This window comes from Cryobacterium sp. MLB-32, assembly GCF_000738085.1.
Lineage (GTDB): Bacteria > Actinomycetota > Actinomycetes > Actinomycetales > Microbacteriaceae > Cryobacterium.
On record NZ_JPRS01000027.1, the window covers coordinates 1 to 49,525 of the forward strand.

The following is a 49,525-nucleotide window of genomic DNA, read 5'->3' on the forward strand; positions in this document are numbered from 1 at the left end:
GACTACATCTTCCGGAGTTAGCGCCATGGCTTTCCACCCTTAGAACTTGATACTTCTGCGAACAGTTGGTTGGTGTGCAGCTCACGCGAGCAAGCTGACATCACACTACGCCTGAGCGTGTGTGACACCGATCAAGGATACATGCTTGCGTCCTGTGACCGGCGTGTGCGACGCGCGATTTGAATCCCGACATGATGAAACGTGCCGTTTACAAAAGTTGCGCCAGGGACATTCCCACGATGCAGCACAGCATCGTCAGTGTGAAGCCGAAATCGAAGGCGATCGGCCCGACGCGGAGTGCGGGAACAAGGCGGCGAAAGAAACGAATCGGCGGGTCCGTGAGCGTATACACGAGCTCAACCAACACGAGGGTGAAGCCCTGAGGGCGCCACGAACGGTTGACACCGCGAACGAGGTCGATAATGAATCGCCCCCACAGAACAAAGAAATACAGGAGAAAAACGAAGTACAGAAGGTTTCCGAGGAGGGCCACGCGCGGTACTAGGCCTGAGCGAAGAAGGACGCCTCTTCGGCGGAATCTTCAGTGGCGTTGTCACCGGATACGACGACGTGGGACGGCGACAGCAGGAAGACCTTGGCGGTCACGCGTTCGATCTTTCCGTACAGTCCCTGAGACAGCCCGCTGGCAAAGTCAATCAAGCGACGAGCATCGGCGTCGCTCATCTGCGAGAGGTTGATGATGACCGGGATGCCTTCACGGAAGGACTCGGCGATGACCTGTGCGTCGCGGTACTGGCGCGGGTGGACGGTGAGAATCTCGTTCATTTCGGACGCAGCCACATTCTGGGGGGTCGACGTTTTACGCAACGGGGTGACCGGAGCGCGCCCGGCGTTGCTCTGAGCGGAATTGCCATGCCCTGAGTTGGCGTGGCTGGAGCGCTCGGGTGCGGCTGGGACAGCAGCAACGTGAGCCGCGGCGGGCGCCGCGTACTCAAGCTCTTCGTCTGCCAGACCCAGATAGACCATGGTTTTCTTGAGCGGGTTGGACATGTCGACCTCCGTGTTGGTTTGCTTCTCTGTTGAGATTAACTGTGTTCCGGGCGTTTGCCGGTTATTGCCGTACCAATTCTTAGGTGTGTCGCCCCTTCGAGGATAGCGGCGGCATAGTCCTGACTCATTCCCATGGACAGGGCGCTCGCCTCGGGGGCGTTCCGTCTGATGCCGTCACTCAGCTCGCGCACGTGGGCAAACGCTCGGCGTGGCTCCGACTCCGGCTCGCCGTTGTTCACAGGAGCCACGGCCATGAGCCCCAGTAAACGCAGTCCTGGCGCGCCCAGCACCCTGTCGACAAGCGGGAGGAGGTCGACGGCAGCAACCCCGCCGCGGGCAGGATCATCCGTCAGGTTGACCTGGATAAAACAGTCGACCACGGATTCGTCAGACGCAAGAGAATCGACCAGACCCGGGCGGTCGACCGAATGAATGACTCGCGCGTATGACCGCACCTGTCGGGCCTTCTTGCTCTGGATTTGACCGACAAAGTGCCAATTCAGGTTGAGGCTCGCCAGCTCGGCCGCCTTGGCCTGGGCTTCCTGGTGTCGGTTCTCCCCGACGTCGCGAACCCCGAGCGTTGCAAGCTCCTCGATGAGGCTGACGGGCTGGAACTTCGTCACGACGATCGTCGTGATGCCGTCCGTATCCCGCCCGGCCATCCGCGCAGCGTCGGCGATTCCGTCGCGCACGGATTCGAGACGGTCGGCCAGCCCGGTCAGGGGCGACCCGACAGAATCACTTGAGGAAATCGGGGATGTCCAGGTCATCGGACTCTTCTTCGAAGGCAGGGTCGACAGCCGCGGACCCAGTGGACGTGGAGTCAGCGCCGGACCAGACCGAACCGGACACCGACGAGGCGAGTTCGCCCTCCGTAAAGGAACCGGAGTTACTCGGACCCGATTCGGTTGACGTCGCACCGGCAGCACCCGGGACGGTGCTCACTCCGGCAGCCACTCCAGCAGCCACCAGGTCGGCGCGGCGAACCTCAACGGCCTTGGCCCCGGGCTCACCGCCGTCGAATCCCGCAGCGATGACAGTCACGCGCACCTCGTCGCCGAGAGTGTCATCAATGACCGCACCGAAGATGATGTTGGCCTCCGGGTGGACGGCCTCCTGCACGAGCCGCGCGGCGTCGTTGATTTCAAAGATTCCGAGGTTGGATCCGCCCTGGATAGACAGGAGAACTCCGTGTGCGCCATCGATGCTCGCTTCGAGCAACGGCGATGCCACGGCGAGCTCGGCCGCCTTGATGGCGCGGTCGGCGCCGCGGGCCGATCCGATACCCATGAGGGCCGAACCCGCACCCTGCATCACGGACTTCACATCGGCGAAGTCGAGGTTGATCAATCCGGGAGTCGTGATCAGGTCGGTGATGCCCTGAACGCCGGCCAGCAGAACTTGGTCCGCGGTTGCGAAGGCCTCGAGCATGCTGATCCCGCGGTCGCTGATTTCCAGGAGGCGGTCGTTCGGCACGACGATGAGGGTGTCAACCTCGTTCTTCAGGGAGGCGACGCCGGTCTCGGCCTGGGCCTGACGGCGCTTGCCCTCGAAGCCGAAGGGCTTGGTGACGACACCGATCGTGAGCGCACCGATCGACTTGGCGATTCGAGCGACAACGGGAGCGCCGCCGGTGCCCGTTCCGCCACCCTCACCGGCCGTGACAAAGACCATGTCGGCCCCGGCCAGCGCCTCTTCGATTTCCTCGGCATGATCCTCGGCGGCACGACGGCCAACCTCCGGGTCTGCTCCTGCACCCAGTCCGCGAGTGAGGTCGCGACCGACGTCGAGTTTCACGTCGGCGTCACTCATCAGAAGCGCCTGGGCATCGGTATTGATCGCGATGAACTCGACTCCACGGAGCCCGAGTTCGATCATGCGGTTGACGGCGTTGACGCCGCCACCGCCGATGCCGACGACCTTGATGACCGCTAGATAATTCTGGTTGTTTGACACGTCCGGCCTCCGGTGGAACCCTAAACCTTTACTGGAAGTTTAAAGTTATGCTGAGTATGCAATTGCTGATTTCGAAGTTATGCGTGACGGAGCGCCGTCTGGGGAGGCGCGCCCGCGTGTCGCGAAGTGTGCACGTTTTTTCCGTGTCACCGGACCACAGCGCTATCCGGTGAGGTTACATCGTATTCATTGACGCTCCCGACCGGGTGCCCCACCATCAGGGCAGCCAGCACGACGGCCTTGTACTCGGATCGCTCCGCGCTCCCCCAAGCGACCTTGGCTCCACCGGCAAGGTTGAGCGTCACATCGTCCGTAGTGGCCGCCTGTACCGAATCCAATTCGGAACGAATACCCGCGGGCAGGGCGTGGATGACTTCTCCCGCCGCCAGGAACCCGGCGCTGCCGACTCCGTCCGGCGAGTCGATATGTGGATACCCCTCCGGTCGGTCTACGGTGCTGTCGATCACAACGCCGGCGGCATCGACAAGGTCGAAACCAGCGTCAGACGTGATGACACCGATCGGGTCTCGTTCCACGATGCGCACGACGAGCGTCCCGGGAGGTCTGCTTTCCGTGACAAAACTCTTGATCAGAATGAACCCCGACAGCTCAGACTTGACCCGGGGGAAATCAATAAGCGGCAGAGGCGTCCCCAGCTGATCGCTGAGTGCCTCGACGACCTGCTCCGAGGAGACCCGATCGGTGCCGACGACCTCGATGGTGCGCAGGGCCATCAACGGCGAGTATGCCGCGCCGATGACGGCTCCCAGCACGACGACGATCGAGCCGAGCGTAACCAGCCACGTGATCCGTCGACGTCGTGACCGCCAGGTGAAACGGCGGACCTCGGCGCGCTCGAATCGCTTGCGCGCGCGTCGAGCGGCACGCAACACGGCGTGGGCGACAGCGACGCCCGGTTGTCCGGTGGCCTGTGCACGCTCACCGGAGCGGATTCCCGAGACCGGAGCCAGCGGCGTGGAATCCGACTTGTGTCCCTGCACGGGTATCGGTTCGGTATGCGCGTCGGCCTTGTCCGTGCGCCGCCCGGACGTCGCCCCGCCGGCGCCCGAGCGTTTCTTCCCTCCCGCTGGTTCAGCGGCAGGGGACGGATGTCCGGGAGACCCTGGTCTTCTCATACGACGAGGGTACTCAGTCGCTCGTCGCGCTGAGCGCCTCAAGCAGCTGCGGCACAATGCGGTACACATCGCCACAGCCCAGCGTCACGACGAAGTCACCATCCCGGGCAATCGAGGCCAGGTACGTGGCGGCATCCTGCCAATCCGGAACGAAGGCCACCCGGGAGGGGTCCTGGAAGCGCCCGGCAACAAGGGCTCCGGTCACACCGGGCATCGGGTCTTCACGGGCACCATATACATCGAGAACGATGGTCTGGTCGGCATGGCTCTCCAGCGTCTCGGCAAATTCCTGCGCAAAGAGCTTGGTACGGCTGTAGAGGTGGGGCTGGTGAACGGCAATGATTCGCCCGGTTCCGACGACGGTGCGCGCGGCCGACAAGGCCGCGGCCACTTCCGTGGGGTGGTGAGCATAATCGTCGTAGACGCTTACGCCACGAACGGTCCCGTGCAGCTCGAAGCGGCGTTCCGTCCCGCCGAATTGGGAGATGGCATCCAGAGAAGCCTGTGGAGCGAGTCCGAGGCCCACAAGAACAGCGAAAGCCCCGGCCGCATTGATGGCATTGTGCGTGCCCGGAATGCGGAGGGTCGTGGCGTAGTCCACGCCCTGCCAGCTGACAGCGAATGAGACCGGTCCGTCGGTCACGATCGAGTGCACACGCACGTCGGCCGCGGCATCCTCCCCGAACGTGATCACCGTGCGGTCGCGGAGGCTCTTCGTGACGCGCACTGCCCCGACGTCGTCGGAGGAGATCACCACCAGCTCGGTGGCCTGTCGCGAGAACTCCACGAACGCGGCTTCGAATGCCTCCAAAGAACCGTAATGATCGAGGTGATCGGGATCGACATTGGTCACCAGGGCAACGCTCGTGTTGTACAGAAGGAATGAACCGTCGGATTCGTCGGCTTCGACGACGAAGAGGTCTTCCGTGCCAGCCGCGGAGCTGACACCGAGCGACTCGATCACACCTCCGTTGACGAAGCTCGGATCGTGGCCGAGGCCGAGCAGCCCTGTCACGATCATGCCCGTTGACGTGGTCTTTCCGTGGGCACCGGCCACGGCGACGAGTCGCTGGTGGTGAATCAGCCAGGCGAGCGCCTGCGCACGGTGCAGCACGGGAATGCCACGCTCGTTGGCCAGGACGTACTCCGGGTTGTCCTGCCACAGCGCGCCCGTGACGACGAGCGTGTCAGCGTCGCCGACATTGGCTGCGTCATGCCCGATGCTTATTGTGGCGCCCAGGTCGCGCAGGGCCTGCACATTGTCCGAGTCGCGAACATCGGATCCGGTCACGGTGTGCCCCTGTCGGAGAAACAGCCGGGCGATGCCGCTCATACCGGACCCGCCGATTCCGACGAAGTGCACCGCGCCGAGATCGTCGCCGATGGTCAGGGTGAGGTCGGGTTTAATCACGATTGTGTACGCTCTTCTCGGCTTGGTGGCAAAACAGATGCAGGAGGTGCTGTGTGAACAACGTTACGCGCTGCGGGGCCGCAGAGGAGTTAGCGGGCCTGCCGGATGAGGTCCAGCATTCGCGCGGATCCGTCGCGCACACCGACGGACGCCGCTGCCCTGCCCATGGTACCGACGCGCAGGCCGTCCCCTAACAGCGGCAGGAGCTCCTGGCTCACCCAGTCCGGCAGGAACCGCGCGTCGTCCACGAGAATGGCACCTCCCACGCGTACGGCGTCGGCCGCGTTGAATCGTTGCTCACCGTTCCCCACGGGATACGGCACGTACACGGCAGGGAGTCCGAGGGCGCACAGTTCACTGACGGTGGCGGCACCGGCCCGGGACACGGCGAAATCCGCGGCTCCCAGGGCGAGGTCCATTCGATCGCAATAGGCGATCATGCGGTAGTGGTCCAGCTCAGGGTCGCTGACCTCGCCACGTTCCCCGGTGATGTGGAGCACCTGCCAACCGGCGCCGATCAGCGCCGACGCCGACTGCACGATGGTGTTGTTGAGCCGGCGGGCACCCAGCGATCCCCCGGTGACGAGCAGGGTCTTGCGATCATGCTGAAGGCCGAAAAAATCTTCCGCTTCGCCTCGCACTGCTGTGCGGTCCAGCGTCTCAATTTCGGGACGAAGCGGCATGCCCACGAACTGCGCGTGTCTGATGCGTGTTCCCGCAAACGCGACCCCCACCTGCGTGGTGAACAGGGCACCAAGCTTGTTCGCGAGGCCGGGTTTGGCGTTCGCTTCATGGATGGCGATCGGGACACGCATCCGCCGGGCGGCGAGATACGCCGGGGTGGAGACGAATCCGCCGAAGCCGACGACGACGTCGACGTTGCGTGATCGGATGAGGTCCGCAACTCCGGACACGGCACGGTGGAATCGACCGGGAAAGCTCAGGGCCTGCCGGTTGACACGTCGCGGGAACGGCACACGGGGCACGTAGGCGAGCTCGTAGCCCCTGGCCGGCACCAGACGCGCCTCCAACCCTTCCTTCGTACCGAGGGCGATGATCACCGCGTCGGGTTCCCGTGCGCGGAGGGCGTCCGCGACGGCGAGCAGCGGATTGACGTGGCCGGCGGTCCCGCCGCCGGCCAGGAGGTATGTGGTCATCGTCTGTTACTTCCTGATTGCTGTCCCCGCGCGATGGACAGCACGATTCCGATCGCCATGAGTGTGGTGAGCAGGGCGGTGCCTCCGGCTGAGATCAAGGGCAGAGGGACCCCGAGCACGGGGAAGACACCGAGCACCACTCCGATGTTGACAAAGGCCTGTCCAATGATCCACACCATGACGGCGGACGTGGTGATGCGTGCCATCACCGACGTGCTCGAGCGCATGATGCGAAGAAACGCGAAGGCGAGCAGGATGAACATGCCGAGTACGACGATGGCGCCGATCAGTCCCAGTTCTTCGCCCACAATGGCGAAAATGTAATCATTGTCCGCAGCCGGCAGCCAGGACCATTTGGCCTTGGAATTACCGAGGCCGACGCCCAGAATCCCGCCGTTGGCCAGCGCCCAGGTGCCGTGCAGCGGCTGCCAGCAATTGGAGGAGATGGCACCGCTCACCTGGTCGCAGCCCTCGTTGACGAAGCTCATGATCCGGGTCAGGCGGTTGCTGCTCGTGAGCGCGAGCACAAGGGCACCGGCTATCCCCGCAGCAACGGGAATCAGGAGCAGTCGCAGCTTCACGCCGGCGAAGAAGAGCGCTCCGAACAAGATGCCGGCCATAATCATGACGGTTCCGAGGTCTCCGCCGATCATTACGAGCAAGATGGCGCCGCCGCCCACGCCGAAGACGGGGATGAAAACGTGCCGCCAGTCATCGAGATGGTTCTTCTTCTGGTCGAGTATCATCCCGAGCCAGATGACGAGCGCCATTTTGATGCCTTCAGAGGGCTGGAACTGGACGCCACCGATCGACAACCAGTTCGTGTTCCCGGCGATCTCGTATCCCATGGGGGTGAAAACCACGAGGCATTGGAGAAAAGACGTGAAAAGAAGCGCCGGCCACGCGATCCGCTTCCAGAAGGTGAGCGGCATTCGGCTCGCCACCAGCATGAGCGGCACCCCGATCAGCGCGAAGCCTCCCTGACGCAACAGCCCTCCGAAGAAACCGGCATCGGCAAGGTAGGAATCCACGGACGACGACGAGAGCACCATGACGAGGCCGAAGGCGACGAGAAAGAGCGTCGTGCCGAGGAGAAGGAAGTAGTTGCCGGACTCGGCCTTGAAGACTCGGCCGAGCGTGATCCGAGCCGAGGCAGCCGTCAGCGGGGAAGACGGCTGGCCCACGGAAGCGGTCGGCGCCGCGGAGCCGGCCCGGCCGGAAGACGGCGGACGTATCGCCGACGGGGCGCGAGCGCTCCGAACCGATGACCCGCTCGGACGCGGTGTTCGGGTGTGCGGAGGTGTGCTCACGTCGTCACCTTCCGAGAAATGTATGTACCGCCTGGTTGAACGCTGCGCCGCGCGCCGCATAGCTGTCGAATTGGTCCATCGACGCAGCAGCCGGGGCCAGCAGCACGACGTCGCCCGGCTGTGCGACGGTAGCGGCCATACTCACGGCACTCAGCATCACATCTTCAGTGTCATCCGAATCGATCTCAAAAACGCGCACCAGCGGCGCGTGTCGCGCAAATGCATCCCGCAACGCGGTCCTGTCCACACCGATGAGGATGGCCCCGGACAGGCGTGGCGCGTGCTTGCGCACGAGATCACTCACATCGACGCCTTTGAGCAGTCCCCCGACAATCCACACGACAGAGTCAAAAGCGGCGAGGGACGCATCAGCCGCATGGGGGTTGGTCGCCTTGGAATCGTCGATCCACTGGATATCGTTGTGGAGGGCGACGACTTCAATGCGGTGGGCATCGAGGTGGAAGGTTCGGAGTGCGTCGCGAATGGTGCCGGGGTCGACGCCGAAGGACCGTGCCAGGGCACTGGCGGCCAGAACATCCGCCACGACGTGCGGCGCTCCCAGCCCGACGGTCGCGAGGTCGGCCACGGTCGTCAGTTCGAGGGCGCGCTCGAAGCGATCGTCGAGGAACGCCCGATCGCACAGGATTCCCTCGACAATGCCCAGCTCGCTGGGACCGGGCACGCTGAGGCCGAAGCCGATGGCGCGCGCCCCCTCCCGCACCTCGGCGTTTTCGACCATCTGCACGGTCGCCGTGTCGGCCTTGTTGTAGATGCACGCCACGCCCGTGTTCCAGTAGACCGTGGCCTTCGCCTCGCGGTACGCCTCCACGGAACCGTGCCAGTCAAGGTGGTCGTCCGCCACGTTCAAGCAGAGGCTCGACCACGGCGCGAGTGCCCCCGGCCCTGAGCGCGGAAGGTGGTGCAGCTGGTAGCTCGAGAGTTCGACGACGAGCACGTCCCAGCCTGCGGGTCACGGATGGCGTCGAGTACGGGCACACCGATGTTGCCGCACGGCGCCACGCGGTGCCCCGCGGCCGCCAGCATGGTGGCGGCCAGCTGCACCGTCGTCGTCTTGCCGTTCGTCCCGGTGACCAGCAGCCATTCGGCGGGAATGCCGACCTTGTCCCGGAGACGCCATGCCAGCTCGATGTCGCCCCAGACGGCGATGCCGTTCGCCGCCGCCCACCGCAGCAGTAGGTGGTCGGGGTGAAACCCCGGAGACACAATCAGGAGTTCCGGGCGGTGCGCGACGAGCTCTCCCGGAACGTCAGAGAGATCCGACTGCACGAGCGCGACCCCGAGAACGTTGAGCAGTTGAGTGCGCTCGTCGGGAGCTCCCGACGCGACGACGAGCACATCCGCGCGCAGTTCAGCAAGGGTGTCGGCAGCGGCGAAGCCCGTAACGCCGAGGCCGAGTACAGCCACCCGCAGTGCTGACCAGTCGGCATGCCAGCTGGTCAGGGTGGCGAGACGCGCCGCACGGGCCGCGATCCGATCATCATCCATGGGGTCGCCGGCCATCGTCTCGTGCGTCATTCTGTCGGCACCGCCGAGAGCCACTCGAGGTAGAACGTGCCGACGCCCGCAGCGACGAGGAGCCCGCCGATGATCCAGAAGCGCACAACGACGGTGACCTCTGCCCAGCCCTTGAGCTCGAAGTGATGATGAATCGGGCTCATCAGGAAGATTCGCTTTCCCCTGGTGGCCTTGAAGTACGCGCGTTGCACAATCACGGAACCGGATTCGATGACGAACAGGCCTCCGATGAGGACGAGCAGGAGCTCGGTGCGGCTGAGGATGGCCAAGGCCGCGAGTGCGCCACCGATTGCCAGGGATCCGGTGTCACCCAGGAATATCTTCGCCGGGGACGTGTTCCACCACAGGAACCCGATGAGTCCGCCGACGATGGCGGCTGATACGACGGCCAGATCGAGCGGGTCACGAATCTCGTAGCACCGATAGAGGTCGGTAGCGTCGGCGCCCCCGTTGAAACAGGACTGGTTGAACTGCCAGAACCCGATGACGATGAAGGAACCGATGGCGAGGATCGACGAACCGGTGGCAAGCCCATCGAGACCATCGGTGACGTTCACGCTGTTGGATGTGGCGGCCACGATCACGCAGATCCACAGCACGAAGAGGATCAGCCCGGCAACGGCTCCGAGACTCATGAAGTCCAGCGGCGTGTCGCGAATGAACGAGATGTGCGTCGAGGCTGGGGTCAGCCCGTTCCTGTTCGGGAATTGAAGCGACAGCCAGGCAAAGACACCGGCGACAATGACCTGACCGGCAATCTTCGACCATCCACCGAGCCCGAGGCTCCGCTGGTTCCTGGTTTTGAGGAAATCGTCGATGAAGCCGACGAGCCCGAGACCCACCATCATGAACAAGACCAGAAGCGGCGAGGCGGTAATCGGCTCGCCCTGGGTCAGCTTGGCCGTGAAGAAACTGATCACCACACCGAGGATCAGGATGATTCCACCCATGGTGGCCGTTCCACGCTTGGCGTGGTGGCTCTTCGGTCCGTCGTCCCGGATGAACTGTCCCCAGCCCAGCTTGTGGAAAAGCCGGATGAACAGCGGAGTCAGAAAAAGGGTGAAGGCGAGCGATAAGGCGCCTGCCAGCAGTAGTGCTCTCACGAGAAAAGGTCTCCCAACCGGTCGCCCAGGAAACGCAGTCCCGCGGAATTCGATGATTTCACCAGAATGGTGTCGCCGGGGCGCACGATCGTGCGTACCAGCTCGAAGGCTTCCTCCGCCGTGTCAACGTAGGCGGATTCACCGTCCCAGGATCCTTCGTTGATGGTGCTGATGTGCATTCGACGCGCGCCTGCGCCCACCACGACCACCTGGGAAATGTTCAGCCGTACGGCGAGGAGTCCGACGCGGTCGTGCTCCTCGCCCGCGAGTGCGCCGAGCTCAGCCATCTCACCGAGCACCGCGATCGTGCGGCTTCCCGGTTCCTGGATTTGAGCGAGGGTCTTGAGGGCGGCCGTCATGGAGTCCGGGCTCGCGTTGTAGGCGTCGTTGATCACGGTGACGCCGTCACGGCCTCCCAGCACCTCCATCCGCCAGCGCTCCGCTTTTCTGACGGATTCAAGCGCTGCCACAATCGTGCCGAGGGGTACGCCGAGAACCTCGGCCGCGGCAGCAGCAGCCAGTGCGTTCGTCACGTGGTGCTCCCCGAGCACAGCGAAGGTCACGGGGCTGCTTTCACCCGAAGCGAGATGCAGAGTGAATGTCGTGCCGAGGCGGCTGGACCGCACATCGGTGGCGCGCACAACAGCGGCGCCGTATTCGCCGAAGAAGACCACCCGGGCGCGCGTCACGGCGTTCATCGCCGCGACCCGAGGGTCGTCCGCGTTCAGCACCGCGACATCCGTCGGCAGGAGTTCGGTCACCATCTCGGACTTGGTCCGAACGGTTGCATCGAGTCCACCAAATTCCTCGGCGTGGGCGAGGCCAACCGTGAGGACGATACCCACGTCCGGTCGCGCGAGGTCCACAAGCCGTCGGATGGAGCCGATCCCGCTTGCTCCCATCTCGACGACCAGATACTCGGTCTCGTGTGTGACCTCCAGCATCGTCATCGGCGCACCGACCTGGTTGTTGAAGGACCCACGCGGTGCAACGGTCGGACCCACCCGTTCGAGGATCTCGCGAAGGAGGTTCTTGGTCGTCGTCTTGCCGTTCGAACCCGTGACGCCGACAACTTTCAGGCGTCCCTCGGAGCGCACCCTGGCGACGACGTCAGCGGCGAGGGCGCCCAAGGCGACCACCACGTCCGCGACCACAATCTGGGCAACCGGAAGATCAAGCAGACGTTCGACGATGAGAAGCACCGCTCCGCGGTCCACCGCGACCGGTGCGAACAGATGGCCATCGGTCACCGCACCCGGTTTGGCGACGAAGATCGACCCCGGGGTCACTTCCCGGGAGTCTGTCTGCACGCTGCCGGACACGGCCGAGCCGTCGTCAACGTCTCCAGCGGGGAGGTGCAGGACACCGAGCACGGCCTCGGAAATCTGTCGTCTGGACAGGGCGATCATTTACAGCCACCCCGCGTCGCGGAGCGCCTGGCGAGAATCGTCGCGAGCTGAATAGGGGATTTTGACACCAGCAACCTCATGGTAGTTTTCATGGCCCGGGCCAGCGTACAGGATGGCATCGCCCTCACCGGCAAGAGACAAAGCCTTCCGGAAGGCCTCGCGGGGATTGGGCACCTCGTAAAACTCGCCAGTGGGCACGGCCTCCCGCGCTGCCGCGAGGAGCGTTGCACGGATGCTCGCCGGATCTTCATACCGGGGATGGAAGTCCGTGACAACCACGACATCCGCTCCCCTCGCCGCGATAGCGCCCATATCGGCGCGCTTGGTGGTATCGCGATCTCCGTCGGCACCGAAAAGCATAATGAGGCGGCCCGGGGTGAATTTTCGGATCGCCGCCAGAGTGTTCAGAAACGCATCCGGACTATGCCCGTAATCCACGTAGACGAGCGGTCCGTGATCCCCCGAGATCAGTTCTGCCCGGCCTGGGATGTACGCTTCGATTCCTCCGTCGCGCTCGAGCGTGTGTGCAATCAGGTCCAGATCGACGCCGGATTCCACGAGCATGACTATGGCGAGAGCAGCATTCGCCGCCATGTACCACCCCATCAGCGGGACTCGGCTCTGCAGGCGCCGCCCATCCGGACCTTCCAGCACGAACTCGGTGTACGCCGCGTTTTCCCCGACGACCGTCATTCGCCAGTCCGCCGGCACCTCCGCACGATTGCTGATCGTCGTGACAGGAATCCGGCATTCGTCGACGATACGTCGACCCCATTCGGAGTCGACGGTGATGACGCCACGCCGCGAACGATCCGGGGTGAAGAGCTCGAGTTTGGCCCTGAAGTAGTCGTCCATCGCGGAGTAATCGTCGAGGTGATCGTGGCTGAGATTGGTAAAGGCCGCGACATCGAACAGGAGACCGTCGACGCGGTGACGACTCAGTGCCTGTGCGGATACTTCAATGCCGACTGCGCGCACCTCGGCCTCTCGCATCCGCGCGAGGAGGGCGTGAAGCTCACTGGCTTCCGGCGTGGTCAATGAACTTGTGACGGCCAGATCGCCGATGCGACGCTCGGCCGTGGACGTGAGCCCCGACGTGACACCGAGCTGGTTGAGGATCCCGAAAAGCAGGTAGACGACACTCGTCTTGCCGTTGGTTCCCGTCACAGCAAAAAGCGTGGCCGGATTCTCACTCGTTCGGTATATCCAAGCCGCCACCGTGCCCAGGGCGGCACGTGCATTTTCCGTCACGATAACGGGCAGCCCGCAGTCCGCAGCAAGGAGGGCGCCCGCTTCATCGGTGAGCACGGCCGCTGCGCCAGCGTCCGCCGCAGCCCGCGCGAAGGATGCCCCGTGGCTGTGCTGGCCGGGTACGCCGACGTAGAGGTCACCTGGCTGAACCGTGCGCGAGCTGAGGCTCACGCCGGTGACATACACCCCGGCGATCTCGCCGCTGACGTCAAGGTTAAATTCATCGACGAGTCCCGACAACGACCGCGGAACGGGGTTCTGGGGACGAAGAGCCGAAGGTGCCAAATTGGTCACGGGGCTCACTTTCTCAACGGGCAGTGGGGAGGACGGGGGCTGGATCCCCCGATGGCACCGCCCGGTATTTTTTCAACACCTGGCTCATGACCTCCTGAAAGATCGGGGCGGGTGCGGCGGACGTATTCATATTAACAGGATCGGCGAGGCTGACCGAAACGACATACTGCGGATCGTCGGCCGGGGCGAAGCCCGAAACCGACACCAGGTACCCCTTGGAGTATCCACCCTTGCCATCGGGCATCTGAGCGGTTCCCGTTTTTGCGGCAACCCGATAGCCGGGTATGTTCCACATGTTGTGCACCCAGCTGTTGTTGTAGACCATCTCGAGAACGTCCGACGTCTCGTGTGCGGCCTTGTCTGACAGGACCCGAGACCCGGTCGAGTCGGGTTGGTTGGTCACGGTGCCGTCCTTCTGTCGGCAGCCTTCCACGAGCTGCACAGGCATGTGCACGCCGCCGTTGGCAATCGTCTGGTACATGCTCGCAACCTGGATGGCCGTTGTTGTCAGCCCCTGGCCGAACATGGTTGCGTAGTTCGTCTGAGCGTCCCACTCCTGCCAGGGATGCAGGATGCCGGAATCCTCGCGGGGAAAGCCGGAACTGGTCGCCGTGCCGACGCCGAACTTGGTCATGTAGTCGTAGCGCTGCTCGCTGGTGAGCATCTCGCCGAACTTGGACATGCCGGTATTGGAGGAGTCGATCAGTACATCCGACAGCGTCATATTCTGATCGGGGTGTTGGTGACTGTCGTTGATATTGCCACCGTCGGCCGGGAGGTAGCGATAGGGAGCGAGGACCTCCGAGTTCAGGTCCGCGACGCCGGCATCGAGAACGGACGCAGCGGTCAGCGCCTTAAAGGTGGACCCGGGTTCAAAGGAGTTTCTGAATGCCCTCGATCCACGGTCACTGGGATCTGTGGTTCCCCCAACGTTGTTGGGGTCGACGGATGGATAGTCCGCCACCGCAAGCAGCTTGCCGGTTTTGGCGTCCTGAACGACCGCCGTCCCCCAGGCCGCGCCCGTCTCCTGCGCGCGCGCCGCGAGGGTTTGCTGTACGAAGAACTGCAGGTCGGAGTCTATGGACACGACCACATCGCCGCCGTCGACGGCCGCCGCGGTGGTGAAACTGCTCCCGGGGAGCCGAACGCCATCCGCGCCTTTTTGATAAGTCTCCGTACCGTCCTTACTGGCAAGGCAGGCATCCTGGCCGATTTCGAGACCAGCCTGCGCCTGCCCCTCCCCCGACACGAAGCCGACGAGGTTGCCGGCGACTGCTCCGTTCGGGTATTCGCGGCTCGGGTGTGTCCGGGGGTACAGCCAGGGAATACGCAGCTCGTTGATGGCACGCAGGGAGTCCACGTTGACCTGCTTGGTGATGTAGGCGAAGTCTGAATTGGGGTCGGCGGCAAGAGCATCGGAAATGATGAGCTGAATCGCGTCACCCGTCTGACCGGTGACCGCGCCGATTTCCGCGGCGGCCTGAGCGACCGTGACGACGGCTCCCTTGGTACTGCCGTCGACAACGCGCGTAAACTCCGCGACATTTTTCGGAGAGACCGTAATGTCGTACCGCATCACAGACTCCGCAAGAACGACGCCGCCCTCGGTAACGATTCCCCCGCGTGTCCCATAGACGGTCTGGTCCACCGACCGGTTTCCCACCGAGTCAGCAGTGAGCGCCTCCGCCCGCACGACCTGAATGTCCACGAGCTTGACGACAAAAACAGAAATCACGAGCATGAGCACGACGATGGTGCCTGCGACGCGTCGCCGTTCAGATCGGCCGTTTATCGGCCTGGTCGGTCCGGTGTTCTTCGGCACGGTCAATTCCTCACCTCGGCCTGGGGCCGCACACGCTCACGCTTCGTCTGTTCACAGTGACTGGTCACGCTGCCGGAGATTCTGCAGCGTTGGGTACCGCTATCGAGTGGTCGGAGAAGGCAAGCCGGCCGGGACAACGGGTGCGCTGCTGACCTCGACAACCGGGGCCACAGCGGCCCCGGCCGTGCCTGCGGCGACGCCGGTGCCGGCGGCGCCCGCTGGTGCCTTACTCAGCACGATGCTATCTCCGAGAAGAGCGTTGGGAACGAGACTCGCCGAACCGGACTGGGAACCTGACGCTGAGCTGGGAGCACCGAGGACGGCGCCGTCCGACAAACGCAGGTAGACAGGATTGGAGTTGCTCACCATGCCGAGGGCCTCCGCGTTCGCGGCCAGGCTCTGCGGCGATGACACGCGCACGAGGTCGGCATTGACACTGGCTGTCGTGCGCGTCAACTCGGCCTGGCTGGACGTCAGGGTCGAAATCTCGTAGGCACCCTGAGAGATGCCGATGCTCAGCAGAAGCTGTGCGACGATGATCGCGCCGATGCCGGCAATGGCGGTGAAGGCATAGAAGATGCGGGGACGCGTGTGACGCCGTGTGTTCGGAGCCACAATTTCGAACCGACGCGGTGTACCCGCCGCCTTGCTCTGACGAAGCGGTTCGGCCGCCTGCGGTACGCGTGCAAGATTGTCTCTCATTCGGCCCTCCTCAATCGCTCAGCGGCTCGAAGCCGCACGGGTGTTGCGCGCGGGTTTTCCGCTTTTTCTGACTCGGAGGCCAATTCCGCCCCGCGGAGCAGCAGCCTGAAGACCGGCTTATGTTCCGGGAGTTCGACGGGCAGTCCGGCCGGTGCCGTCGAGCCTGACGCGGAGGCCAGGGCTCGCTTGACAATGCGGTCTTCGAGGGACTGGTAGGCCATAACGACAATGCGCCCACCTATTCCGACCGCATCCAGCGCCGCGGGGATCGCCCGCTCCAGAACGGACAGCTCCTGATTGACCTCGATCCGAAGCGCTTGAAACACCCGCTTGGCCGGGTGGCCCATCCGCTGCACCACAACCGGCGTGGCGGCCGTGATCACATCGACCAGTTGGGCAGATCGAGTGAACGGTGCCTCGTCACGGGTCTCGATGATCGCTTTCGCGTAGCGGGAGGACAGCTTCTCCTCGCCGTAATCCTGGAAGATGCGCCGGAGGTCTTTCTCGCTGTAGGTCGCGAGAATCACCTCTGCGGTCAATTCGGAGGTGTTGTCCATGCGCATGTCGAGCGGGGCATCCTTCGAATACGAGAACCCACGTTCGACGCGGTCGATTTGCAGGGACGACACGCCGAGGTCAAAGAGCACACCGTTCACCTCGTGGATGCCCAGGCCACGGAGCGCCTCCTGGATTCCGTCGTAGACGGTATGCACGAGATGAACGCGATCACTGAACGGGGCGAGGCGTTCTCGTGCAATCGCCAGGGCATCAGGGTCACGGTCGAGACCGACCAGCACCAGCGCGGGAAAACGCTGCAGGAAGGCCTCTGCATGCCCTGCCATGCCGAGCGTGGCGTCCACCAGAACGGCACCGGGGGCAGCGAGGGCCGGAGCGAGCAACTCAATGCACCGCTCGAGCAATACCGGGGTATGAATTTCGTTTATGGCCATAATGCCGGGCTGGACCCTGGCGCCTGATCCCCATCCATTCTGTCCTGGCACCGGGGAAGTGTGTCAGGGCATGAACGGCTGGGAGTCAGGCGTCAGGGGCTAGAAGAGTCCCGGAATCACCTCCTCCGTCGTGTTGGCGTATGAGGTTTCCTGCTCGGCCAGATATGTGGCCCAGGCCTCGCTGTCCCAAATCTCGACGCGACTGCCGGCACCGATGACGGTCAGCTCGCGATCAAGTCCCGCGTAGCTGCGGAGATTGGCTGGAATGGTGACCCGATTTTGCTTGTCGGGTGTCTCGGAGCTTGCTCCGGACAGAAACACGCGCAGGTAATCACGCGCCTGCTTACTCGTGACGGGCGCCTGGCGGATCTTGTCGTGCAGGTCCTCAAACTCGCGCGAGCTGAATACGTAGATGCAGTGTTCCTGCCCACGCGTCATGACGACACCGGTGGACAACTCATCGCGGAATTTCGCGGGGAGGATGATGCGTCCCTTTTCGTCGAGCTTGGGGGCATACGTGCCAAGGAACATGCATCACCCCTTCTCTTCCGGCCGGATTCAGGTGTTGCTCCACTTTACTCCACTACCCCCCACATTTTCCGGAATTGTGCCCTGAATTCGAGAAAAATTCTTCGGGATACCAATAATTACAAGGCATTGCCGGGTGGAGGAAAAGGGAGAGGCGTGGCGCTCGCAACCGGAATTTTGGGCACAAAAAAGGGCCGATCCGAGGATCGGCCCTTCTCAGTGGAATAAAGATGGCGGGGTGGAGCGTGAGAAATTAGAGCATAAAGAAATAGAAGAGGAGTGAGATGACGGTCACGATCGAGCCAGTGCGCACGAGGCCGAGAAGACTACTGACCGTCCTGGCGTCGATCCCAGCGGGCGTTCAGACGATCCATGAACCCCTGGTCGGCACGTCCCTGCGCGGGGCGGCGGCCGGGAGCAGCCGCTGACGGCATGCCCCTCATAGACTTACCAGGCGACAACGCCAACAGCACACCGGTAAACATCACCACGAAACCGACGATGCCAAGCCACAGCATCTGCAGGGCCACGCCAGCAATCAGGGCGACGATGCCCACGACAGCGAGAAGGACACCGATGGCGATCGAACGGTAGTTCGGTCGAAGGCGCGACGCACCGACACTTGCGACAAAGTCTGCATCGTTGTGATAGAGGCTACGCTCCATCTCTTCGAGGAGTCGCTGCTCTTGTTCAGAAAGCGGCATCTCATTCCCTCCAATTTCGGGATCGAGCGGGTTGATTCCCAATTCTAGCCCTGTCGGGATGACTAGGCTAGGCGAGTGGCTGAAAGCAATCATCTGGTAGATCTGGTTCAATACCGCATCGACGAATTCCTCATTACCCGCGATCCAATTGTGTCCCTGATCAGCTCCGACCTGACGCCACTCGTGGCCTTTTCTCGGCAGTTTCTCAGCGGTGGCAAGCGATTCCGGGCCCTGTTCTGTTACTGGGGCTGGCGGAGCGTGACGGCGGGCGACGGGCCTGCTCGACCGCACCAAGCGGGTGTCCCACGCGACGCAGACCTCGCCCCCATCGTGTCGGCTGCTTCTGCCCTTGAGATCTTCCACGCGGCCGCTCTCGTACATGACGACATCATCGACAATTCCGACACCCGCCGCGGCGCCGCATCCGCGCACAAGCTGTTCGAGAACCTGCACCGATCGGAGAACTGGGCCAGAGAACCGGTCGAATTCGGGCGAGCAGCGGCGATTTTGCTGGGCGATTTGCTACTCGGCTGGAGCGACGAGTTGCTCGACGAGGGCTTGGCCGTGCTGCCCGATGCAGCGGCCGCCCGTCAGGCCCGCCGGGAATTCAATCTCATGCGCACCGAGGTGACCGCCGGCCAATACCTGGACATTCTTGAGGAGCGTGCGTGGCGAACGTCTCCGGAGGACGAGCTTTTTGCCCGAGCAATGCGTGTCATCGAGTTCAAGTCCGCGCGTTACAGCGTGCTGGCTCCCCTGGTGATCGGGGCGGCACTCGCAGGAGGAAGCGCCGAACAGCTGAACTCACTCCGTGCGTTCGGCCTGCCGCTCGGTATCGCCTACCAGCTCCGGGACGACCTGTTGGGAGTCTTCGGAGACTCTTCACTGACCGGAAAACCGAGCGGCGACGATCTTCGCGAGGGGAAGAGAACGGTTCTCGTGGCCCTCGCGCGCCAGAACCTGAACGATTCCCAGCGCAGGCTTCTCGATGAGAATCTCGGCGACCCGGACCTCGACGCGACGCGAATCCAGGTGTTGCAGGGCATCATCAGGGAGAGCGGGGCCATTGATCGGGTGGAAGACCTCATCACTCGGCACCTCAGCGAAGCCCTCACGGTGCTGGAGTCCGCGCCGATCTCGGCATCGGCCAGATCACAACTGACAATGCTCGCCGACAAGGTCGCCCGGCGAGCGTTTTAGGTGCTGACAGCCGCGAGGCCCGGGCTCAGCGAGAGACTGGGCTAGGCCAGAGACTGGGCTAGGCCAGAGCCTGGGCTACCCGACGAACTTCGGCCTTGCGCCCGGCGCGGAGAGCGGCAATCGGCGCCACCCCGAGGCTGTCGTCCACGTCGAGGAGCCAGCTCATCGCCTGCTCGGGGGTGAAGCCGTCGTCATTCAGCACGAAGATGGTTCCACGCAGCTCGGGAAGCGGTGCACGGTCGCGCAAGAAATCTGCCGGGACCTGAAGCACGCCATCGCGGCGAATCGCGAGCAGATGATGGTCGTCGATCAGTTGCCGTACCCGACTTTGGGTCAGTCCGAGCAGCTCAACAAGGTCAGGGATAGTGAGCCACTCGGGCTCTGAAAACTCTTCAGTCACGTCTTAAGCTTCCCATGATTCTGTGAAGTCGCAAAATGACTCGCGAAAGAATCGCGCGATCTGTCACGAACACACCTGTCACACTGATTGACTCGACTAATCATCTGTGTCAACCTCGACCCGGGGCTTGGGTTACGAACGAACAGGAGTTCCATGTCCACCGAGGTGCACAGAATCCCCGCCACGAGCGGCGCATCAGAGAAAACTGACCGCTCCCGGCGCGCACAACCCGCCGAACGGCGAGGGCGGGGTGCTCTTCTCACGGTTCCGATCGTTCTTGTCGGCACGCTGGCCATCAGCCTGAATCTTGCCGCACCGGCCCACGCCGCGGTTGTGAAGAAGCCGCTTAATCCCCGATTCGTCGAGGCCGGAGCCGATCACTCGTCCGCGCGGAGCGCGCCTGGCCGTGTCTCGAAGTCGGCCGCAACCGAGACGGCGCCGGCGCAGTACTCCGTCGCCCAGGGCGATACGGTCAGTGGCATTGCCGCGCGTTTCGGCCTCTCGACTCCTGCCGTACTGTCCCTCAACGGTCTCGACTCAGCGGCGTTGATTTTTCCCGGGCAGGTTTTGAACCTCTCCGCTGCAGCCGCACCGAGCGTGGCCGCCGCGCCATCGACGCCGGTGTCGACACACACGGTGCAGAGCGGCGATACCATCGGCGGCATCGCAGCCGCGCACGGACTGTCAACCGACGTCGTTCTCGCCGCGAACGGACTGGAGCGCAGCAGCGTCATTTATCCCGGCCAGTCCATCGTGCTCCCCACCGCCGAATCCGCCACCATTGTTCCCGCGGCGTTCATCACGCCTATGGCCCCGGCGACCGCGCCGGCAGCATCGCAGTACACAATCGCCAGCGGAGACACGATCAGTGCCGTCGCCGCGACGGCGGGCGTCAAAGTGCAGGACATTTTGGATGCAAACGGACTGGGATGGTCAAGCATGATCTATCCCGGGCAGGTGCTCACCATTCCGTCACCCGAAGCGCTGGCCGCAGCCGAGCGCGCCGAGGCTGTCACGCCGTTGTCGTCGGAGATGCGCCAGAACGCCTCCACCATTGTGGCAGTCGGCCGTTCCCTGGGCGTCTCGGACTACGGGCTCGTCATCGCCCTGGCCGCCGCGGCACAGGAATCGGGATTGAAGAACCTTGATTACGGCGATCGCGATTCGCTCGGCCTGTTTCAGCAACGGCCGAGCGTGGGGTGGGGAACTCCCGAGCAGGTCCTGGATCCGACGCGAGCGACCCTCGCGTTCTTCGGGGGCCCCAGCAATCCCAACCCCGGGGTGACCCGCGGCCTGCTCGAAATAGCCGGCTGGGAATCCATGACGGTCACCGATGCCGCACAAGCGGTTCAGATTTCTGCTTTCCCGAACCACTACGCGAAATGGGAGATCTCTGCCCGGTCATGGCTCGGCCAGCTCGGCTAGTCCTGTCGGTTGAGGCGGCGCGCGGCGTTCTAGCAGGATGTTGCGGTCGAGCTTCTCTAGACTCAACTGGTGAGTGAAACTCCGACCGACCAGATGATCGGCCGTCTGATAGACGGCCGATATCAGGTGCGCTCCAGAATTGCTCGCGGCGGCATGGCGACGGTCTATCTCGCCACCGATCTGCGACTCGAACGTCGGGTGGCGATCAAGATCATGCATGGCCACCTCGCGGACGACAATGCGTTCAAGAGTCGGTTCATTCAGGAGGCACGTTCTGCCGCGCGGCTGGCGCACCCGAACGTCGTGAACGTCTTCGACCAGGGGCAGGATGCCGACACCGCGTATCTCGTGATGGAGTACCTCCCGGGGATCACGCTGCGAGACCTGCTCAAGGACTACGGAAAACTCACTCCGGAGCAGACCGTGGACATACTCGAGGCGGTCCTGAGCGGACTTGCAGCCGCTCACAAGGCGGGAATCGTGCACCGGGACATCAAGCCGGAAAACGTGCTTCTCGCCGACGACGGCCGCATCAAAATCAGCGATTTCGGTCTGGCGAGAGCGGTGAACAACAACACCGCGACCGGTCAGGCCCTGCTTGGCACCATCGCCTACCTCTCCCCCGAACTCGTGACCCGAGGCATTGCCGATGCGCGAAGCGACATCTATGCGCTCGGTATCATGACGTTTGAAATGCTCACCGGCGAACAGCCGTACGTGGGTGAGGCTCCGATGCAGATCGCCTACCAGCACGCTAACGACACCGTGCCCCGTCCCAGCAGCAAGGTTCCGTCCACGCCGCGCGACCTCGACGAACTCGTGCAGTGGGCCACGGCACGCGATCCGGAACAACGGCCTCGCGATGCGCGCGTCATGCTCGATCAGCTCCTTGCCGGCCGCGGACACTCCGATCTCTCAGCACAGCCGACGGGATCGCAACCGACGGAGTTGCAACCGACGATGATGCTTCCCAGCATCACGTCCGCCACGGCTAACGCCGAGACACAGATTCTCGGTGGCACGCCGCCGACGAATGTGCTCGGGCCGCTCACGGCTACCGGAGCGGGACCGCAGCAGCCCGACAACAGCACGCGCCTCGAAACCAAAGCCAGACGCCGAAAAGGGCGCGGCTTCTGGCTCTTTGCCCTCGTTCTCCTGATCGCTGCGACCCTCGGGGGTACCGGCTGGTACTTCGGCTCTGGCCCCGGTTCCGACATCGCAGTGCCCATGGTGGTGGCCTTGAGCCCCGCGGATGCTGCCGCGCAGCTCACGGCAGTGGGACTGGAGTCCACGCAAAGCACGACCTACAGCGCCGACGTGCCAGAGGGCATCGTGATCGCGACCGACCCGGGAGACGGCACACGCGTGCCGAAAGACAGCGTCGTGACGATCATCGTATCGCTGGGCCTGCAGCCGATCACCCTTCCCCCTTTGGCTGGAATCAGTCAGGAGGCGGCGACCGCGGAAATCACCGGACTTCTCGCCACGGTCGGCGCCGTGGACTCGGTGTTCGACGGCTCGGCCAAGGCCGGAATCGTGCTCTCGGCCACTCGGGCGAGCGACGACGTCGACGTATCGCAGGGCGGCGCGTACTTCCAGGGACTCGACGTCAACCTCGTGGTCTCCCTCGGTTCAGTTCCCGATGTGGCCGGCAAAACGGTCGCGGAGGCAACGAGGACACTCGCGGCCCAGGGACTGGTCGCCGCGTCCGGCCAGCAGACCTACAGCGACAGCGTCCCTGAGGGCAATGTCGTATCGGCTGCCGTGCCCGATGCTCCAGTCCGTACCGGAGCGACCATTACGTTGACTATTTCCCGCGGACCCGAACCGGTGCAGATACCCGATGTCGTCGGAAAGCCGTGGTCCGAGGCTAAGCAGATTCTCGAAGACGCGAGCTTGAAACTCGACTACAACATCTTTGCCGATGCCGCCCCCGGCCTGTTCACCGTGACCAAGGTCACGCCGGGAGCGGGTCAATCCGTTCCCCGCGGCAGCAGCGTCAAGATCAACTTCTCGGCCTAGGTCACGCTGACGCCATCACGATGGCCCGGTAACGTCTAGGCCTTCGTGACGTCCACGCCGAGCAGGGCACTGATCGCCAGAGCCGCCAGTGCCGGGTTGTCGACGCCCGTGTCGGCAGCGGAGTCCAGAACGGCCAGCGCCGCGGGCGTGTCGAGGTCGTTGTTCAGGCATTCCCTGACCCGTTCGATGACGGAACCGGCTGAGGCCGTCCCGGTCGGTTCCGCGGCGGAGAAGGCGGATCGGTAACGGGCCAGCCGGTGCTCCGCCTCGTGCAGGAGCGGCTCCGTCCAGGTCCAGTTGGTGCGATAGTGCTGCGCCAGCAGGGCGAGACGGATCGCGCGCGGGTCGGTTCCGCCGCTGCGCAGACCGGAGACCAACACAAGGTTTCCCAGTGACTTGCTCATCTTCTCGCCCTGATAGGCCACCATACCGGTGTGGCTGTAGACGCCGGCGAGAGGATGCCCTGATAAGGCTGCGGCGTGTCCGGCACTCATATCGTGGTGCGGGAAGACGAGGTCCGAGCCGCCGCCCTGAACCGTGAAGTCGGTTCCCAGCTCTTTCAAGGCGATGACCGAGCATTCGATGTGCCAGCCAGGACGACCGGCACCGACGGCCGATGCCCACTGCGGCTCCCCGGCGCGGGCCGCCCGCCAGAGCATCGGGTCGAGCGAATCGCGCTTGCCCTCACGGTCGGGGTCTCCCCCGCGCTCGGCGAAAAGCGCCAGCATCGTGTCCCGGTCGAGATTGCTCTCGTCGCCGAGGCGCCAGTCGGTGAGTTCCTGGGCGGCAACGATGTCGAAGTACAGGTCGGAGCCGACGGCGCCATCGGCTCCGGCGACAGCCTCGGGAGTCTCCACCGCGTACGCCAACCCGGCATCGCGGAGTTTCGTGACCGCTGCGGCGACCTCGTCGATGACCTCGGTCACGGCTACATAGTCGTCGGGTGGAATGATGCCCAGCGCTTCCATGTCGGTGCGGAAGAGCTCCACCTGAGATTCCGCCAGTTCACGCCAGTCCACGCCAGTGGCGATCGCACGCTCGAGCAGCGGGTCGTCGACATCGGTGACGTTCTGGGCGTAGTGCACGCGGAAACCGGCGTCGAGCCAGACCCGCTGCAGCGTGTCGAAGGCCAGATAGGTGGCCGCATGGCCGAGGTGGGTGGCGTCGTACGGCGTGATACCGCACACATACAGACGCGCAACATCAGCAGGCCTGGCTTCGACCAAACCGTTCGTGGCCGTGTCATGCAGCCAGGGTGCGCCTGAGCGACCTGGTAGTGAGGGGATATCTGGTCGCTTCCATGCACGCATGCAACCAGCCTAACTACGCGGAGATGACGTTCGTTGCCAACAGCACGAAGAGCACCGTCCCGATCACGATGCGGTAGATCACGAAGGGGAGGAAACTGTGCTTGGAGATATAGCCCATGAAGAACTTGATCACGAACAGGGCGACGACGAAGGCGACGACGGTGGCGACGAGTGTTTCCAGCGGTCCGAAAATCTCCGGCTTGCAGTTCGTGGCTCCAGCCAGGCAGGGATCCGCAATGGATTTGTACATCTGGTAGAAGCCGCTGCCCAACACGGCGGGGATGGCCAGCAGGAAGGCGTACCGTGCGGCGGCAGCTCGCTCGTAGCCCATGAACAGACCGAAGGTGATCGTGCCACCGGAACGCGAGACGCCCGGAATCAGCGCGAGAGACTGGGCGAATCCGTAGACGACGCCGTCGCCGACCGTCATGTCGTTCAGCCGACGACGCTTGGCGCCAACGTGGTCCGCAATGCCGAGCAGGATGCCGAAGCCGATGAGCATCGAGGCGGTGATCCACAGCGAACGCAGAACGGTTTCGATCTGGTCCTGGAAGACCAGACCGAGCACGACGATCGGCAGCGAGCCGAGAATGATGAGCCATCCCATCCGGGCATCGGGATCGTTGCGCGGCACGCGGCCGACGAGCGACCGGGACCACTGGCCGATAATGCGCACGATGTCTCGCCAGAAGAAGATGACGACGGCGAGCTCGGTACCGATCTGGGTAATCGCCGTGAATTGTGCTCCGGGGTCCTCCCCCGTGCCCAAGAGCTGGCCCACGATCGAAATATGGGCACTCGAAGACACCGGAAGAAACTCGGTCAGGCCCTGAACAAGACCCAGAATGATCGCATTGATGAGGTCCACGCGTGCTGCTTCCGCTGGTGATCGCCTCGAAGGCCGATTAGTACTTCGAGAGCAAGTCCGTCAAAACCTGCCTGCCAAACACTAATGCGTCCAGGGGCACTCTTTCATCCACGCCGTGGAACATGGCCGGAAAATCCAAGTCGGCGGGGAGGCGGAGCGGTGCGAAGCCGTAGCCCTTGATGCCGAGGGTCCTGAGGGCCTTGTTGTCGGTGCCGGCCGAGAGCAGGTAGGGCAGCACGGGGGCTCCCGGATCGTGCCGGCCGAGGGTCTCCACGACGGCGTCGACAAGCGGGCCACCGAATTCGGTCTCAAGTCCGACGTCCCGGTGCATGATGACGATCTCGATGTCTGGCCCGACGAGGTCGGCGAGTTCAGCGAGGACGTTGTCTTCCTCGCCCGGAAGCGAGCGGATGTCGATGAGCGCCTCGGCCGTGTCAGGGATCACGTTGTGCTTGTACCCCGCGGTCAGGCCGGTGGGGTTGGTTGTGGTGCGCAGGCTGGCCTGGATGAACCCCGCGGCGGTGCCGGTGGCCAGCGCGAGTTCGTCCGGACCGACGCGCTGCGGGTCGACATCAAGAATTCTGGCCAGTTCGGCGAGTAGCTGCGAGGTCGTGTCCGTCAAACGAATCGGCCACTCACGGCGACCGACCTTCGCAACAGCCTCGGCCAGGCGTGTGATGGCATTGTCGTGGTGTACTCGGGATCCGTGGCCGGCGCTCCCCCTGGCGACCAGTTTCACCCAGATAAGCGCCTTCTCTCCGGTCTGCAGCAAATAGGCGCGTCGACCGGCCAGGGTGATCGAGTAGCCACCGACCTCGCTGATCGCTTCCGTGGCGCCCGCGAACAACTCAGGACGCTCACGCGCGAGATAACCGGAGCCGAGGACGCCTCCGGCCTCTTCGTCAGCGAAGAAGGCGATCACGAGATCACGTTCCGGCATACCGCCGGAGCCGATGATGTCGGTGAGAGACGCCAGGATCATCGCGTCCATGTTCTTCATGTCCACGGCGCCACGGCCCCAGAGCAGACCGTCCTTGATGACGCCGCCGAAGGGATCCACACTCCAGTTGGCGGGATCGGCCGGCACCACGTCGAGGTGACCGTGCACCACGAGGGCGCTGCGGCTGCTGTCGCGCCCTTTCACCCGCGCGACCACACTCGTGCGGCCCGGCTCAGAATCGAAGAGCTCAGGGGCCAGCCCGAGGCCGCGAAGGTGGGCGGCGACGTACTCGGCCGCATCCGTTTCGCCGTTGGATCGCCCCTCGCCGTAGTTCGTGGTGTCGAGACGAATCAGGTCGCGGGCCAGTATCGCCGTGAGATCGAGTTCGGCGTCTGCCGGGGGGCTGGAAGTGAGGGAAACCATGATGTTCACGCTACCTGCATCACCCGAGTGGCGCCGTGGGTCAAACGTACTCAGAAACCGTGCTAGATTATTACCTCGGCAGCCGGTTTTACACGGCGGCCGTTTCACCCAGTCCGGGTGGCGGAATTGGTAGACGCGCTGGCTTGAGGTGCCAGTGCCCGTTAAGGGCGTGTGGGTTCAATTCCCATCTCGGACACGGAGATTACTCGAGAAGTAATCAACGAGGACTGGTTGAGACAGTTCAGAAGGCCGGATCTTAGGATCCGGCCTTCTCTCGTTAACGACGTATCCCCCTCTCGAGGACGTGCGGTCACCTGATTCGCGGAGGCCCTATTCTGTTGGCTCCATGTGCACTAGGTTCAATCCATGCTGCAGGCCCTGGGACAGCTACTCCCGATCGCACTCGCGATCGCCCTGAGCACCGTGCCCATCATGGCGACTGTCCTGATTCTGATGTCTCCCAATCGGAATCGTTCCTCGCTGCCGTTTCTCGTGGGCTGGGTGGTGGGGATTGGCCTCATGGCCGGAGTCTTCACTCTGGGGGCGCATGTTTTTGCCGCCCCGAACCCCCGTGAGCCGAACAACTCCGCGCTGTTGGGCATCGTACAGATCGTGATTGGTCTTCTTCTCGTGGCCCTCGCCTGATCAGCTGGCGACGGGGGCGCGTGCATCCGGGGGACGGGATTCCACACTGGTTGCGCCGGGTCGGGTCCTTCGGCCCATGGTCGTCATTCGGCCTCGCGATGGGGCTCAACGTTCGCCCGAAGGCCCTGCTGCTCAGCGCTGCCGCCGGGCTGTCCCTTCGGGTCGTGTCCCTCCCCCCGGAATCGACGTTGATCGTGCTGGGGGTCTTCGCCGTTCTGGCCTCAGTGACCGTGTCGGCTCCCATCGTGCTGACAATGGCTTCCCCCGAGAAGTCCGGCAAATGGCTGCACGCCAGTGAAGACTGGATCAATCGGAACAGCCGCACGGTGACCAACCTGATCCTCATCGTGATCGGCGTGGTGATATTCGGCAACGGGCTGAGGTTGTTCTGACGAGCGAAGCCACTGATGCGTCGCGCCCTCGTGTCCACACTCTTGGCCTGAGCGATCCACTCGAGATCAGGAGGCGAGCCACACGGCGGTTTCCCGGTCATGTGTGGTGGCGAGCCGTGCGGACCGGCCCGCCCGGGTCTCAGCGCGCCCCCTCGGTGCGGAGGAAGGGTTGGCCATGTGCACGGTATGGGCACACCCCGGTTGGCTGACACGGCGCCGAACGGGTTACCTTTGAATGCATGACACTTGAGTCTCTGGTCTCACCTTTCTCTCGTCTTGACGCCTACATCGCGCTGCCGCGTGTCGAAGGCCTCGCGCTGTCGCCGAATGGGAGGCAGGCCATACTCACGATCGCGACGCTCGCTCAGGATGGCACGAGCTATGAACGTGCGCTCTGGTCGGTGGCCACCGACGGTTCGGGCAGGCCCGTGAGGCTCACTCGTTCCGCCAAGGGCGAGTCCGGTGTGGCGTTCACCGGCTCGGGAGACGTGCTTTTCGTTTCCGCGCGTCCCGACCCATCGGTCGACAAAGCCGACGAGGCGGCACAGCTGTGGCTGCTGCCGTCCGGCGGCGGGGAAGCGCGCGCCGTGACACGCCTCGCGGGCGGCGTGTCCACTGTGGCGGCAACAGCCACCGCCTGTGACACCGTCGTGATCACGGCGGATATTCTCGTCAGTGCACCGGACCTCGACGGGGACGCCGTGCGTCGCAAAGAACGCAAGGACAAGAAAGTCGCCGCTATTTTGCACGAGACGTACCCCGTGCGCTATTGGGATCAGGACCTCGGACCGGCCGAACCACACCTCTTCGCCCTCGACCTCACGTCGCTGCAGGAGACGGTAGCCTCGAGCTCTCGCGAGGACGGCGACACGACGGCTGCGGTGCCCGCGCCCTATCCGATCGATCTCCCACGACCACATGATCTGACCCCTCAGCCGGGACGCACAGCCGAAACCGGCGGGCAGGCGCTCACTCCCGATGGCCGCACTCTGGTTGCTTCCCTGCGAGTACAGGAACAACGATCGGGCCGTTATGTTCTGGTGGCCATCGACGTGGCGACCGGGGCACACACCGTGCTGCTCGCGGAGGATCGGGTCGACGTCGAGTCGCCGGTGGTCAGCCGCGACGGCCGCCACGTTGCGTTCGTGCGCAGCGCCTTCTCCACGCCCGCAGCACCTACGGACCAGGAGATCTGGATCGCGGACATCGATGGGGCGAACGCACGCCGGCTCGCGGCGGCCTGGGACCGCTGGCCAACGAGCATGACCTTCGACGCCGATGACGCCGCGCTCATTGTGACGGCAGACGACAATGGTCGAGGTCCGGTCTTCCGCGTGCCCGTGGATGGTTCCGCTGTCGAGCAGATCACGACCGACGATTTCAGCTACTCGAACGTGGGAGTGGACGTGGCGACGGGCGACCTGGTGGCGTTGCGCTCCTCGTGGATCACGCCGGCGCACCCGGTTCGCATCTCCCGCTCCGGTTCGGTCACCTCATTGCCCACCCCGGCGAGCCTCCCGGACATTCCGGGCACGATGACCGAGGTCGAGACGCTCGCCGAGGACGGTTCCCGGGTGCGCGCCTGGCTACTGCTGCCGGAGGGCGCCTCTGCAGCACAACCCGCTCCCCTGCTGCTCTGGATCCACGGCGGCCCGCTGAATAGTTGGAACGCGTGGAGCTGGCGCTGGAGCCCCGTACTCGCCGTGGCACGCGGTTACGCAGTGCTGCTGCCCGATCCGGCGCTCTCGACCGGCTACGGCCTTGATTTCATCGCGCGGGGCTGGGATTCCTGGGGCGCGAAGCCGTACACCGACCTCATGGCCATAACGGATGCCGCCGAGGGGCGCGCCGACATCGACGCGACCAAGACCGCCGCGATGGGCGGTTCCTTCGGCGGATACATGGCCAACTGGGTGGCCGGCCATACGGATCGGTTCCGGGCGATCATCAGCCATGCCAGCCTCTGGGCCCTCGACCAGTTCAACGGGACGACGGACAATTCGCAGTATTGGCAGAGCATTTTCTCGCCGCAGGGCATGCTCGACAGTTCGCCGCACCACAGCGTTCGGGAGATCGTCACTCCCATGCTCGTGATCCACGGTGACCATGACTACCGCGTGCCGATCGGCGAAAGTCTGCGCCTCTGGTCCGAACTGGCCGAGCACCACGCTCGGCCCGACGGGAGCACGCACCACAAGTTTCTCTATTTTCCCGATGAGAATCACTGGGTGCTCAAACCGCAACACGCCGTGGTCTGGTATGAGACGGTCTTTGCCTTCCTCGACGAGCATGTTCACGAGGCAAAGTGGAGACGGCCGCGGCTGCTGGGGTGAGGCACGCCGGGACCGTCCCCGTCTCTCAGGACAGGATGTCTTTCGTGCTGAACCGGCTGTACGCCAAGGCACCGAAGACGAGAATATAGCCACCCTGAACGAGTGCGTTCGATGCGAACGACGACAGGTCAAGGGGTTGGCGCAGCAGATCGGCAAAGCCCAGCCAATAGTGGCTGAACAGCCACGGATGCAGCCAGGACAGCTGCGGCAGCACATCGAGTATCTGCGCGACGACCGAGACCACAATGGTGGCGGCCATCGCTCCCACGGGCACATCGGTGAGCGTTGAGATGAACAGCCCGATCGCTGAGAGCCCCAGCAGGGACACGGTCACGTAGCCGGCAATCAGGAGCGATCGCAGCACCGACTCCGTGACGGTGATCGTATCTCCGGAGAGCAGCGTGACCGGACCAACGGGAAACAGCGCGACGCCGATGAGCGCACCGGCCACGGTCAGGGTCAGAGTGGCGGCGAGGCAGAACGCGGCAGCACCGGCGTACTTGACGAGGAGCAGACGCACTCGACCGGCAGGCGCGACCAGGAGGTAGCGAAGCGTCCCGAGTCCGGCCTCACCGGCAATGGTGTCGCCGGCCACCACCCCCACGGTCAGGGGCAGGAACAACGGGATCGCCACCACCATGGCAGTAAAACCGACAAAGAGACCGTTCTGCGTGACGCGGTCGAGAAAGGGCGGGCCCTCACCGGGCGCCAACGTGTCCGACGAGAGTTTGACGGCGATCGCCAGCAGAATCGGAATGAGCGCGACGGCCACAAGCATCGCCCACGTGCGCCGGCGGCGAAACAGTACCGCAAGCTCCGAGGCGAGCAGCGCCCACCCCGCAGATCGTCGCTCGGATCGAATCAGCACGTCATCGCGTTTCACAGACTCACTGCTCATCGGCGATTCATCGCGCACCGGCGAATCACCACGTACGGAGGAATCCCTGCCCACCGGGGTATCACTGGACGACATCAAAACCTTCTCCGGTCAACGCGACGAAGCGTTCTTCGAGGCTGGGCTCTTCAACGGCGAATCCACGGATGCGCACTCCCGCGGAGATGAGGGCCGCCACGACGGCATCGGGGTTGCGCTGAGCGCCGGGGAACGGCGCGGTGATGCGCGGGTCTTCACCCGGTACATCCGTGAGAACGGGGGCGAGCCCCACCTGAGTCAGGGTCGTCATGGCTCTGTCCATGTCCGGCGTGCGCAGGCACAGGCGCGGTTCGCTCCCCCGCCCGAGATCGGCGAGGGTTCCCTGTGCCACGAGAGTGCCCGCGCTCATGACCGCCGCGTGGGTGCACATCTGCTCGACCTCGGCCAGCAGGTGACTAGAGACGAAGACGGTTGTCCCCTCGGAGGCCAGCGAGCGGATGAGCCCGCGCACCTCGCGGGTTCCCTGCGGATCGAGCCCGTTGGTCGGTTCGTCGAGCACGAGCAGGTCGCGTCGGACGAGGAGCGCGTTGGCGATGCCGAGCCTTTGTTTCATGCCGAGCGAGTACGCATGCACCTTCTTGTTGGCGGCGTGGGTGAGTCCCACTCTCTCCAGCGCTCGTTCCACTCGTGCCGTACGGGTATCCGACGGCGCGTACCGGTCGGCCGTATCGAGCCGCCGAAGGTTCGCGGCGCCGGAAAGAAACGGATAGAACGCCGGTCCCTCGACGAGTGCGCCGACTCGGGGAAGCACGTTGTGTATCCGGGCGGGCATGTTTTCGCCCAGAACGCTGATCTGCCCGGTGGTCGCCGTGGTCAGTCCGAGGAGCATCCGGATGCTGGTGGTCTTACCGGAGCCATTCGGCCCAAGAAAACCGAAAACCGCTCCGCGCGGCACAGCCAGGTCGATGCCATTGACGGCCGTTTGACGCCCGAAACGTTTCGTCAGCCCCCGGGTCTCGATCGCGAGATCGACACCCGGGGTAGCCGAGGAGGACACGGCAGGTTTCGCGTCGACGATCGTCACTGAACCGCGGCGGCGGCTTGCAGAAGGTCGAGCGGAACGGAGCCGACGAAAACGCGACCGTCGGTGGCGAAGAACACGTTCAGGAGCGACGTGGAGAGCGCGCGACCTCCGGCGACCTCCGTGGTCAGCTGGGCGAGGAGCGGGTTGGCGGACAGTTCAGAGGGAACCGCGGACGCCGCGATGTGCGCCACGGCCGACCACCCGGATCCTGTCACCGTGGGCATGTCGCCGGTCGAGTCGCTTCTGGGCTCACCCGCAGCCGCTTCTGACGTCATCTTCGTGAGCTCAGAAGCCGTGGGCACAGGCACTTCGGTGACCGTGGAGCCGGCCGGGGGGCTAAAGGAGAAACGATCCGCGGAGGGCGTGGAGAAATCGACACTCGTGAAAGCGACGTGGAATGCGGGCGTCTCTTGTCCAACGGCCGCCACCGTCACGCCGAGGGGAAGTCCCGTTTCGGAATCAACGGCGATGGTGACCGACTCCACGAGGGTCTCGGTCGTCTTGGGGGTCAGAACGAGCTCGTACACGTTCCGTCCCGCGACGCTCCCATCGTTGCCCACCGATACGGTGGTGCTCGGGTCGATGTCGGTCAGAAAGTGCTCCGCAAGCTGAGCTGGTGTCGCAAGCCCGGCCGGGGCGCGTGCCGCCCGCTCTGCGGCTTGGGCATCCAGAGTGGATTTCAGCTCGGCCGGAATGGCCACATGGGAGACCTCGTTGGTCTGCGAATCGTAGGTCCACCCATCCGTTCCGTTCACGATAACGTCGCGCTCGGCCATCTTGTCCAGAATCTGCACCCGGGTCTTGTCAGCGCCGTCCACGTACACGCGGGCCTTATGAGACCCGGTCAGAAGCTCCATCGCGGAGGTGACGGCGCCCGCGCCGGCGGCGCCGGGCAGGGAATCGGACATGGCGGGGCTGAGGTCAATCTGAGGAAGGCCGATGTCGGACGACTGCTCCAGAGAGCCGGAGAATGAGGTGACGGTGCTGTCGTGCACCATGAGAAGGATTTGTTCCGGGGTCTTGTCGGGAAGATCCACGGCGGCTCCGGCCTGCATCGGCACGGCGATGACTCCCGCCACGATAACCGCGGGAACGACGAGGGCAGGAAGCCATTTGACTGCAGTACGGGGCACGATTAACGACCTATTTCGCGAGCATTCATGGCGGTGACTCTACGCCAGATGGCTGAGAATTTCCTCTCCGGAGCGGTTGCCCGCAATGTCGGCCTCCTCGCCCGTCAGGCGCCGCTCGGTGCCTCGTCGGTGATTCCGATGAACTGGCTGCCGATCCCGTCGCACTCGGTTCGTCCGAGGCCGGCGGCCGGCTCGGGCACTTCGTCGAATCCGTGGTTCGAGCAGCTGATGTACGTGAAGGTGGGCCACCACTTCTTGGGACGCACGGCCTCGGTGTAGCCGCAGACGTCACAGGTGAGCTGCACCCAGACGGGCTTCTTTCCGGTGCGATTTGCCCGTGACTGCAGAAGCCAGGCCGGCGGATCTTCTTCCAGCTTGACCAACTGTGCCTCGCCCATGCGCGACGGAATACCGTGGCGTGCCGCCATCTCAATCGGAATGTCCAGGCGCAGTGCGACTTCTCTTCGTGTAATCATCTTCATCAAGAATAAGCGCTAGAGGTGCGAACCGCATCGCCAGGGAGACCGTGCGCGACCGGTGCGCCACGCAGGCCTCCAGCCCCTCTCCGAGGGACCCCGCCTGACTGAGCGCACCACCCCCGCCCACTCCCCCAGTCGCGGGGCGATGTCGCCCTGTCGGCGGGCGTCAGACGTTCGAGCCGCCGGCGACGTCGTAGGACCACAACTCGCTGCTCATTCCTACGGGCTTCGCGGCAGGTTCCCCGTCAGCGGGCGCCTCACTGCGGTGACCGTGTCCGAAGGCGGGCGACGACACCCAGGCCTGGAAGGACTCTTCATCTGCCCAACGCGTGATGACCAGCCAGGTGCTGCGGTCATCCGTGGGCTTGAGCAGCTCGAAGCCCTCGAAACCGGCGCTTCCATCGACCGCACCCGCTCGCGCGGCGAAACGGTGCGCGAGGGCGTCGCCGCTGTCGTCGGCCACGGTGATTGCGTTGATCTTGATGATCGTCATCGGTCTTCTCTCTCGTTGAACTGCGGGTGTGTGCTCATGATCGCAGGGTCGGCTGCGAACCTACTCAGCGCTCCTGCGCCACCCGAATGACCACGTTTCCCACTTTCATTCCTGTCTCGACATAGTCGTATGCCTCGACGATCTCTGTGAGAGGGTATGTCCTGTCGATGATGGGCGTGAATTTGCCCTCGAACATCAGGTGTTTCAGAAAAATCACGTCTTCCCTCCTGTCGCGCGGAATCGGAAACATCACCCGGGTGCTCCGGGAGAACCGCGTTGTCAGGGCGAGTACCGGGTTCTCCGCGCGCGGCCCGAGTTCGGACGACAGATAGATGCCTTGTGGCTTCAAGATCGGCTTGCACCGGCCGAAGGAGCTCTTACCGACCTCGTCAAACACGACGTCGAACAGGTCGCTGGTTCTCGTGAAGTCTTCCTTCGTATAGTCGATCACGCGGTCGGCACCGAGCGACCTCACCAGTTCCACGTTGGCGGTGGCGCACACGGCGGTGACTCGGGCGCCCGCGTGCCGCAACAACTGCACCGCGGCAGATCCGATCGCTCCCGTCGCCCCGTTCACGAGCACGTCGTGCCCCGCTTCGATGCCCGCCGCACGAATGTGGTTGAGGGCGTAGTGGGCACCTTCGGTGCTCGGCGCCGCCTGCTCGAAGGTCAGTCCCTGCGGTATCAGGGCCACCAGACCGCTCTCTTTCACGGTGAGGTACTCAGCCTGGGCTCCGAAGTTCACGCCGCTGTAGCCGAAGATGCGGTCACCGACCGCAAAAGAGTGAACGTGCGTTCCGACCGCCTCGACCCGACCCGCGAATTCGTTGCCGAGGATTCGCTTGTTCGGTGTGAACAGCCCGCTGAACAGCCGCACGAATCGCGGCTCGCCCCGCAGAAACCCGCAGTCCGTTCGGTTCACCGTTGCGGCGTAGACCTGCACGAGGAGTTCGTCGTCCCTGTGCACAGGTTTCGGCGCTTCCACGACGCGAAGCACGTTGGGTGGCCCATATCGCGTATAGACGGCTGCCTTCATGCGCGTGATGGTACCTCCACCGAATGGCGGTGCCTATGCTGGAGTGAACATGCGACTCTTCCTGATCCGCCACGGCCAGACTCCCGCCAACGTTCTCGGCCAGCTCGACACCGCCCATCCCGGTCCCGGCCTGACCGATCTCGGAGCCCGACAGGCGTCGGTCATCCCCGATGCCCTGCGTGCGGAGCCGATCGAGGCGATTGTCGCCTCGACGCTCGTGCGCACCCAGCTCACGGCCGGCCCGCTTGCGACCGACCGCAACCTCGAGATCCAGGTGGCAACCGGCCTGCACGAGATCGAAGCGGGATCGCTGGAGGGGCTGAGCGATCGCGCATCCGTTCGCCGGTATCTCGAGACGATCTTTGCGTGGGGCGCCGGGGACCTGAGTGCCACGATGCCCGGAGCCTTCGACGGCCACGCCTTCTTCGAACGCTTCGACGCGGATATCGAGACAGCCACGACCGATGTGGAGACCGCCGTGGTGTTCAGCCACGGAGCCGCGATCCGCGTCTGGAGCGCGGCACGAGCCATCAATATGCCGCCGATGTTCGCGGTCAACAACGACCTCGACAACACCGGCGTCGTGGAACTGACCGGATCCCCCAGCGAGGGATGGACCCTCGTATCGTGGGCCGGCATGCCCGTGGGCGGCGAGCAACTCGCCGATCACTCGTCAGACGACCCGATCACCGACCCGAGCGACCATGTTTAACCCACCCTGTTTGGAGACCCCGTGACCATCACCGCATTCCTAGACATCCACGTGAAGAGCGAGCTGCTCGGCGAGGCCCCGGCCGTGCTGCGTGACACGCTCGCCGACACCCGCACCTTCGACGGATGCCTGGGCGTCGACGTTCTCATCGACACCGCCGACCCGACACACTTCGTCCTTCTGGAGAAGTGGGCCACCCTCGCGCACGACGCGGCCTACCGCGAGTGGCGAGCCGGACCGGGCAAGTCCCCCCTCGGCACCATCCTCGCGGGTGTTCCCGTGCTCACGAAGTTCGAAACGGCCGCCGACATCTGAGGCCCTGACTAGGCCTTCGCGCGCGGAACCTTCGGTCGAACCAGGGCGTGGCTGTCGCGCACCAGCTGTTCAACAAGCTCATCAGGAACCCGGGCCGGGCTGCCATCGAGCACGATCGTGATCCAGTGCGTCTTGTTGAGGTGGTAGCCGGGCGTGATCTGCGGGAATTCTTCGCGAAGCGCCCGGCTTTCCTCTGGGTCACACTTCAGGGAGACGGAGAACGGCTCGCCGGCCAGGGCGCTGAGCGCAAAGATCTTGCCGTTGCCGCTTGTCTTGAAGACGCTGGTTTCTTCGCCGAAGGGAAACGTCTCCACCGCCTGCGGCAGACTCAGGCACAGGTCGACGAGGGCATCCGGGGTCATACCCGTGATTTTAGACCAGCGCCCCGTTCATGGCGCCGGCGGTGAGCTCGACAGAGCGCAGACGGTCCGCGATGTCGCGGGACGCATGCCCGAGAATGAGCTCGTCGGCCTTGGTCGTGGCGGCAAGGTCCTCAAGGAAGGCGCGAACGTCGGCGCCCGTACCGACGGCTGAGTACCGCATCATGTTGGCGAGCTGTTGCCCCTGGGCGGTGGTGGCGATGAAGTTATCGATCTGGTCGTCGGTGTAGTCCGGTGTGGCCGGCCCGCGGGAGATCATGCTGCGCACACGGCTGCGGCGCATCGTCTCGAACTGCTGCGTCGCATCCGCCGCATCGTCTGCGGCGACCACATTGGCGGCCACGAGCACGTGCGGCTTCTCCAGCTGCTCCGAGGGCGTGAAGTCGCGACGGTACGTGGCGACGGCCTCAAAGAGGGAATCGGGCGCGAAGTGTGACGCGAATGCGTACGGCAGCCCGAGAGCCGCGGCGAGCTGGGCGCCGAACAGCGACGAACCGAGAATGTACAGAGGCACATTGGTGCCCGCACCGGGCACGGCCTGCACGCCCGCGACGATCGATTCGCCGCGCAGGTAGGCCTGCAGCTCCATCACGTCCTGGGGAAATTGGTCGCTGGCCCGCGGGTCACGCCGCATGGCACGCGCCGTGGTCTGGTCGCTGCCGGGCGCACGTCCGAGGCCGAGGTCGATGCGGCCAGGGTACATCTCGGCGAGCGTGCCGAACTGCTCGGCAATCACCAGCGGCGAGTGGTTGGGAAGCATCACGCCGCCGGAACCGAGGCGGATGCTCTCGGTCTGAGCCGCGACATGACCGACGAGAATCGCCGTGGCCGACGACGCGATCGTCGGCATGTTGTGATGCTCGGCGTACCAGACCCGGGTGTAGCCGTTCTTCTCGGCCGTCTGGGCGAGCGCGACACTCGCCGCAAAGCTTTCCCGGATGGTCTGTCCCGGTGCGATCGGGGCGAGGTCAAGTATGGACAGCGGAATCGTCATATCAAGTGCAACCGCTTGCGGCGCGAATCGTTACCCGATTGCCCGAAGAGCGATCGATGTGGCGTACGAGAGCGTCTCCGAGTCTTCGCCCGCCGTTACCGAAAGCATCCGATGCCGGGCAGAAAGCGGCCGACCCGGGCACCGTACGCGCCGTAGTCCGGATGCTCGGCCGCCAGCATCCGTTCCTCCCAACGCGTCTTGGCCGCGAGCAGAATGACGAGCGCAACCCAGGCCACGACATGCCAAACGGATGCGCCGAACAGCATGAGCCCGAGGCCTCCGGCCATCAGGCCGGTGTAGATCGGGCTGCGCACGAGGCCGTACACGCCCCCCGTGACGAGCGGCGCGTTCTCCTTGGGAATCGGGCTCGCGGTGAGGGCCGGGCCGAGGCCGAGCACGCCAAGCACGGCCACGGTCGCTCCCAGCAGGCTCAGCAGACTGGCAACGGCGACCATGCCCCCACCCACCAGCCACACCTGGCCGTGCGGCAGAAAGGCGAGCGCCCCCAGCAGCACGAACTGCAGAGCCACGAGACCCCGTGCGAGAGCACGTTTCATGACTCGAGAATACGCCCGGATTACTCGGCGGCACACCGTGACGGCCCGTGAACTCGGTGCCATACTGTCGCCATGTCGAACGTATCTAGCGTCTACGTTGGGGTTCGCCGCGTTCATCGTGGTGCGCTCATCACGATGTCAATCATCGGAATCGTGCTCGGCGCCATCGGTCTCGCATGGCCCCAGGCGACCCTCTTCACCGTTGCGATCGTCTTCGGAATCTACCTGATCGCTTCCGGGATCTTCCGCATCGCCGCCGCCTTCATGCAGGATGAGCTCACCGCCGGCATGCGCTGGCTCTCGGGCATTCTCGGGGCCATCGTGGTGGCAGCCGGTGTCTTCTGCATCACAGATCCGGTAGCCTCCCTCACCGTTCTCGCCTTCGTGATCGGCATCGGCTGGATCGCCGAGGGCGTCATCGACATCGTGGCGGGAGTGCGCAAGGTTGTGACGCCACGCTGGTTCGCCTTCCTCAGTGGAGCCGTCTCAATTGTGGCGGGCTTTGTGATGTTCGTTCTCCCCACGCTCGCCCTCGCCGTGTTCGTGCTCGTCGCGTCGATACTGCTGATCGTGGTGAGCGTCACGACGCTGCTCACGCTGCCGCCTAAACGCGAGTCCGCCGACTCCTATCTTCTCTAAATCGCGCCAGGCGCACGACCAGAGCGGTCACTCGCGGGGTTCTGGGTTCGGTGTGCCCGTAGGATCGGCGCATGCCCCGCCTTGTCGTCGTCCTCCCGCTCACACCGCTCCACGAGGGCGACAGCTTTCTCGTTCAGGACTGGCCTTTGCACGTGACCGTGCTGCCGCCGTTTCTGACGGATGCCGAACCAGGCGTGATCGCCTCGGCGATCGCCGAGGCCGCATCCTCTCACCGCACCCTCACCGCAGTAGCGGGTCAGCAGGAGATGTTCGGACGTCGCACCGACGTGCCGGTGACCGTCGTGGTGCCGACGGACGAGCTGTCCCGACTGCATGAGGACCTCATCGACGCCGTGCGCCCTTTCGGTGCCGCGCCCGATGAACCGGCCTTCACCGGAAACGAGTTTCGACCCCACATCACGATCAAGAGTCACGGACGAATCGACGAAGGTACGGCCCTGACTCTGCAGCAGATCGCCCTCGTCGACATGGCCCCGCGAGCCTCCTCAAGCGGGCGGTCCGTGCTCGCCACGTTCACACTGCCCCGGCACTGAACAGGCGCATGCACTCAAAGATGGGAGTTCGCTCACAGTCGATGGGTTTACCGAGTACGATCGGAATCAATCCCGGTTTCGACCCTCATGAAGGGGGTCAATACGGGCGGCGGTCGTCATGATTGGCGACCTAGCCGCGGCCCCCGCTACTCTTCAGAGGACACCGTGTGAAAACTTCATCGAGCCGTCGCGTGCGAGCCCTGGGGATCGTTCTCAGTTCAGCCGTTGCACTCGCCCTCAGTCTCGGCGCTGTGAGCGTGTTGCCGGCAGCCGCCGTGACCTCACCCAGCGTCGCGGTGACGTGGACGAACACCAACGTGTGGACCACCGGATTCCAGTCCGAGGTCGGGGTGCGCAATTCCTCCACGACAACTCTGAACCCCTGGCAGATCTCGTTCACCTACGCGCACAAGGTCAACACGCTGTGGAACGGCACGCTCCTGGCCGCGAACGGCGGCTTCGCCGTCAAGGCCCCCTCCTGGGCAACCACGCTCGCCCCCGCCACGGCTACGTCGTTCGGTCTCACGTCGTACCGGGTCGGCACCACTGCGCTGTTTCCCACGGCCTGCACCGTGATCGGGCTCCCGGTGAGCGCTGCCGCGATTCCGTGCACCGTCAACGGCGCAGCGCCGAAACCGACTCCGACGGTCACTCCGACGCCGACTCCGACAGTCACTCCCACGCCGACTCCAACGGCCACTCCCACGCCCACGGCGACTCCCAAGCCCACTCCGACTCCTGCGCCTGCGCCTGCGCCGACCGGCTCGCTCGTGGTCGCCCCCTATGTGGACATGGGGTTGTGGCCGACGGCTGACCTCACGAAATTCGCGACCGCGACCGGCGTGAAGGCCGTCACCGCCGCTTTCATCGTGGCCGACCGGGCCAGTGCCTGCAGCCCCACCTGGGCTGGATACACCGCGTACACCGTCGGCACATCCGGGGACTCCCTCGCCACCATCTCGGCTTTCCAGGCCGGTGGAGGGCAAGTTATCGCGTCCTTCGGCGGCGCGATCAACGATGAACTCGCTCGCGTCTGCACGAACTCGACCACACTGCTCGCCGCGTACACGAAGGTCGTCACCCGCTACAACCTGAGCCGGATTGACTTCGACCTGGAGGGCACGGACGTGTCTGACTCCACGTCCAACAAACGCCGAGCCGCCGTCGTCGCCACCCTGCAGGCGCAGCGCGCCGCGGCGGGGCACCCGTTGCAGGTCTCACTGACCTTGCCGGTGATGCCGTACGGCCTCATCGCCAGCGGCACCCGCACGGTCGGTGAATTCGCGGCCGCCGGCGTGACGCTCTCGGCCGTGAATGTGATGGCTATGGACTACGGCGACGGCACGACCGCCATGGGTACCGCCGCGATCTCCGCCGCGAAGGCGACCGCCACCCAGCTCGGAGCGATCCCGGCTTACTCGGGTCTCACCTCCGCCCAGCGGCTGTCCATGGTGGGTGTCACCCCGATGATCGGCCAGAATGACCTGCAGGGCGAGACCTTCACCGTCACCGATGCCACCACGGTGGCGCAGTTCGCCAAGGCCAACTCACTCGCCGTGCTGAGCTGGTGGGAGATGACCCGCGATCAGCCCTGCACCGGCGGCATCCCCGCCTACATGTGCTCCGGGGTGAGTAACCCGCAGTGGTCGTTCTCCCGGGCGTTCGTGGCCGGGAGCAAGTAGCCCAGGCCGACGCCCCCGTCGAGACGGGCCGGGTGCGACTCTTTTACGGTGTCCACGTGACGAATCCACGCCCTTCCCGTCGCTCGGCATCGCTCGGTGTTGCCTGCGCCGTCGCCGCCGTGCTCTCCGCATGCCTGCCGATCGTGTCGGGTTCACTCCCCCTCATCATCGGCGGCAGCGTGCTCGCGCTCGGCCTTCTCGCTGCCGCCGGCGTGTTCGCGGGCGGTTCTGTGGCCCAGACCAGAGCCGAGACGGCAGCGACCGGGGGCGGGCCGCTGGTCAGCACGCGGCGCTCCCCCGCGGCCTACCGAGCCCGCCCCGCCGAAGACCCTGCACCGTCCGACGACGCGACGCGCACGGACCGAGCCCACTAACCCCGGGCGGCGCCGGCTCCCTCGGTAATGAGCTCGAACATTCGGTCGAACACGGGTCGGCGATCGAACTGCCTCGCGTACTCGCGGGCCCGAAGAGCCCAGGCGTAGCGATCCTCATCCGTTGTGGCGAGCACGGCATGGTCGATGGCGGACGCGATCGCGACCGGGTCCTCAACGGGAACGATCAGTGCGAAACTGACCACAGTCTCGCCAATGCCACCGGTGAGAGTGGTGATCACCGGCCCGCCGCCCGCAAACATCTTCTCCGCCAGGGCACTACCGAAGGTCTCCACAAACTCGGGCCGGGGGCCTGCCCGGCAGCGCGAACGCCGCACAGCCGGCCATCAGGGACGGCTTTTCGGCGTCGCCGACGTCGTTGAGAAAGCGGATGCGATGCGCCACAAGCGAGCGTTCGGCGATCTCACGCAGGGCGTGCTCCTGGGGGCCGCGACCGGCGATGACGAGAATCACGGAGGAGTCCACCCCGCTGAGCTCGTAACCCGCGATCAGGTCATCGTTGATTTTCAGCGATGTCATGCGCAGGTTACCGTTGTGGAAACTTTCTACGGGCGGTCATACGACTCAATGACCTCGCGCATGCGGGGAAAGCCGAACTGGTCTGCGATGGCAACGGCCGGGTGGGAGCCGAGCAGAGGGTCGGCACCGGCGTCGAGCAGCGCCCTCAGCAGCTCGTCGTTGTTGCGGAACACGGCGCACGCCACCGCGGTCTGTCCCATCGCATTGACAACGGATGTGTCGGCACCCCGTTTCAGCAGTTCGGTGACGGTCTCAAGGTGCTCGGCATACGTGGCTACGATCAGCAACGAATCTCCCCGACCGTTGATCAGGGTGAGGGGAACGCCGGCATTGAGCATCTCGCCCAACGGACCGGTGCGACCTTCGCGCGCGAGAGCGAAGACACCCTCGATAACCTCCGTGCTCGGTACTCCCGAGGGTTGTGCGGCCTGCTCTGTCATGGTGTCTCCCGTCGCGCCGCGGGCATCCGCTGCTCCGTCTAAGCAAAGCACGGAACGGGTTCTGGTCGGTCTCCGCGATATGGTCGACCCGCACCGATCGTGACGACCCGAGGAGAAGATCCATGCCCGCTGGAATCGCAATTACCCGCCGCTTCGCGACCTCACCCGAGCGCGCCTATGCCCTCTGGACCGACCCGGAGCAGTTCTCGGTGTGGTTCGGCACCGAGGCCGTTCGGGTGCCGCTCGACACCCTGTCTATGGACGTGCGCGTCGGCGGCTCATGGAACGCGGTGATGCACTTGCCCAACGGCAGCACCATCCAGTGGACGGGAGACTACACCGAGGTCGACCCACCGGTTCGCCTGGCGTTCACGATGACCGACGACCCCGCCAACCCCGCGCGCGAACCCGTGGCCGTCGACATCACCGCGGTCGACGGCGGAGCAGACATGACGCTGACGCAGACCGGTGGAAACCTGAGCGAGGAGCAGTACGCCCAAACCGCTATCGGGTACAACGCCTTTTTTGACGCGATGGAGAACGTGCTCGCCGCGCGGAACTAGAGGGTGGGCAGCACCTGCTCGCGTACCTGTTTGCGCAGGATCTTGCCGAGCAGGGACCGCGGCGTGTTCTCGATCTGCACGATGCGGCGCGGAATCTTGTAGGCCGCGAGGTGATCGCGGCAGTGGTCGCGGAGTTCTTTCTCGTTGAGTTTCGCGCCGGGTGCGAGCTCGATCGCCGCGACCACCATCTCGCCGCCGCGTTCGAGCGGTTTGCCGAAGACGGCGGCATCGACAACAGAGGGATGCAGGCGCAGGGCCGTCTCCACCTCGGTGGGTGACACGTTGAAACCGCCGGTGATGATGAGTTCCTTGGCACGGTCGACGATTGTGGTGAAGCCGTCGCTGTCCACGGTCACGACATCACCCGTGCGCAACCAGCCGCCCGGCAGCAGAGTCTTCGCCGTCTCGTCGGGGTTGTTCCAGTACCCCTGGAAGACCTGCGGCCCCTTGAGCAGCAACTCCCCTGGCTCGCCCTGGGCAACCTCGACCGTGGGGTCGTCAAGGTCGACGACCTTCATCAGTGTTGACGGGAACGGCACCCCGATCGTGCCCGTGCGACGCGTGTCATGGAACGGATTGCCCAGCGCCACCGGTGATGACTCGGTCATGCCGTAGCCCTCCACGAGGCGGCCGCCCGAGACGGATTCCCACAGCTCGACGACGTGGTCGGGCAGGTTCATGGCCCCGGAGATGCAGTATTTGCACGAGCGCAGCGACACGCCCTTCTCTTTCGCGGCAATCGCGGTGCGCTCATAGATCGGAGGGACCGCGCAGTACACCGTGGCCGGTGACTTCTTCATGGCATCGAGAATCAGGCCGGGCTCGAACTTCGGAAAAAGCACGAGCAGGCCCTGCTTGCGGATGCCGTAGGTGAGGTAGAGCGTCATGCCGAAGGCGTGGAACATGGGCAGGATCGCGTAGAAGATCTCCTTGCGATACTCGTCGCCATGCATCCACGCTTCGCCCTGCAGCGCGTTGGAGTACAGGTTGAAGTGGGTGAGCATCGCGCCCTTGGGCCTACCTGTGGTGCCGGACGTGTACTGGATGGCGGCGAGGTCGTTGACGCTCGGCCTCGGGTGCTCGGTGTCGATCGGCTCGTGGGCGAGAACCTGCTTCCACGGGATCGTTCCGGGGGCCTTGCCGGTAAGCGCAGCCCGCGACGCGCGCAGGCTCTTCACCGGCAGGTTCAGGGCGAGGCGCTTGAGGGTGGGGAACGCCTCCAGCAGGTTGACAGACACCACGTGGTCGATTTCAATGTCTGCGGGGAATTCGCGAATAGCTTCGGCGGTCTTGTCCCAGGCGATGATCACCCGCGCTTGGTGGTCTTCGAACTGGTGGCGCAGCTCGCGGGTGGTGTACAGCGGATTGTGTTCAACGACGACGGCCCCGAGGCGCAGCGCCGCGTAAAAGGCCACGACGTGCTGGGGGCAGTTGGGCAGGATGAGTGCCACCCGGTCGCCGGCGCGCACGCCCAACTGACGCAGGCCTTCCGCAGCCCGGGCAACCTGCTCACCGAGTTCGGCGTAGCTGGTGCGGCGCCCGAAGAATTCGAGGGCGGGGTTGTCGCCGGCTTCAGCGACGCTGCGTTCGAACATCTCCACCAGCGACTCGGTGGGAAGCTCGATCTCGGCCGGGACCCCGGGCTGGTAGTTCGTGACCCAGGGCTGCTGTTCGGTATTCGCCATGACTCCATCCTGCCCCGAATCAGGCGTCGAGGTGACCCGGAGGGTATTCTCGACGGGTGGTATTCACCGATCAGACACTCACAGCGGCCGAGTGGACCGCCCGTGAGGAGGCGCATCAAGACCGGGCGGACGCGTACACCCTGGACCGACGTCGGCGCGCAGAAAGCGGCCGGTCGCATCCGGTGGATGATTTCTTATTCACCTACTACCCGTTTCGTCCGGGGCTACTGAGACGCTGGCATCCGGGAGCTGGCGTGGCGCTCGAGGGTGCGGCGGAGCTCGACCGAGCCTCGTGGAAGTGGTACCGCACCGAGGGGTCGGACGTGGCCGTGGACGAGGCAGCGTTCGTGGAGGCGAAGGGGCGCAGCATCCGTTTCATTGTGTCCCTGCTGTCGAAGACCGCGCTGCGACCGGCGAATTTCGGCTGCTTCGGGCTGCACGAGTGGGCGATGGTGTACCGCCAGGGGGAACACCGGCACGTCGCGCCGCTGCGGCTCGGACAGGGTGAGACCGACGAGGTGGTGGAGGCCAACCGCATCACGTGCAGCCATTTCGACGCGTTCCGCTTCTTCACGCCCGAGGCGCTGCCCCGGAACGAGCTGCAGCCCACTCGGGAGAACCAGCCCGCCCTCGAACAGCCCGGCTGCCTGCACGCCGGCATGGACGTGTACAAGTGGGTGATCAAGCTCGGTCCGCTGATACCGGGTGATGTCTTGCTTGACTCGTTCGAGCTGGCCCGCGATATCCGCCGCCTCGACATGCAGGCCTCGCCGTATGACCTGGGCGACTGGGGCTACGAGCCCGTGCCGGTGGAGACCCCTGCGGGCAAGGCCGAATACGTGCGGCGGCAGAAGGAGTTCAGCCTGCGCAGCACCGCCCTCCGGGAACGCGTGGTCTCGCTGGTCACCTAACCCGGCCCCGCGGCTGGCTCGTGGCCCTCGTTGGGCTCGATGGCACTCGTCTGAACACGTGCCCCGCTCGCAATCGAGTGCCGCGAGGCACAGGTGGGAACGTGATCATGAACACGGGCTACGACGAACCTCGCCGATCCGCAACGTTCCCCGTTGTACGCTCAGAAGCGGGCGCGCCAGGCCCGGGCAAAGCAGTAGACACCGTACAGGATCAGGCCGATTCCGACCGAGCTGAGGATGAGGCCGCCGTATGGAAGGGCCGCGAGGCTCTTCAGCGCCCCATCGAGGCCGGTGGATTTGCTGGCATCGTGCGTGAACGCCGCGATCAGAATGAGGACACCGACGACTCCCAGCGCGATCCCCTTCGAAATGTAGCCGACGATGCCGATCCCGATGACGGCGCGGCCGGCCGGCCCGCTCGGCACGGCGATGTCGGCGGTGAATTTCTTCTTGGCTCCCTTGTAGACGAAGTAGCCCGCGACGGCCAGCGCCACGAGACCACCCGCGACGAGCACGACCACACCGCCCGGGGCCGCGAGCAGCGCAGAACTCGCGTCCTCAGCGCTCCCGGAGGAGCTCTTCCCGCCACCGACGGCAAACGTGGCCGCCGTATAGCCCAGAACGAAATACACCGCGGCCTTGCTGAGATTCGCGCCGCGCCGCGCCCATCGTCGCGTCGGATCGGCCCCCTGCATCAAGAAGGCGCTCAGGGTCAGCCAGACACCGAGAGCGGCCAAGCCCACGACGATCGTCCAGAGGATGAATACGCCACCAGGGTTGGCCGCGAGTTGGCCGAGGGCACCGGACTGGTCGGCTGCACCCGCACTGGCCCCGACAGCGACCGAAATAGCGATCGCGGCGATGAGGATGTGCAGCAGACCGTTGACGGCAAAGCCGAGCCGGGCTAGGGCCTGGAAGGGGACGCTGCGCTGTGCCGTGCGGGCGGCATCGGTGGCTGAATCGGGACTCATCTACTCAGCCTAAGTCGCCGCCGCAGTTGCCGGTGTGCCGGTCGGTTCAGAAAACCGGTGTTTTTCACGCCACGGCGTTTCGCCGGTCAGTTTGACCCGGCGAGTCGCGATTCGACCGGTTTTAGTCACGCGCGAGTCGCGGCGAGGGGTGTGAGGGCGCGTGGCCAGACACGAGCCGCGAGTACGCTCGGATGCTCGGATGCCGCGGGGTCTGGCCCTAGAAGTCGACCGAGTACGCCGGCACGAGATCAACGTGCACGAGAGAGGGATCAATGCCCGCCTCGCGCAACCGCCTCTGCAGGTCGTCAGTGTTCGGCACAGGGAGTGCCCCGGCCACGCGCACGTTCACCTGGCCTCGGTCGGTCGCGATGCTGACGAATTTCCAGCCGACAGCCGTCGCCCATGCAGAAGAGACGACCTGCACGGATGCCTCCCGCACGGTCGACTCCGCCACGGTCAGGCTGGAAACGGACAGCGGCACGAGGATGACGACGCCCATAGCGGCCGTGACCAGAATGCCTTTCCGCAGCCTCGCGCGGCGCTCGCGAGGGGTCGCCGGCTTCGGCAACAGGCCGTTGACGCCGTAGAGCGCCATGACCACTACTCCCGTTCCGAGGATCGCGGCGACATTCGTCACGAACAGGAGCAACGCGCCCAGGGCTTGCTCGAATGCGCCGGCCTCCAGAGTCAGGCCGACCACCGACAAGGGCGGGACCAGCGAGATAGCGATGGCCACGCCGGGCAGAGCGTCGGAGATATCCCGGCGCACGAGCGCGATAGAGCCGACCGCACCGGTCGCCAATGCGGCAAGCAGGTCGATCAACCTCGGGTTCACCCTTGATGCGACCTGCGAGTTGTTTTGTGCCACGACATCGACGGGAACGATCAGTCCGAGCACGACGGCGATCCCGATCGCCACGGCCGCACCCGTGAGTACGAGTGCGATCGATCGGGTGAGGTTGCCCCGGTCGCCGAGAACGGTCGCGAGCATCGTCGCCTGAATCGGCAACAGCAGCGGCGCCACAATCATCGCGCCGATCACGGTGGCGGTCGAATCGGCTGCGACACCCGCCGCGGCAATGATCGACGACAGCACGAGCAGAATCCAGAACCGCGTGACGCGTTCGCCCGCGCGAGGCCCGTCGAAGAACACGGACGCCCGCATCTCGGCGAGATCACTCATCGCAAGACGAGCCGGCCTCATCGCCATGGACACCCACCCTCCCGGTTGACTAGGAGAGGACATCGTATCCGGATCCCCGCACTCGTCGAGGTACCTGAATCTCAGGCCGACCTGGGTTGTTCAGCAGCCGCTCCGCGAATCAGGAGCCGCGCACCTTCCTGCGATGCGCGGCTCCGTCGGGGCGAGAACGGACAGGTCTAGCGGGCAGGCTCCGCGTCTCGGCTCGGCAGCGTCCAGCCCGGACGCACAAAGTGGCAGGTGTATCCGGAAGGGTACTTCTCGAGGTAGTCCTGATGTTCCTCTTCGGCCTCCCAGAACGGGCCTGCTGCGGTCACCTCGGTCACGACCGTGCCAGGCCAGATCCCCGAGGCGTCGACGTCGGCGATGGTGTCTTCCGCGACCCGCTTCTGTTCGTCACTCGTGTAGAAGATCGCAGAACGGTAGCTGGCTCCCCGGTCGTTGCCCTGGCGGTCCCGCGTGGAGGGGTCATGGATCTGGAAGAAGAACTCCAGCAACTCGCGATAGGAGATGAGCGTGGGGTCGAAGACGATCTCCACCGACTCCGCATGGTTGCCGTGGTGGCGATAGGTGGCGTTGGGGGTCTCGCCGCCCGAATACCCCACGCGCGTGGAAACAATTCCCGGGCGCCGGCGAAGCAGCTGCTGCGCTCCCCAGAAACAGCCCCCGGCCAGAATCGCCTTCTCCGTTGTGTGTGTCATCGTTTGTTCTCCCTGCCGTGCCCAGTGTCGGAGCACGCTCCTGTCGCCTACCGCGACCTCGCCCGATGCAACGCGGGGGTGGTGCGCAATGTTCCGAGAAACCTGCTGCCGTCAGCGAGTTCTCAGGCTACGCGCCCCGGCGGATGCGTGAGTGCGAGTCATCCGTCGCCGTCGCTCCCCGACGCCCCGCTCCGGCCACGTCCCGACCCGTGGCACTCGTTTCCTTGCCTGGCTCTCGAGTGCACGAGCGCGGGCCAGCACGAGGACGGTCAGTCGCGAGTCGCGGGCGGCTTCATCTGGGTGATCTTGTGCGGCTGGCCGCTGCGGTCGTAGGTTATCCACTCGCCCACCTGAACGCCGCGCGCGAAGTGGCCGGAGCGCATCTTCGAGCCGTCCTGGCGAAACCATTCCCAATAGCCGGTGAGCTCGCCGTCGACACGGTGTCCGTGCGCCTTGATCGCGCCGTCCGCGTACCGCTCGAAGCGCTCGCCGTTGTCGGTGGTGTCGCCGTTCATGACCGGCATGGGTCCTCCTCTGTCGTGATCGAGCCTATGCATATTTCCGGTCCGCAGGCTCTTATTTTGGCCTCTGCGTCGATAAACTGGGGCGGCTCGACGCCCCGCCCGACCGCTCGATCAGAGGATGACGCGTGCACAAACAGCATCCTCCCGGCGCAGTGGATTCCAGCCGATGAGTGCTCGGTCCGAAAACTATTACGAGTTGTTTTCTCTCGCTCCCCACGCCAGCCCAGCGGAACTCAAGGTGGCGTATCGGCGCCTGATCAGGCTTCATCACCCCGACATCGCCGGCCCGCGCGGTGAAGCGATGACAAAGCGCATCAACGCAGCGTGGTCGGTGCTCTCCGACCCGAGTCGGCGCAGCTCGTACGACCTGTCCCTTCGTCAGCCGGCAGCCGAACGACCCGCCCCTGGCCCGCCTGCTGCCGCGCCGAGGGCAGCACAGACCGCGCCG

Annotated in this window: 52 protein-coding genes, 1 tRNA gene and 1 pseudogene; 16 read left to right on the plus strand and 38 right to left on the minus strand. The window is 64.6% G+C overall.

All coding sequences use genetic code 11. The features are described from left to right. Positions 1 to 208: 208 nt before the first annotated feature. The 17 genes and pseudogenes from JF66_RS04880 to JF66_RS04960 form a co-directional block, all read right to left on the minus strand. Positions 209 to 493 (minus strand): YggT family protein, encoded by a 285-nt coding sequence (locus tag JF66_RS04880; protein ID WP_035875857.1) that lies wholly within the window; start codon positions 491 to 493, stop codon positions 209 to 211. Positions 494 to 501: 8 nt separating this feature from the next. Further along, on the minus strand, positions 502 to 1,011 hold the full coding sequence (locus tag JF66_RS04885) for a cell division protein SepF (RefSeq protein WP_035875860.1): 510 nt from the start codon (positions 1,009 to 1,011) through the stop codon (positions 502 to 504). Positions 1,012 to 1,046: 35 nt separating this feature from the next. Next, complete coding sequence (locus JF66_RS04890; protein ID WP_081882151.1) at positions 1,047 to 1,781, minus strand: YggS family pyridoxal phosphate-dependent enzyme; 735 nt, start codon at positions 1,779 to 1,781, stop codon at positions 1,047 to 1,049. Next, positions 1,750 to 2,967 (minus strand): cell division protein FtsZ, encoded by a 1,218-nt coding sequence (ftsZ, locus tag JF66_RS04895; RefSeq protein ID WP_035875866.1) that lies wholly within the window; start codon positions 2,965 to 2,967, stop codon positions 1,750 to 1,752. Before ftsZ ends, JF66_RS04890 begins: the two co-directional genes overlap by 32 nt. A 146-nt stretch (positions 2,968 to 3,113) precedes the next feature. Then, positions 3,114 to 4,103 carry an FtsQ-type POTRA domain-containing protein gene (locus tag JF66_RS04900; RefSeq protein ID WP_035875869.1) on the minus strand — a complete coding sequence of 330 codons (990 nt, stop codon included), beginning with the start codon at positions 4,101 to 4,103 and terminating at the stop codon, positions 3,114 to 3,116. Between the two features lie 13 nt (positions 4,104 to 4,116). Next, entirely contained in the window at positions 4,117 to 5,514 is a 1,398-nt protein-coding gene (gene murC, locus JF66_RS04905; protein ID WP_035875871.1) for a UDP-N-acetylmuramate--L-alanine ligase, read from the minus strand. A gap of 89 nt (positions 5,515 to 5,603) precedes the next feature. Then, positions 5,604 to 6,671: a glycosyltransferase gene (locus JF66_RS04910; RefSeq protein WP_035875873.1), complete on the minus strand. Its 1,068-nt coding sequence runs from the start codon at positions 6,669 to 6,671 to the stop codon at positions 5,604 to 5,606. Continuing rightward, entirely contained in the window at positions 6,668 to 7,981 is a 1,314-nt protein-coding gene (ftsW, locus tag JF66_RS04915) for a putative lipid II flippase FtsW (protein WP_035875875.1), read from the minus strand. Before ftsW ends, JF66_RS04910 begins: the two co-directional genes overlap by 4 nt. Positions 7,982 to 7,985: 4 nt before the next feature. Further along, positions 7,986 to 9,502: pseudogene (gene murD / locus JF66_RS04920) on the minus strand (UDP-N-acetylmuramoyl-L-alanine--D-glutamate ligase). 11 nt (positions 9,503 to 9,513) lie between these two features. Next, positions 9,514 to 10,620 (minus strand): phospho-N-acetylmuramoyl-pentapeptide-transferase, encoded by a 1,107-nt coding sequence (mraY, locus tag JF66_RS04925; RefSeq protein ID WP_035875876.1) that lies wholly within the window; start codon positions 10,618 to 10,620, stop codon positions 9,514 to 9,516. Then, positions 10,617 to 12,029 carry a UDP-N-acetylmuramoyl-tripeptide--D-alanyl-D-alanine ligase gene (gene murF / locus JF66_RS04930; protein WP_035875878.1) on the minus strand — a complete coding sequence of 471 codons (1,413 nt, stop codon included), beginning with the start codon at positions 12,027 to 12,029 and terminating at the stop codon, positions 10,617 to 10,619. Before murF ends, mraY begins: the two co-directional genes overlap by 4 nt. Next, entirely contained in the window at positions 12,030 to 13,574 is a 1,545-nt protein-coding gene (locus tag JF66_RS04935; protein ID WP_035875880.1) for a Mur ligase family protein, read from the minus strand. A gap of 13 nt (positions 13,575 to 13,587) precedes the next feature. Beyond that, positions 13,588 to 15,396 carry a penicillin-binding protein 2 gene (locus JF66_RS04940; RefSeq protein ID WP_231556295.1) on the minus strand — a complete coding sequence of 603 codons (1,809 nt, stop codon included), beginning with the start codon at positions 15,394 to 15,396 and terminating at the stop codon, positions 13,588 to 13,590. 99 nt (positions 15,397 to 15,495) lie between these two features. Next, on the minus strand, positions 15,496 to 16,098 hold the full coding sequence (locus JF66_RS21565) for a hypothetical protein (protein WP_051973134.1): 603 nt from the start codon (positions 16,096 to 16,098) through the stop codon (positions 15,496 to 15,498). Beyond that, positions 16,095 to 17,048 (minus strand): 16S rRNA (cytosine(1402)-N(4))-methyltransferase RsmH, encoded by a 954-nt coding sequence (gene rsmH, locus JF66_RS04950; protein WP_035875882.1) that lies wholly within the window; start codon positions 17,046 to 17,048, stop codon positions 16,095 to 16,097. Before rsmH ends, JF66_RS21565 begins: the two co-directional genes overlap by 4 nt. 99 nt (positions 17,049 to 17,147) lie before the next feature. Then, a complete protein-coding gene (mraZ, locus tag JF66_RS04955) occupies positions 17,148 to 17,579 on the minus strand; it encodes a division/cell wall cluster transcriptional repressor MraZ (RefSeq protein WP_035875885.1) in 432 nt (143 codons plus the stop codon). A gap of 323 nt (positions 17,580 to 17,902) precedes the next feature. Then, complete coding sequence (locus JF66_RS04960) at positions 17,903 to 18,391, minus strand: DUF3040 domain-containing protein (RefSeq protein WP_231556296.1); 489 nt, start codon at positions 18,389 to 18,391, stop codon at positions 17,903 to 17,905. Between JF66_RS04960 and JF66_RS04965 the strand changes: the two genes are divergently transcribed. Then, complete coding sequence (locus JF66_RS04965; protein ID WP_035875889.1) at positions 18,356 to 19,480, plus strand: polyprenyl synthetase family protein; 1,125 nt, start codon at positions 18,356 to 18,358, stop codon at positions 19,478 to 19,480. The genes JF66_RS04960 and JF66_RS04965 overlap by 36 nt on opposite strands. A 58-nt stretch (positions 19,481 to 19,538) precedes the next feature. Here the strand turns inward: JF66_RS04965 and JF66_RS04970 are convergent, their stop codons facing one another. After that, complete coding sequence (locus JF66_RS04970; RefSeq protein WP_035875892.1) at positions 19,539 to 19,880, minus strand: Rv2175c family DNA-binding protein; 342 nt, start codon at positions 19,878 to 19,880, stop codon at positions 19,539 to 19,541. A 153-nt stretch (positions 19,881 to 20,033) separates the two neighbouring features. On the opposite strand from JF66_RS04970, the gene JF66_RS04975 reads away from it, so the two are divergent. After that, a complete protein-coding gene (locus JF66_RS04975) occupies positions 20,034 to 21,305 on the plus strand; it encodes a LysM peptidoglycan-binding domain-containing protein (protein WP_081882154.1) in 1,272 nt (423 codons plus the stop codon). Positions 21,306 to 21,374: 69 nt separating this feature from the next. Next, entirely contained in the window at positions 21,375 to 23,327 is a 1,953-nt protein-coding gene (gene pknB / locus JF66_RS04980) for a Stk1 family PASTA domain-containing Ser/Thr kinase (protein WP_035875895.1), read from the plus strand. 35 nt (positions 23,328 to 23,362) lie between these two features. On the opposite strand, the gene mshC is transcribed toward pknB, so the two are convergent. The 3 genes from mshC to JF66_RS04995 are packed head-to-tail and all read right to left on the minus strand — an operon-like array spanning position 23,363 to position 26,868. Next, positions 23,363 to 24,637: a cysteine--1-D-myo-inosityl 2-amino-2-deoxy-alpha-D-glucopyranoside ligase gene (gene mshC, locus JF66_RS04985; RefSeq protein WP_035875898.1), complete on the minus strand. Its 1,275-nt coding sequence runs from the start codon at positions 24,635 to 24,637 to the stop codon at positions 23,363 to 23,365. 13 nt (positions 24,638 to 24,650) lie between these two features. Beyond that, positions 24,651 to 25,505 (minus strand): undecaprenyl-diphosphate phosphatase, encoded by an 855-nt coding sequence (locus JF66_RS04990; RefSeq protein ID WP_035875901.1) that lies wholly within the window; start codon positions 25,503 to 25,505, stop codon positions 24,651 to 24,653. A gap of 37 nt (positions 25,506 to 25,542) precedes the next feature. Continuing rightward, positions 25,543 to 26,868, minus strand: a complete 1,326-nt coding sequence (locus JF66_RS04995) for a M20/M25/M40 family metallo-hydrolase (RefSeq protein ID WP_035875905.1) — start codon at positions 26,866 to 26,868, stop codon at positions 25,543 to 25,545. 111 nt (positions 26,869 to 26,979) lie between these two features. On the opposite strand from JF66_RS04995, the gene JF66_RS05000 reads away from it, so the two are divergent. The 4 genes from JF66_RS05000 to JF66_RS05015 all read left to right on the plus strand — a co-directional run bounded on the left by JF66_RS05000 (position 26,980) and on the right by JF66_RS05015 (position 30,238). Then, a tRNA-Leu gene (locus tag JF66_RS05000) sits at positions 26,980 to 27,064 on the plus strand. Positions 27,065 to 27,234: 170 nt separating this feature from the next. After that, entirely contained in the window at positions 27,235 to 27,513 is a 279-nt protein-coding gene (locus tag JF66_RS24955) for a GAP family protein (RefSeq protein ID WP_035875908.1), read from the plus strand. A 20-nt stretch (positions 27,514 to 27,533) separates the two neighbouring features. Then, on the plus strand, positions 27,534 to 27,905 hold the full coding sequence (locus JF66_RS24960) for a GAP family protein (RefSeq protein WP_197059322.1): 372 nt from the start codon (positions 27,534 to 27,536) through the stop codon (positions 27,903 to 27,905). Positions 27,906 to 28,144: 239 nt separating this feature from the next. Beyond that, positions 28,145 to 30,238 carry a S9 family peptidase gene (locus tag JF66_RS05015; RefSeq protein ID WP_035875914.1) on the plus strand — a complete coding sequence of 698 codons (2,094 nt, stop codon included), beginning with the start codon at positions 28,145 to 28,147 and terminating at the stop codon, positions 30,236 to 30,238. A gap of 25 nt (positions 30,239 to 30,263) precedes the next feature. Here JF66_RS05015 and JF66_RS05020 read toward each other — a convergent pair whose 3' ends face one another. The 6 genes from JF66_RS05020 to JF66_RS05045 all read right to left on the minus strand — a co-directional run bounded on the left by JF66_RS05020 (position 30,264) and on the right by JF66_RS05045 (position 35,337). Then, positions 30,264 to 31,136, minus strand: coding sequence for an ABC transporter permease (locus tag JF66_RS05020; RefSeq protein ID WP_051973135.1), 873 nt, complete (start codon positions 31,134 to 31,136; stop codon positions 30,264 to 30,266). Between the two features lie 61 nt (positions 31,137 to 31,197). After that, positions 31,198 to 32,196, minus strand: coding sequence for an ATP-binding cassette domain-containing protein (locus JF66_RS05025; protein ID WP_156109658.1), 999 nt, complete (start codon positions 32,194 to 32,196; stop codon positions 31,198 to 31,200). Continuing rightward, positions 32,193 to 33,329 (minus strand): DUF2092 domain-containing protein, encoded by a 1,137-nt coding sequence (locus tag JF66_RS05030; RefSeq protein ID WP_035875917.1) that lies wholly within the window; start codon positions 33,327 to 33,329, stop codon positions 32,193 to 32,195. Before JF66_RS05030 ends, JF66_RS05025 begins: the two co-directional genes overlap by 4 nt. A gap of 104 nt (positions 33,330 to 33,433) precedes the next feature. Next, entirely contained in the window at positions 33,434 to 33,805 is a 372-nt protein-coding gene (locus tag JF66_RS05035) for a hypothetical protein (protein WP_035875920.1), read from the minus strand. 169 nt (positions 33,806 to 33,974) lie between these two features. Continuing rightward, positions 33,975 to 34,301, minus strand: a complete 327-nt coding sequence (locus JF66_RS05040; protein WP_035875922.1) for an antibiotic biosynthesis monooxygenase — start codon at positions 34,299 to 34,301, stop codon at positions 33,975 to 33,977. 64 nt (positions 34,302 to 34,365) lie between these two features. Next, positions 34,366 to 35,337: an NAD(P)-dependent alcohol dehydrogenase gene (locus tag JF66_RS05045; RefSeq protein ID WP_035875925.1), complete on the minus strand. Its 972-nt coding sequence runs from the start codon at positions 35,335 to 35,337 to the stop codon at positions 34,366 to 34,368. 49 nt (positions 35,338 to 35,386) lie between these two features. Between JF66_RS05045 and JF66_RS05050 the strand changes: the two genes are divergently transcribed. Beyond that, the gene (locus JF66_RS05050; protein WP_035875928.1) at positions 35,387 to 36,049 is read left to right on the plus strand and encodes a histidine phosphatase family protein; all 663 of its coding nucleotides are present in this window, start codon (positions 35,387 to 35,389) and stop codon (positions 36,047 to 36,049) included. Positions 36,050 to 36,070: 21 nt separating this feature from the next. Next, positions 36,071 to 36,364, plus strand: a complete 294-nt coding sequence (locus JF66_RS05055; RefSeq protein ID WP_035875931.1) for a putative quinol monooxygenase — start codon at positions 36,071 to 36,073, stop codon at positions 36,362 to 36,364. A gap of 8 nt (positions 36,365 to 36,372) precedes the next feature. Here the strand turns inward: JF66_RS05055 and JF66_RS05060 are convergent, their stop codons facing one another. The 3 genes from JF66_RS05060 to JF66_RS05070 all read right to left on the minus strand — a co-directional run bounded on the left by JF66_RS05060 (position 36,373) and on the right by JF66_RS05070 (position 38,295). Next, positions 36,373 to 36,726 carry an MmcQ/YjbR family DNA-binding protein gene (locus tag JF66_RS05060; RefSeq protein ID WP_035875933.1) on the minus strand — a complete coding sequence of 118 codons (354 nt, stop codon included), beginning with the start codon at positions 36,724 to 36,726 and terminating at the stop codon, positions 36,373 to 36,375. 10 nt (positions 36,727 to 36,736) lie between these two features. Further along, a complete protein-coding gene (locus JF66_RS05065; RefSeq protein ID WP_035875937.1) occupies positions 36,737 to 37,738 on the minus strand; it encodes an LLM class flavin-dependent oxidoreductase in 1,002 nt (333 codons plus the stop codon). A gap of 95 nt (positions 37,739 to 37,833) precedes the next feature. Continuing rightward, the gene (locus tag JF66_RS05070; RefSeq protein ID WP_051973137.1) at positions 37,834 to 38,295 is read right to left on the minus strand and encodes an isoprenylcysteine carboxylmethyltransferase family protein; all 462 of its coding nucleotides are present in this window, start codon (positions 38,293 to 38,295) and stop codon (positions 37,834 to 37,836) included. 72 nt (positions 38,296 to 38,367) lie between these two features. On the opposite strand from JF66_RS05070, the gene JF66_RS05075 reads away from it, so the two are divergent. The 4 genes from JF66_RS05075 (at position 38,368) to JF66_RS05090 (ending at position 41,544) form a co-directional block, all read left to right on the plus strand. Further along, a complete protein-coding gene (locus JF66_RS05075) occupies positions 38,368 to 38,934 on the plus strand; it encodes an HdeD family acid-resistance protein (protein WP_035875940.1) in 567 nt (188 codons plus the stop codon). A gap of 71 nt (positions 38,935 to 39,005) precedes the next feature. Next, on the plus strand, positions 39,006 to 39,488 hold the full coding sequence (locus JF66_RS05080; protein ID WP_035875942.1) for a 2'-5' RNA ligase family protein: 483 nt from the start codon (positions 39,006 to 39,008) through the stop codon (positions 39,486 to 39,488). A 167-nt stretch (positions 39,489 to 39,655) separates the two neighbouring features. After that, positions 39,656 to 41,170: a cellulose binding domain-containing protein gene (locus JF66_RS05085; RefSeq protein WP_081882158.1), complete on the plus strand. Its 1,515-nt coding sequence runs from the start codon at positions 39,656 to 39,658 to the stop codon at positions 41,168 to 41,170. Positions 41,171 to 41,226: 56 nt separating this feature from the next. After that, entirely contained in the window at positions 41,227 to 41,544 is a 318-nt protein-coding gene (locus JF66_RS05090) for a hypothetical protein (protein WP_156109659.1), read from the plus strand. Here JF66_RS05090 and JF66_RS21570 read toward each other — a convergent pair. From JF66_RS21570 to JF66_RS05100, 3 genes are read right to left on the minus strand one after another with little or no spacing between them, the layout of a single operon-like run. Continuing rightward, positions 41,541 to 41,837: a glycosyltransferase gene (locus JF66_RS21570; RefSeq protein ID WP_156109660.1), complete on the minus strand. Its 297-nt coding sequence runs from the start codon at positions 41,835 to 41,837 to the stop codon at positions 41,541 to 41,543. The genes JF66_RS05090 and JF66_RS21570 overlap by 4 nt on opposite strands. Then, positions 41,821 to 42,081 carry a hypothetical protein gene (locus JF66_RS21575; protein ID WP_051973142.1) on the minus strand — a complete coding sequence of 87 codons (261 nt, stop codon included), beginning with the start codon at positions 42,079 to 42,081 and terminating at the stop codon, positions 41,821 to 41,823. Before JF66_RS21575 ends, JF66_RS21570 begins: the two co-directional genes overlap by 17 nt. A gap of 26 nt (positions 42,082 to 42,107) precedes the next feature. Next, entirely contained in the window at positions 42,108 to 42,572 is a 465-nt protein-coding gene (locus JF66_RS05100; protein ID WP_197059323.1) for an ankyrin repeat domain-containing protein, read from the minus strand. Positions 42,573 to 42,643: 71 nt separating this feature from the next. On the opposite strand from JF66_RS05100, the gene JF66_RS05105 reads away from it, so the two are divergent. Then, positions 42,644 to 43,084, plus strand: coding sequence for an SRPBCC domain-containing protein (locus JF66_RS05105; protein ID WP_035875950.1), 441 nt, complete (start codon positions 42,644 to 42,646; stop codon positions 43,082 to 43,084). On the opposite strand, the gene JF66_RS05110 is transcribed toward JF66_RS05105, so the two are convergent. Then, positions 43,081 to 44,769, minus strand: a complete 1,689-nt coding sequence (locus JF66_RS05110; protein ID WP_035875952.1) for a long-chain-fatty-acid--CoA ligase — start codon at positions 44,767 to 44,769, stop codon at positions 43,081 to 43,083. The genes JF66_RS05105 and JF66_RS05110 overlap by 4 nt on opposite strands. 56 nt (positions 44,770 to 44,825) lie before the next feature. On the opposite strand from JF66_RS05110, the gene JF66_RS05115 reads away from it, so the two are divergent. Beyond that, positions 44,826 to 45,680, plus strand: coding sequence for a hypothetical protein (locus JF66_RS05115; RefSeq protein ID WP_035875955.1), 855 nt, complete (start codon positions 44,826 to 44,828; stop codon positions 45,678 to 45,680). Between the two features lie 161 nt (positions 45,681 to 45,841). Here the strand turns inward: JF66_RS05115 and JF66_RS05120 are convergent, their stop codons facing one another. The 4 genes from JF66_RS05120 to JF66_RS05135 all read right to left on the minus strand — a co-directional run bounded on the left by JF66_RS05120 (position 45,842) and on the right by JF66_RS05135 (position 49,077). Next, positions 45,842 to 46,651 carry a DUF1206 domain-containing protein gene (locus JF66_RS05120; protein WP_035875958.1) on the minus strand — a complete coding sequence of 270 codons (810 nt, stop codon included), beginning with the start codon at positions 46,649 to 46,651 and terminating at the stop codon, positions 45,842 to 45,844. A gap of 217 nt (positions 46,652 to 46,868) precedes the next feature. Further along, positions 46,869 to 47,834, minus strand: coding sequence for a DUF389 domain-containing protein (locus JF66_RS05125; RefSeq protein ID WP_156109661.1), 966 nt, complete (start codon positions 47,832 to 47,834; stop codon positions 46,869 to 46,871). Positions 47,835 to 48,031: 197 nt separating this feature from the next. Beyond that, positions 48,032 to 48,553 carry a peptide-methionine (S)-S-oxide reductase MsrA gene (msrA, locus tag JF66_RS05130; RefSeq protein WP_035875961.1) on the minus strand — a complete coding sequence of 174 codons (522 nt, stop codon included), beginning with the start codon at positions 48,551 to 48,553 and terminating at the stop codon, positions 48,032 to 48,034. Positions 48,554 to 48,822: 269 nt separating this feature from the next. Continuing rightward, a complete protein-coding gene (locus tag JF66_RS05135; RefSeq protein WP_197059324.1) occupies positions 48,823 to 49,077 on the minus strand; it encodes a toxin-antitoxin system YwqK family antitoxin in 255 nt (84 codons plus the stop codon). 166 nt (positions 49,078 to 49,243) lie between these two features. Between JF66_RS05135 and JF66_RS22140 the strand changes: the two genes are divergently transcribed. Continuing rightward, a partial coding sequence (locus tag JF66_RS22140) for a J domain-containing protein (RefSeq protein ID WP_197059325.1) occupies positions 49,244 to 49,525 on the plus strand: 282 nt, incomplete at its 3' end.

Bases quoted from the DNA above. Each gene is read 5' to 3' on its own strand.
- JF66_RS04885 (WP_035875860.1), bottom strand. From the start codon at position 1,011: ATGTCCAACCCGCTCAAGAAAACCATGGTCTATCTGGGTCTGGCAGAC.
- JF66_RS04890 (WP_081882151.1), bottom strand. From the start codon at position 1,781: ATGACCTGGACATCCCCGATTTCCTCAAGTGATTCTGTCGGGTCGCCC.
- JF66_RS04900 (WP_035875869.1), bottom strand. From the start codon at position 4,103: ATGAGAAGACCAGGGTCTCCCGGACATCCGTCCCCTGCCGCTGAACCA.
- JF66_RS04910 (WP_035875873.1), bottom strand. From the start codon at position 6,671: ATGACCACATACCTCCTGGCCGGCGGCGGGACCGCCGGCCACGTCAAT.
- murF (WP_035875878.1), bottom strand. From the start codon at position 12,029: ATGATCGCCCTGTCCAGACGACAGATTTCCGAGGCCGTGCTCGGTGTC.
- JF66_RS21565 (WP_051973134.1), bottom strand. From the start codon at position 16,098: ATGAGAGACAATCTTGCACGCGTACCGCAGGCGGCCGAACCGCTTCGT.
- rsmH (WP_035875882.1), bottom strand. From the start codon at position 17,048: ATGGCCATAAACGAAATTCATACCCCGGTATTGCTCGAGCGGTGCATT.
- mraZ (WP_035875885.1), bottom strand. From the start codon at position 17,579: ATGTTCCTTGGCACGTATGCCCCCAAGCTCGACGAAAAGGGACGCATC.
- JF66_RS04975 (WP_081882154.1), top strand. From the start codon at position 20,034: ATGTCCACCGAGGTGCACAGAATCCCCGCCACGAGCGGCGCATCAGAG.
- mshC (WP_035875898.1), bottom strand. From the start codon at position 24,637: ATGCGTGCATGGAAGCGACCAGATATCCCCTCACTACCAGGTCGCTCA.
- JF66_RS04995 (WP_035875905.1), bottom strand. From the start codon at position 26,868: ATGGTTTCCCTCACTTCCAGCCCCCCGGCAGACGCCGAACTCGATCTC.
- JF66_RS24955 (WP_035875908.1), top strand. From the start codon at position 27,235: ATGCTGCAGGCCCTGGGACAGCTACTCCCGATCGCACTCGCGATCGCC.
- JF66_RS05015 (WP_035875914.1), top strand. From the start codon at position 28,145: ATGACACTTGAGTCTCTGGTCTCACCTTTCTCTCGTCTTGACGCCTAC.
- JF66_RS05020 (WP_051973135.1), bottom strand. From the start codon at position 31,136: ATGAGCAGTGAGTCTGTGAAACGCGATGACGTGCTGATTCGATCCGAG.
- JF66_RS05035 (WP_035875920.1), bottom strand. From the start codon at position 33,805: ATGATTACACGAAGAGAAGTCGCACTGCGCCTGGACATTCCGATTGAG.
- JF66_RS05040 (WP_035875922.1), bottom strand. From the start codon at position 34,301: ATGACGATCATCAAGATCAACGCAATCACCGTGGCCGACGACAGCGGC.
- JF66_RS05045 (WP_035875925.1), bottom strand. From the start codon at position 35,337: ATGAAGGCAGCCGTCTATACGCGATATGGGCCACCCAACGTGCTTCGC.
- JF66_RS05050 (WP_035875928.1), top strand. From the start codon at position 35,387: ATGCGACTCTTCCTGATCCGCCACGGCCAGACTCCCGCCAACGTTCTC.
- JF66_RS05060 (WP_035875933.1), bottom strand. From the start codon at position 36,726: ATGACCCCGGATGCCCTCGTCGACCTGTGCCTGAGTCTGCCGCAGGCG.
- JF66_RS05065 (WP_035875937.1), bottom strand. From the start codon at position 37,738: ATGACGATTCCGCTGTCCATACTTGACCTCGCCCCGATCGCACCGGGA.
- JF66_RS05070 (WP_051973137.1), bottom strand. From the start codon at position 38,295: ATGAAACGTGCTCTCGCACGGGGTCTCGTGGCTCTGCAGTTCGTGCTG.
- JF66_RS05075 (WP_035875940.1), top strand. From the start codon at position 38,368: ATGTCGAACGTATCTAGCGTCTACGTTGGGGTTCGCCGCGTTCATCGT.
- JF66_RS05080 (WP_035875942.1), top strand. From the start codon at position 39,006: ATGCCCCGCCTTGTCGTCGTCCTCCCGCTCACACCGCTCCACGAGGGC.
- JF66_RS21575 (WP_051973142.1), bottom strand. From the start codon at position 42,081: ATGACATCGCTGAAAATCAACGATGACCTGATCGCGGGTTACGAGCTC.
- JF66_RS05105 (WP_035875950.1), top strand. From the start codon at position 42,644: ATGCCCGCTGGAATCGCAATTACCCGCCGCTTCGCGACCTCACCCGAG.
- JF66_RS05110 (WP_035875952.1), bottom strand. From the start codon at position 44,769: ATGGCGAATACCGAACAGCAGCCCTGGGTCACGAACTACCAGCCCGGG.
- JF66_RS05120 (WP_035875958.1), bottom strand. From the start codon at position 46,651: ATGAGTCCCGATTCAGCCACCGATGCCGCCCGCACGGCACAGCGCAGC.
- JF66_RS05125 (WP_156109661.1), bottom strand. From the start codon at position 47,834: ATGAGTGATCTCGCCGAGATGCGGGCGTCCGTGTTCTTCGACGGGCCT.
- msrA (WP_035875961.1), bottom strand. From the start codon at position 48,553: ATGACACACACAACGGAGAAGGCGATTCTGGCCGGGGGCTGTTTCTGG.
- JF66_RS05135 (WP_197059324.1), bottom strand. From the start codon at position 49,077: ATGCCGGTCATGAACGGCGACACCACCGACAACGGCGAGCGCTTCGAG.